This is a genomic window from Sediminivirga luteola (assembly GCF_014639315.1).
Classification (GTDB): Bacteria; Actinomycetota; Actinomycetes; order Actinomycetales; family Brevibacteriaceae; genus Sediminivirga; species Sediminivirga luteola.
Window position 1 is genome coordinate 281,114 of the sequence record NZ_BMFY01000003.1, and the last position, 55,599, is coordinate 336,712.

52 protein-coding genes, 2 tRNA genes and 1 riboswitch (2 of these 55 only partly in view) are annotated in these 55,599 nt (G+C 70.4%); of the genes, 31 read left to right on the forward strand and 23 right to left on the reverse strand.

The genetic code is table 11. The features are described from left to right. Window positions 1-571 carry the final stretch of a cysteine--1-D-myo-inosityl 2-amino-2-deoxy-alpha-D-glucopyranoside ligase gene (gene mshC / locus IEW13_RS04740; RefSeq protein WP_188549782.1) on the forward strand. 665 nt of this gene lie to the left of the window's left edge, so 571 of the gene's 1,236 nt are visible here — the last part of the coding sequence; the start codon falls outside the window, past its left edge; the stop codon is at window positions 569-571. A 12-nt stretch (window positions 572-583) separates the two neighbouring features. Here mshC and IEW13_RS04745 read toward each other — a convergent pair whose 3' ends face one another. Continuing rightward, on the reverse strand, window positions 584-1,489 hold the full coding sequence (locus IEW13_RS04745) for a proteasome assembly chaperone family protein (RefSeq protein ID WP_188549783.1): 906 nt from the start codon (window positions 1,487-1,489) through the stop codon (window positions 584-586). Between the two features lie 58 nt (window positions 1,490-1,547). Between IEW13_RS04745 and IEW13_RS04750 the strand changes: the two genes are divergently transcribed. Further along, complete coding sequence (locus IEW13_RS04750; RefSeq protein WP_229744936.1) at window positions 1,548-2,237, forward strand: HAD family hydrolase; 690 nt, start codon at window positions 1,548-1,550, stop codon at window positions 2,235-2,237. Between the two features lie 36 nt (window positions 2,238-2,273). Here the strand turns inward: IEW13_RS04750 and IEW13_RS04755 are convergent, their stop codons facing one another. Continuing rightward, window positions 2,274-3,074, reverse strand: coding sequence for a RecB family exonuclease (locus tag IEW13_RS04755; protein ID WP_188549785.1), 801 nt, complete (start codon window positions 3,072-3,074; stop codon window positions 2,274-2,276). 34 nt (window positions 3,075-3,108) lie between these two features. Between IEW13_RS04755 and IEW13_RS04760 the strand changes: the two genes are divergently transcribed. The 7 genes from IEW13_RS04760 (at window position 3,109) to IEW13_RS04790 (ending at window position 12,688) form a co-directional block, all read left to right on the forward strand. Continuing rightward, a complete protein-coding gene (locus IEW13_RS04760) occupies window positions 3,109-4,266 on the forward strand; it encodes a site-2 protease family protein (RefSeq protein ID WP_188549786.1) in 1,158 nt (385 codons plus the stop codon). 47 nt (window positions 4,267-4,313) lie between these two features. Next, complete coding sequence (locus IEW13_RS04765) at window positions 4,314-5,372, forward strand: tRNA (adenine-N1)-methyltransferase (protein ID WP_188549787.1); 1,059 nt, start codon at window positions 4,314-4,316, stop codon at window positions 5,370-5,372. Further along, a complete protein-coding gene (arc, locus tag IEW13_RS04770) occupies window positions 5,369-7,099 on the forward strand; it encodes a proteasome ATPase (protein WP_188549788.1) in 1,731 nt (576 codons plus the stop codon). Before IEW13_RS04765 ends, arc begins: the two co-directional genes overlap by 4 nt. Before the next feature lie 155 nt (window positions 7,100-7,254). Beyond that, window positions 7,255-8,274, forward strand: a complete 1,020-nt coding sequence (locus IEW13_RS04775; protein ID WP_229744937.1) for a TAXI family TRAP transporter solute-binding subunit — start codon at window positions 7,255-7,257, stop codon at window positions 8,272-8,274. 25 nt (window positions 8,275-8,299) lie between these two features. Further along, complete coding sequence (locus tag IEW13_RS04780; RefSeq protein ID WP_188549789.1) at window positions 8,300-8,770, forward strand: DUF1850 domain-containing protein; 471 nt, start codon at window positions 8,300-8,302, stop codon at window positions 8,768-8,770. Then, complete coding sequence (locus IEW13_RS04785) at window positions 8,767-10,794, forward strand: TRAP transporter permease (protein WP_188549790.1); 2,028 nt, start codon at window positions 8,767-8,769, stop codon at window positions 10,792-10,794. The genes IEW13_RS04780 and IEW13_RS04785 overlap by 4 nt, the downstream gene beginning before the upstream one ends. 91 nt (window positions 10,795-10,885) lie before the next feature. Next, window positions 10,886-12,688: a thiamine pyrophosphate-requiring protein gene (locus IEW13_RS04790; RefSeq protein WP_188549791.1), complete on the forward strand. Its 1,803-nt coding sequence runs from the start codon at window positions 10,886-10,888 to the stop codon at window positions 12,686-12,688. A gap of 11 nt (window positions 12,689-12,699) precedes the next feature. On the opposite strand, the gene IEW13_RS04795 is transcribed toward IEW13_RS04790, so the two are convergent. Then, window positions 12,700-13,077 (reverse strand): DUF3054 domain-containing protein, encoded by a 378-nt coding sequence (locus tag IEW13_RS04795; RefSeq protein WP_188549792.1) that lies wholly within the window; start codon window positions 13,075-13,077, stop codon window positions 12,700-12,702. Between the two features lie 37 nt (window positions 13,078-13,114). On the opposite strand from IEW13_RS04795, the gene dop reads away from it, so the two are divergent. From dop to IEW13_RS04830, 7 genes are all read left to right on the forward strand, one after another. Continuing rightward, window positions 13,115-14,629 (forward strand): depupylase/deamidase Dop, encoded by a 1,515-nt coding sequence (dop, locus tag IEW13_RS04800; protein ID WP_188549793.1) that lies wholly within the window; start codon window positions 13,115-13,117, stop codon window positions 14,627-14,629. Window positions 14,630-14,735: 106 nt separating this feature from the next. Next, the gene (locus tag IEW13_RS04805; RefSeq protein WP_188549794.1) at window positions 14,736-14,927 is read left to right on the forward strand and encodes a ubiquitin-like protein Pup; all 192 of its coding nucleotides are present in this window, start codon (window positions 14,736-14,738) and stop codon (window positions 14,925-14,927) included. A 10-nt stretch (window positions 14,928-14,937) separates the two neighbouring features. Beyond that, window positions 14,938-15,759 carry a proteasome subunit beta gene (prcB, locus tag IEW13_RS04810; RefSeq protein ID WP_188549795.1) on the forward strand — a complete coding sequence of 274 codons (822 nt, stop codon included), beginning with the start codon at window positions 14,938-14,940 and terminating at the stop codon, window positions 15,757-15,759. Next, complete coding sequence (gene prcA, locus IEW13_RS04815) at window positions 15,756-16,493, forward strand: proteasome subunit alpha (protein ID WP_188549796.1); 738 nt, start codon at window positions 15,756-15,758, stop codon at window positions 16,491-16,493. The genes prcB and prcA overlap by 4 nt, the downstream gene beginning before the upstream one ends. Then, a complete protein-coding gene (gene pafA, locus IEW13_RS04820; RefSeq protein ID WP_188549797.1) occupies window positions 16,490-17,917 on the forward strand; it encodes a Pup--protein ligase in 1,428 nt (475 codons plus the stop codon). Before prcA ends, pafA begins: the two co-directional genes overlap by 4 nt. A 38-nt stretch (window positions 17,918-17,955) precedes the next feature. Further along, window positions 17,956-18,918 (forward strand): FKBP-type peptidyl-prolyl cis-trans isomerase, encoded by a 963-nt coding sequence (locus tag IEW13_RS04825; protein ID WP_188549798.1) that lies wholly within the window; start codon window positions 17,956-17,958, stop codon window positions 18,916-18,918. A 118-nt stretch (window positions 18,919-19,036) separates the two neighbouring features. After that, on the forward strand, window positions 19,037-19,417 hold the full coding sequence (locus IEW13_RS04830) for an FKBP-type peptidyl-prolyl cis-trans isomerase (RefSeq protein ID WP_229744938.1): 381 nt from the start codon (window positions 19,037-19,039) through the stop codon (window positions 19,415-19,417). A gap of 173 nt (window positions 19,418-19,590) precedes the next feature. On the opposite strand, the gene IEW13_RS04835 is transcribed toward IEW13_RS04830, so the two are convergent. Genes IEW13_RS04835 through IEW13_RS04845 form a run of 3 tightly spaced genes read right to left on the reverse strand, consistent with a single transcriptional unit; the run spans window position 19,591 to window position 22,387 of the window. Further along, window positions 19,591-20,568 (reverse strand): DUF8320 family protein, encoded by a 978-nt coding sequence (locus tag IEW13_RS04835; protein ID WP_188549800.1) that lies wholly within the window; start codon window positions 20,566-20,568, stop codon window positions 19,591-19,593. Next, the gene (locus IEW13_RS04840; RefSeq protein WP_188549801.1) at window positions 20,565-21,728 is read right to left on the reverse strand and encodes a sensor histidine kinase; all 1,164 of its coding nucleotides are present in this window, start codon (window positions 21,726-21,728) and stop codon (window positions 20,565-20,567) included. Before IEW13_RS04840 ends, IEW13_RS04835 begins: the two co-directional genes overlap by 4 nt. Before the next feature lie 26 nt (window positions 21,729-21,754). Continuing rightward, a complete protein-coding gene (locus IEW13_RS04845) occupies window positions 21,755-22,387 on the reverse strand; it encodes a LuxR C-terminal-related transcriptional regulator (protein WP_188549802.1) in 633 nt (210 codons plus the stop codon). A 237-nt stretch (window positions 22,388-22,624) separates the two neighbouring features. Here IEW13_RS04845 and IEW13_RS04850 point away from each other — a divergent pair, with 237 nt between their 5' ends. Next, window positions 22,625-23,914: an LPXTG cell wall anchor domain-containing protein gene (locus IEW13_RS04850; RefSeq protein ID WP_188549803.1), complete on the forward strand. Its 1,290-nt coding sequence runs from the start codon at window positions 22,625-22,627 to the stop codon at window positions 23,912-23,914. A gap of 32 nt (window positions 23,915-23,946) precedes the next feature. Here the strand turns inward: IEW13_RS04850 and IEW13_RS04855 are convergent, their stop codons facing one another. Further along, window positions 23,947-24,612 (reverse strand): class I SAM-dependent DNA methyltransferase, encoded by a 666-nt coding sequence (locus IEW13_RS04855; protein ID WP_188549804.1) that lies wholly within the window; start codon window positions 24,610-24,612, stop codon window positions 23,947-23,949. 158 nt (window positions 24,613-24,770) lie between these two features. Between IEW13_RS04855 and IEW13_RS04860 the strand changes: the two genes are divergently transcribed. From IEW13_RS04860 to IEW13_RS04870, 3 genes are all read left to right on the forward strand, one after another. Further along, a complete protein-coding gene (locus tag IEW13_RS04860; RefSeq protein ID WP_188549805.1) occupies window positions 24,771-25,358 on the forward strand; it encodes a hypothetical protein in 588 nt (195 codons plus the stop codon). Between the two features lie 93 nt (window positions 25,359-25,451). Next, window positions 25,452-28,832: an error-prone DNA polymerase gene (locus IEW13_RS04865; RefSeq protein ID WP_188549806.1), complete on the forward strand. Its 3,381-nt coding sequence runs from the start codon at window positions 25,452-25,454 to the stop codon at window positions 28,830-28,832. 488 nt (window positions 28,833-29,320) lie between these two features. Then, window positions 29,321-31,327 (forward strand): HNH endonuclease signature motif containing protein, encoded by a 2,007-nt coding sequence (locus tag IEW13_RS04870; RefSeq protein ID WP_188549807.1) that lies wholly within the window; start codon window positions 29,321-29,323, stop codon window positions 31,325-31,327. Window positions 31,328-31,381: 54 nt separating this feature from the next. Here the strand turns inward: IEW13_RS04870 and IEW13_RS04875 are convergent, their stop codons facing one another. Then, window positions 31,382-31,939, reverse strand: coding sequence for a YbaK/EbsC family protein (locus IEW13_RS04875; protein ID WP_188549808.1), 558 nt, complete (start codon window positions 31,937-31,939; stop codon window positions 31,382-31,384). Window positions 31,940-32,135: 196 nt separating this feature from the next. On the opposite strand from IEW13_RS04875, the gene IEW13_RS04880 reads away from it, so the two are divergent. Then, the gene (locus tag IEW13_RS04880) at window positions 32,136-32,393 is read left to right on the forward strand and encodes a type B 50S ribosomal protein L31 (RefSeq protein ID WP_188549809.1); all 258 of its coding nucleotides are present in this window, start codon (window positions 32,136-32,138) and stop codon (window positions 32,391-32,393) included. Window positions 32,394-32,471: 78 nt separating this feature from the next. On the opposite strand, the gene IEW13_RS04885 is transcribed toward IEW13_RS04880, so the two are convergent. Continuing rightward, window positions 32,472-33,302: a PfkB family carbohydrate kinase gene (locus IEW13_RS04885; RefSeq protein WP_188549810.1), complete on the reverse strand. Its 831-nt coding sequence runs from the start codon at window positions 33,300-33,302 to the stop codon at window positions 32,472-32,474. Window positions 33,303-33,401: 99 nt separating this feature from the next. Next, window positions 33,402-33,863 (reverse strand): tRNA (cytidine(34)-2'-O)-methyltransferase, encoded by a 462-nt coding sequence (locus IEW13_RS04890; RefSeq protein ID WP_188549856.1) that lies wholly within the window; start codon window positions 33,861-33,863, stop codon window positions 33,402-33,404. Window positions 33,864-33,919: 56 nt separating this feature from the next. Between IEW13_RS04890 and imuA' the strand changes: the two genes are divergently transcribed. Genes imuA' through moeB form a run of 3 tightly spaced genes read left to right on the forward strand, consistent with a single transcriptional unit; the run spans window position 33,920 to window position 36,956 of the window. Then, window positions 33,920-34,600, forward strand: a complete 681-nt coding sequence (imuA', locus tag IEW13_RS04895; protein ID WP_188549811.1) for a DnaE2-dependent mutagenesis accessory factor ImuA' — start codon at window positions 33,920-33,922, stop codon at window positions 34,598-34,600. After that, a complete protein-coding gene (locus tag IEW13_RS04900; RefSeq protein WP_188549812.1) occupies window positions 34,593-35,714 on the forward strand; it encodes a DNA polymerase Y family protein in 1,122 nt (373 codons plus the stop codon). The genes imuA' and IEW13_RS04900 overlap by 8 nt, the downstream gene beginning before the upstream one ends. A 21-nt stretch (window positions 35,715-35,735) precedes the next feature. Beyond that, window positions 35,736-36,956 (forward strand): molybdopterin-synthase adenylyltransferase MoeB, encoded by a 1,221-nt coding sequence (moeB, locus tag IEW13_RS04905; RefSeq protein WP_188549813.1) that lies wholly within the window; start codon window positions 35,736-35,738, stop codon window positions 36,954-36,956. 5 nt (window positions 36,957-36,961) lie between these two features. Here moeB and IEW13_RS04910 read toward each other — a convergent pair whose 3' ends face one another. Further along, window positions 36,962-37,564, reverse strand: coding sequence for a GNAT family N-acetyltransferase (locus IEW13_RS04910; protein WP_188549814.1), 603 nt, complete (start codon window positions 37,562-37,564; stop codon window positions 36,962-36,964). 101 nt (window positions 37,565-37,665) lie between these two features. Between IEW13_RS04910 and IEW13_RS04915 the strand changes: the two genes are divergently transcribed. The 4 genes from IEW13_RS04915 (at window position 37,666) to IEW13_RS04930 (ending at window position 39,592) form a co-directional block, all read left to right on the forward strand. Continuing rightward, window positions 37,666-38,607 carry a dihydrodipicolinate synthase family protein gene (locus tag IEW13_RS04915; RefSeq protein ID WP_188549815.1) on the forward strand — a complete coding sequence of 314 codons (942 nt, stop codon included), beginning with the start codon at window positions 37,666-37,668 and terminating at the stop codon, window positions 38,605-38,607. Window positions 38,608-38,652: 45 nt separating this feature from the next. After that, window positions 38,653-38,719, forward strand: a riboswitch (guanidine-III (ykkC-III) riboswitch). Window positions 38,720-38,734: 15 nt separating this feature from the next. Next, complete coding sequence (locus IEW13_RS04920; RefSeq protein WP_188549816.1) at window positions 38,735-39,049, forward strand: DMT family transporter; 315 nt, start codon at window positions 38,735-38,737, stop codon at window positions 39,047-39,049. A gap of 2 nt (window positions 39,050-39,051) precedes the next feature. Next, complete coding sequence (locus IEW13_RS04925; RefSeq protein WP_188549817.1) at window positions 39,052-39,435, forward strand: DMT family transporter; 384 nt, start codon at window positions 39,052-39,054, stop codon at window positions 39,433-39,435. Between the two features lie 83 nt (window positions 39,436-39,518). Further along, window positions 39,519-39,592, forward strand: a tRNA-Ile gene (locus IEW13_RS04930). 60 nt (window positions 39,593-39,652) lie between these two features. Here IEW13_RS04930 and IEW13_RS04935 read toward each other — a convergent pair. Continuing rightward, window positions 39,653-40,876, reverse strand: a complete 1,224-nt coding sequence (locus IEW13_RS04935) for an EAL domain-containing protein (RefSeq protein WP_188549818.1) — start codon at window positions 40,874-40,876, stop codon at window positions 39,653-39,655. Between the two features lie 111 nt (window positions 40,877-40,987). On the opposite strand from IEW13_RS04935, the gene gluQRS reads away from it, so the two are divergent. Beyond that, the gene (gene gluQRS / locus IEW13_RS04940; RefSeq protein ID WP_188549819.1) at window positions 40,988-41,932 is read left to right on the forward strand and encodes a tRNA glutamyl-Q(34) synthetase GluQRS; all 945 of its coding nucleotides are present in this window, start codon (window positions 40,988-40,990) and stop codon (window positions 41,930-41,932) included. Here gluQRS and IEW13_RS04945 read toward each other — a convergent pair. The 5 genes from IEW13_RS04945 to IEW13_RS04965 form a co-directional block, all read right to left on the reverse strand. After that, a complete protein-coding gene (locus tag IEW13_RS04945) occupies window positions 41,896-43,080 on the reverse strand; it encodes a glycosyltransferase (RefSeq protein ID WP_229744939.1) in 1,185 nt (394 codons plus the stop codon). The two genes, gluQRS and IEW13_RS04945, sit on opposite strands and share 37 nt — an antisense overlap. 64 nt (window positions 43,081-43,144) lie before the next feature. Next, the gene (locus IEW13_RS04950; protein WP_229744940.1) at window positions 43,145-44,092 is read right to left on the reverse strand and encodes a DMT family transporter; all 948 of its coding nucleotides are present in this window, start codon (window positions 44,090-44,092) and stop codon (window positions 43,145-43,147) included. A 251-nt stretch (window positions 44,093-44,343) separates the two neighbouring features. Further along, window positions 44,344-44,416 (reverse strand) — tRNA-Asn (locus tag IEW13_RS04955). A 174-nt stretch (window positions 44,417-44,590) separates the two neighbouring features. Continuing rightward, entirely contained in the window at window positions 44,591-46,087 is a 1,497-nt protein-coding gene (locus IEW13_RS04960) for a sodium:solute symporter family protein (protein WP_188549821.1), read from the reverse strand. Window positions 46,088-46,113: 26 nt separating this feature from the next. Further along, window positions 46,114-47,757, reverse strand: a complete 1,644-nt coding sequence (locus IEW13_RS04965; protein WP_188549822.1) for an amidohydrolase — start codon at window positions 47,755-47,757, stop codon at window positions 46,114-46,116. Between the two features lie 146 nt (window positions 47,758-47,903). Here IEW13_RS04965 and IEW13_RS04970 point away from each other — a divergent pair, with 146 nt between their 5' ends. Beyond that, window positions 47,904-48,275 (forward strand): hypothetical protein, encoded by a 372-nt coding sequence (locus tag IEW13_RS04970; RefSeq protein WP_188549823.1) that lies wholly within the window; start codon window positions 47,904-47,906, stop codon window positions 48,273-48,275. 165 nt (window positions 48,276-48,440) lie between these two features. After that, window positions 48,441-48,944, forward strand: a complete 504-nt coding sequence (locus IEW13_RS04975; protein WP_188549824.1) for a DUF3145 domain-containing protein — start codon at window positions 48,441-48,443, stop codon at window positions 48,942-48,944. Window positions 48,945-49,158: 214 nt separating this feature from the next. Here IEW13_RS04975 and IEW13_RS04980 read toward each other — a convergent pair whose 3' ends face one another. The 6 genes from IEW13_RS04980 to aceE form a co-directional block, all read right to left on the reverse strand. Continuing rightward, window positions 49,159-50,400 (reverse strand): beta-ketoacyl-[acyl-carrier-protein] synthase family protein, encoded by a 1,242-nt coding sequence (locus IEW13_RS04980; RefSeq protein WP_188549825.1) that lies wholly within the window; start codon window positions 50,398-50,400, stop codon window positions 49,159-49,161. 86 nt (window positions 50,401-50,486) lie between these two features. Beyond that, window positions 50,487-50,735: an acyl carrier protein gene (locus IEW13_RS04985; RefSeq protein ID WP_188549826.1), complete on the reverse strand. Its 249-nt coding sequence runs from the start codon at window positions 50,733-50,735 to the stop codon at window positions 50,487-50,489. 110 nt (window positions 50,736-50,845) lie between these two features. After that, window positions 50,846-51,847 carry a beta-ketoacyl-ACP synthase III gene (locus tag IEW13_RS04990; protein ID WP_188549827.1) on the reverse strand — a complete coding sequence of 334 codons (1,002 nt, stop codon included), beginning with the start codon at window positions 51,845-51,847 and terminating at the stop codon, window positions 50,846-50,848. Then, a complete protein-coding gene (locus tag IEW13_RS04995) occupies window positions 51,844-52,779 on the reverse strand; it encodes an ACP S-malonyltransferase (RefSeq protein ID WP_188549828.1) in 936 nt (311 codons plus the stop codon). Before IEW13_RS04995 ends, IEW13_RS04990 begins: the two co-directional genes overlap by 4 nt. 45 nt (window positions 52,780-52,824) lie before the next feature. Further along, the gene (locus IEW13_RS05000) at window positions 52,825-54,048 is read right to left on the reverse strand and encodes a PucR family transcriptional regulator (RefSeq protein ID WP_188549829.1); all 1,224 of its coding nucleotides are present in this window, start codon (window positions 54,046-54,048) and stop codon (window positions 52,825-52,827) included. Between the two features lie 156 nt (window positions 54,049-54,204). Beyond that, window positions 54,205-55,599, reverse strand: the 3' portion of a protein-coding gene (gene aceE / locus IEW13_RS05005) for a pyruvate dehydrogenase (acetyl-transferring), homodimeric type (protein WP_188549830.1). 1,368 nt of this gene lie beyond the right edge of the window; 1,395 of the gene's 2,763 nt are visible here — the last part of the coding sequence; its start codon lies off the right edge, out of view — the gene reads right to left on this strand; the stop codon is at window positions 54,205-54,207.

A 55,599-nucleotide genomic window follows, 5' to 3' on the forward strand; every position in this document is an offset into this window, starting at 1 on the left:
GCCTGGGCGGCCGGGCTGGCACATCGAGTGCGCCATCATCGCCGCCGAGCACGCCGCGCTGCCGCTGACCGTCCAGGGCGGCGGCTCCGATCTGATCTTCCCCCATCACGAGATGAGCGCCCAGCACGCGCAGGCGCTGACCGGGGAGCGGTTCGCCAAGGCCTATCTCCACACCGGGATGGTCGCCTATCAGGGCGAGAAGATGAGCAAGTCCCGGGGCAATCTGGTGTTCGTCTCCCGGCTGCGCGCGCAGGGCGTCGACCCGCGCGTGATCCGGCTGGTGCTGCTGAGCCACCACTACCGCTGCGACTGGGAGTTCGACGAGGCCATGCTCGATGCGGCCGCGGAGCGGCTCGAGCGCTGGACCCGGGCACTCGCCGAGGGAGCGTCAGCCCGGGATCTGACCGGGAAGATCCGCCGGGCGCTGGCCGACGACCTGGACGCGGCCCGGGCGATGCGCGCCGTCGACGCCTGGGCCGAGCGCGCACCCGAGGGGGACCCGGACGGCGACGAGCAGCCAGCAGAGGTGGCCGCAGCCATCGACGCGCTGCTGGGCATCCGTCTGAGCTGAGAGGCGTCGCGCTCAGGACGAGGGGCTGCCCTTGTCGCCCGGCGGCCGCCGGCGCAGGAAGCGTTCGAACTCCTGCGCGATGGCCTCGCCGCTCGCCTCGGGCAGATCGGTGGCGTCGCGCATCTGCTCCAGGCGCGCCACGTAGTCGGCGATCTCCGCGTCGTGCTGGGCCAGCTCGTCGACGCCGGTCTCCCAGGCCTGAGCGTCCTCGTGCAGGTCCCCGTAGGGGATCGTGATGCCGGTGAGTTCCTCCATCCGGCCCAGCAGTGCCAGCTGCGCCTTCGGGGAAGGCGACTGAGCCACATAATTGGGCACCGCCACCCAGGCGGACACCACCGGGATTCCCGCCAGGCCCAGCTGGTTCTCCAGCACCCCCAGCACACCGGTCGGACCTTCGTAGCTGCTGCGCTCCAGATCGAGTTCGTGCCGCAGGGCGGCGTCCTCGGAGGTCACCGAGACCGGCAGCGGGCGCGAATGCGGCACATCCGCCAGCAGCGCGCCCAGCAGGATGATCGCATCGGCGCCGGAGAGGTACTCCTCCAGCAGCGCGGAGAACGCCCGCCATTTGAAGGACGGCTCCATGCCGGAGACCATCACGACGTCGCAGTCGGCCTCCGGCAGGGTCCCGGAGTAGATCCGGGTCCGCGGCCAGTCGATCCGCGACTCGCCGCCGACCCGGCGGACCTGCGGCCGGGTGAACTGGAAGTCGTAGTACTGCTCGTCGTCGATCTCGGCGATCTGCCGCACGCCCCAGGTTTCCCGGAGCAGTTCGAGGGCGTCGGTGGCGGCTTCGCCGGCGTCGTTCCAGCCCTCGAAGGCGATCACTCCCAGGGTCGGCCGGTCGTCATCGGCGCGGGTGCCGGCCGCCCGCTGGGCGTCCACGGCGGCGCGGATGATCGGAATCCCTGCACAGTCCATCGGTCCATTATGCAACCTGATCCGGCCACCTCGATCACGCCGTGATGAAATGGGGAGCATGACCGCACCGCTCAGCGTACCGCCCGTCTCCTTCGCCGCCGCGCTCTGGGACATGGACGGCACCCTCGTCGACACCGAGCCCTACTGGATCGCCGAGGAGCAGGCCCTGATGAACGCCCACGGCCTGAGCTGGTCGCACGCGGACAGCATGCAGCTGGTGGGGAACGAGCTGATGGTCTCGGCCGAGGTGCTGCGCAGCCACGGCCTGCCGCTGCCGGCGGAGGAGATCGTGGAGACGCTGATCGCCGGCGTGATCGAGCGCATCCACGCGCACGTGCCGTTCCGGCCCGGCGCGCGCGAGCTGCTGCGGCAGTTCGCCCAGGCGGGAATCCCGTGCGCGCTGGTGACGATGTCCTACCGGCGCCTGGCCGAGGCGGTGCTCCACGCGCTCCCCGGGGAATGGTTCGCCGCGGTGGTTCCCGGCGACGAGGTCACCCACGGCAAACCGCACCCGGAGCCTTATCTGCGCGGTGCGGAACTGCTGGGCGTCGCCCCGGCGGACTGCCTGTCGTTCGAGGACTCCATCCCCGGCCTGACCTCGGCGGTGGACGCAGGCACCCGGGCCTTCGGCATCCGCCACCTCGTCGACCTCGACGAAGCAGCCGGCCGCGCGGTGCTGCTGCCCTCCCTGGAGGGCGTCACCCTTGCCGAGCTCGACCGCCTGGCGGCCGGGGCCGCACAGCACTGACGCGGCGCCGGCGCCCAAGACGGCGCCGGTTCGGCCTCAGGGCAGTTCGACCTCCGGCGCGGGCGGGGGAGTGCCGCCCCAGGCCGGGCACAGCGGGCGGAAATGGCACCAGTCGCACAGCCGGGACTTCACCGGGCGCCACCGCCCGGTTTCGGCGGCGCGGCGGATCTCGGCCCACACGTCGGTGATCTGGGCCAGCGCCAGGTCCGTCTCCTCCTGCGTCGGCCGCGAGCGCACCACGGTCCCGCTGCCGAGGTACATCAGCTGCAGGGTGTGCGGCAGGACCCCGCGGGTGAGCAGCATGAGCACGGCGTAGAAGCGCATCTGGAACTGGGCCTCACGGCTGTACTGCGGTCTGGGCTGCCGGCCGGTCTTGTAGTCGACCACGCGCATCTGGCCCCCGGGAGCGATGTCGATGCGGTCGACGAAGCCGCGCAGCACGAGCCCGTCCTGGAGCGTGTGCTGCACGAACTCCTCCCGGCCGCTGGGTTCGAGCCGCTGAGGCAGCTCCAGGTCGAAATAGTTCGTGAAGAGCCGTTCGGCCTCGGCGAGCCAGACACGCAGCTCCTCCTCGCCGCTGAACAGCTCGGCGTGGGCCGGCTCGGCCGCCAGCAGCGTCTCCCACGCCGGGGCGATGAGCGATCCGGCGCGCTCCGGCTGACGGTCCGCCGCGGGCAGATCGAACAGCGCATCCAGCGCCGCGTGCACCAGGGTGCCCTTGAGCGCGGCCTTCGAGGGCGGCTCCGGCAGTTTGTCGACCGCGCGGAACCGGTACTTCAAGGGGCACTGGAGGAAGTCGTTGGCCCGGGACGGGGACAGCGCGTTGAGAACGACCATGCTCCCCAATCTTAGGCCCCGTAGAATGACGAGCATGCCGGACACGACCGTCGCCCATCGCGGCCTGCCACGGGGCCTGCGGCTGGGCCGTCTCCTCGGCGCCCCCATCGTGCTCGACTGGTCCTGGTTCTTCGCCGCCGGCATCATCACGGCCGTCTTCACGCCCTGGGTGCTGACGATGCGCCCGGATCTGGGCGGAACCGCCGTCGCCGTGGCCTTCTGCTACGCCGTTCTGCTCTTCGCCTCGGTGTTCCTGCACGAGGTGGCGCACGGCGTCGCGGCCCGCGCCTACGGCAGCACCGTCGTGTCCATCGTGCTGAACGTCTGGGGCGGCTACACGGACACCCTCCCGGGCCGGCCCAAGGAATCCCCGCAGGCCGCGACCCAGGGGATCGTGATCGCCGTTGTCGGTCCCGTGGTGAACTTCGTCCTGGCCGGCGTCGGGTGGATCGCCCTCCAGGCCACGCAGGCCGGGAGCATCGCCTGGCTGCTGCTGGTCGCGGTGACCTTCGCGAACGTCGCCCTGGGCACCGTGAACATCCTGCCGGGCATCCCGCTCGACGGCGGGCGCGCGCTGCAGCATCTCATCTGGCGGCTCACCGGCAGCCTCTCCAAGGGCACCGTCATCGCCTGCTGGCTCGGCTACGGCTTCATCGTCGTGCTGCTGGCGGTCGTGGTGCTGCCGCCGCTGCTCAAGGGTCAGCTGCCGGACATCATCGTGCTGGTGTGGACCGTGAGCATCGCGGCGGTGCTGTGGTTCTACATCCACAAAGAGCTGCGCGTCGCGCGCCTGCAGCGCCGCATCGAGACCTACGACCTGAGCCGGCTGGTGCAGCCGGCCATCGCCGCGGACCGGCTGACCAGCATCGCCGAGGCGATTCGCTCGGCCGAACGCGAGGACGGTTCCGCCCTCATCATCGTGGTGGACTCCCAGGGCATCCCGATGGGCATCGTCGATCGCTCCGCGGCCCGCCGCATCCCGGTGGAGCAGTGGAACGACGTCACCCTGGACCAGGTCTCCCGCGTACTGGGCCCCTGGATCGGCGTGCCGGAGGACATCACCGCCGTGCACCTGGTCGAGGAACTCCAGCTGCGGGACTCGACCGCCTTCGTGCTGCTGCTGCGCGGCAACACCCTCGTCGGCCTGCTCGATGTGCAGGAACTCTCAGACGACATCTTGCACCCGGGGTGAGGGCGCAGCTCACGCCGATGCCGGTGAGCCGATAGACTGGCGGGCAAATGACGACCACCACTCCTATCGGGGCTGAAGACCGCCGGGGCCCGTTCCGCGCCGGCGACAAGGTCCAGCTCACCGATGCCAAAGGCCACCTGCACACCATCGTCCTGGAGTCCGGCAAGGTCTTCCACACCCACCGGGGCGCGCTGCACCACGACGAGCTGATCGGCCTGCCCGAGGGCGTGGTGGTCCGCAACACCGCCGGACACCAGTACCAGGCGCTGCGGCCGCTGCTGAGCGACTTCGTGCTGTCCATGCCGCGCGGTGCCGCCGTGATCTACCCGAAGGACGCCGCGCTCATCGTCACGATGGGGGACATCTACCCGGGTGCGCGCGTCGTCGAGGCCGGTGTCGGCTCGGGTGCGCTCACCCTGTCCCTGCTACGCGCGGTCGGCGAGCACGGCAGCGTGCACTCCTTCGAGCTGCGCGAGGAGTTCGCGCAGATCGCTGCCGGGAACATCCGCGACTTCTTCGGCCGGGAGCACCCGGCCTGGCGCTGCACCCTCGGGAACCTGGCCGAAGAGCTGCCGCGCGCGGTGGAGGCCGGGAGCGTCGACCGGATCGTGCTGGACATGCTGGCCCCCTGGGAGTGCCTGGAAGCCGTGCAGCACGCCCTGGCACCGGGCGGCGTGCTGGTGGTCTACGTCGCCACGGCGACCCAGCTGTCCCGCACCGTCGACGCGCTCCAGGCCACCGGCCGCTTCACCGAGCCGCGCTCTTTGGAGACCATGCTGCGGGACTGGCACCTCGAAGGGCTCGCGGTGCGGCCCGAGCACCGGATGATCGGGCACACGGGGTTCCTGCTCTTCGCACGGCTGCTGGCCGGGGACACCGAGCCGCTGCGGCGGCGTACCCGCCCGCAGGGCAGCGAGCCGACGGAAGAGGACCGCCAGGCGTGGACCGGCGGGGAGTTCACCGAGGACGCCCTGGGCGTCCGCGAGGCCACGCCCAAGAAGCTGCGCCGGGTGCAGCGCGAGGCCGGCCGGCGAGCCGATATCGTCGCCGCGCGTTCGGCCGAGGACGCCGGCGCGGACGAGAGCGAACAGGAGGCAGGCGCATGACCAGCTCCGAGACCCGTGCCGCCGAGGCGCGCCAGGAGATCGCCCAGCTGCGCCGGCAGATCTCCGAAGCCGCCAAACGCAATGAGACCCTCTCATCTACCCTGCGCGCAGCGCGGGAGGAGCTCACCCGGCTGCGCGCCGAGGCCGAACGGCTCGCCGAGCCGCCCAACACCTGGGCCACCCTGCTGAAGATCATCCCCGCCGCGGAGGACGACCCCGAGGCCGTGCCCTACGCGGACATCCTCCACGGCGGCCGCAAGATGCGCGTGGCCGTCTCCGCCTCGCTGCCGCTGGGCGAGCTCGTCCCGGGCCGGGAGGTGCGGCTCAGCGAGGGGCTGGTCGTCATCGGCGCCGGGGACTTCCCGGGCGAGGGGACCGTCATGGTGGTCAAGGACGTGCTCCCGCCGGACCGGGTGCTGGTGGCCGGCCCCACCGACGAGGAGCGGGTGCTGCTGCTCTCGGACCGGCTGCGGCGGCAGCGGCTCCGGCCGGGCGATCCCGTGCTCGCCGACGCCCGTAGCCAGTTCGCCCTCGAAGTCGTGCCCAAGCCCGACGCCAAGAACCTCCTGCTGGAGGTCGTGCCGGACATCTCCTACGCGGACATCGGCGGCCTCCAGCCGCAGATCTCCATGATCCAGGACGCCGTGGAGATGCCCTTCCGGCACCCCGAGCTGTTCCGCGAGCACGGCCTGAAACCGCCCAAGGGCATCCTGCTCTACGGGCCGCCCGGCTGCGGCAAGACGCTCATCGCCAAGGCCGTGGCGAACTCCCTCGCCGACCGTTCCGCCGGGCACGGCGCAGCCGGCACGGGCGGTTCAGACGGCACCCCGGTCACCAGCTACTTCCTCAACATCAAGGGGCCGGAACTGCTGGACAAGTACGTCGGCGAGACTGAACGGCAGCTGCGCAGCATCTTCGCCCGCGCCCGCGAGAAGGCCACCGAGGGCAACCCGGTCGTGGTCTTCTTCGACGAGATGGACTCGCTGTTCCGGACCCGCGGCACCGGGGTCTCCTCCGATGTCGAGACCACCATCGTGCCGCAGCTGCTCAGCGAGATCGACGGCGTGGAGCGGCTGGACAACGTGATCGTCATCGGCGCGTCCAACCGCGAGGACATGATCGACCCGGCCATCCTGCGCCCGGGGCGCCTCGACGTGAAGATCCGCATCGAACGGCCGGACCGGGACGCCGCCCGGGACATCTTCAGCAAGTACCTCACCGCGGCGCTTCCGCTGCACGAGGCCGAGCTGCGCCGGCACGGGAGCCCGGAGGAGACCGCTGCGGCGCTCATCGACGTGGCCGTGGACTGCATCTACGCCCGCGAGGAGCGCAACGCCTATCTGGCGGTCACCTACGCCGACGGCGACCAGGAGACGCTCTACTTCGGCGACTTCGCCTCCGGCGCCATGATCCAGAACGTCGTGGACCGGGCCAAGAAGCACGCCATCAAGGACCTGCTCGCCACGGGCGAACGCGGCCTGCGCGAGGAACATGTGCGCCGCGCCTGCGCGGAGGAGTTCGCCGAGCACGAGGACCTGCCCAACACCTCGAATCCCGATGAGTGGGCCCGGATCTCCGGCCGGAAGGGCGAGCGGATCACGCATCTGCGTGTCATCCGGCACGGCGAGCACGCTGCCGGCCCGGCGGACGCCCCGGCCGGCACCGCGACGGGGACACCTGGGGGAGTGCCGGTCGAGGACGTGCGTCCCGCCGGCGGATTGCTCTGACGGCCCTGACAGCCCGGCTTGTTGCCAAGACCGTACGGCTGTGACGGTCACAGTTCCGCTACGATCAGGTGCTCTCGCAGACAAGGAACGTGGTGGCCTGACCGGTCTCACCTAGGATGGCCGGGAATCACCACCGACTCGAAGGAGAGTTACCTATGACCGGCCAGCAGCGGCAATCCCGGACGGCCCGGAGGTTCCGGCGCGGCATGACGGCGGGTGCCGGCCTCGCGGCGGCGGCACTCGTGCTGAGCGCCTGCGGTGGCGGCTCGGACGCGGGCGACGGCGGGCAGGGCAGTGAGGACGCGGAGTTCCTGACCATCGCCACCGGTGGCTCCTCCGGCGTCTACTACCAGATCGGCGCCACCATGGCCGATATGCTCCGCGAGGAGCTCGGTTCCGACACCTCGGTCCAGGCGACCGGCGCGACCGCCGAGAACATCAACCTGCTCACCGACGGCAACGCGGAGCTCGCCTTCGCCATGGGCGACGCCGTCGTCCAGGCGCTGGAGGGCACCGGCCCGTTCGAGGACGACGCCCGTGAGGGGCTCGTGGCCATCGCGGCGCTCTATCCGAACACGGTCCAGCTGGTGGCCACCACGGCCTCCGGCATCGAATCGGTGGAGGACCTCGCCGGCCGGAACGTCGCGGTCGGCGATGTCGGATCCGGCGTGGAACTCAACGCGCAGATGGTGCTCGGTGCCTACGATCTGAGCTACGACGACATCAACGCGGACTACCTCTCCTACGCCGAGGCCACCGACCAGATGGCCAACGGCCACATCGACGCCGCCTTCGTCACCTCGGGCGTGCCCAACCCGACCCTCACCGAGCTGGGCACCAACACGGACTTCATCGTGGTGCCGATCGACGGCGACGGCGCCGAGACCCTGCTGACCGAGTACGACTTCTTCTCCGAGGACGTCGTGCCCGGTGGCACCTACCTGCAGGAGGAGGACGTGCCCACCGTGGGCGTGACCAACCATCTGCTGGTGGGCGAGCAGCTGAGCGAGGACGCCGTCTACGACATCACCGCCACGCTGTTCGACAATCTCGACCGGCTGCACGGCTCGCACAGCGCCGCGGAGGTCATCACCCTGGAGACCGTGACCGAGGGCCTCGTGGTGCCGTTGCATCCCGGTGCCGAGCGGTACTTCGACGAGCAGGGCGTGCTCTAAGGACCGGTCCGGCCGGACCGGGGCGATGACCTCCTCCGTCTCCCGGCGGCGGCTGCTGACCTACGCGGGTCCGGCGGCCGCCGCCGTGGCGCTGGCCGGCTGCGGCATCGGGCGCCGTGTGCTCGTCTGCCGTCATCAGCGCACCGGCGAGGTCTACGCCGAGCTGCCGATCACGGCGGAATCGGAGATCACCCACTCCTGGATCCACTCCATCGAACTGTCCCGCTGGACGGACGTCTACCGGGTGCACGGCGAGGGCCTCCTCCTGGTGGCCACCAGCTTCCAGGAATACGGCGCGGGCATGCCGCTGGACGAGGGCGACGTCTCCCTCCGGGACGGCAGGGTGGTGATCGAGAACATCGACCGCCCGTTCGAGGCCATCCGCTGGATGCACTCGCACCGGGTGGACTACCGCATCGGCGTCGACGGCCACGACGACCTGATCGACACGCTGAGACTCCCCGACAAGGAACCACTGGAACTGAGACCCCAATGAGCAGATCAGACAAACACGACCCCGCGCAGCCGGCGGCCGAGGGCGAGACCATCGAGGTCATCCCGCACGACGAGGACGAGCGCAGGGCCCGGGAGAAGGAGGCGGCCGCGGCCGCCGCCAAGTACGATGCGGAGTCCCGGGTCCGCGAGACCCGATGGAAGCCGCTGGCGCTGCTGATCAGCGGCGTGGCGGTCTTCACCGCGCTGTACCACATGTACACCGCGTACTTCGGCACGCCGCCGACGCTGATCCACCGTTCGCTGCACGTGAGCCTGATCCTCTTCCTGGTCTTCATGCTCTACCCGCCGGCACGCCGGGCACGCGCCGCCTGGTGGCGGATCCCCGACGCCGTGCTCGCCCTGGCCGCCTTCGTGCCGACGCTCTATCTGGTGCAGAACTACGAGCAACTCGTGCTGCAGGCCGGGCGCTACACCTCCACCGACATCCTGGTGGCGACCCTGCTGGTGGTGCTGGTGCTCGAGGCCGCCCGGCGCGTGACCGGCTGGGCGCTGCCGATCCTGGCGTTGCTGTTCATCCTGTTCGGCCTGTACGGCCGCGAACTGCCCGGCCTGTTCCGGCACCGCGGCTACGACTGGGACACCCTGGCCTACAACTTCTTCGCCACCACTGAGGGCATCTTCGGCACCGCCATCGGCGTCTCTGCCACCTATATCTTCCTGTTCATCCTCTTCGGCGCCTTCCTGGCGAAGTCCGGGATGAGCCAGATGTTCAACGACCTCGCCCTGGCCATCGCCGGCCAGGGCCGTGGCGGCCCGGCCAAGGTCGCCACCCTGGCCTCCGGCTTCATGGGGTCCATCAACGGCGCCGCGATCGCGAACGTGGTCTCCACCGGCGCGTTCACCATCCCGCTGATGAAGAAGATCGGCTACACCCGCACCTTCGCCGGCGCCGTCGAGTCCACCGCCTCCGTCGGCGGCCAGATCCTCCCGCCGATCATGGGTGCCGCGGCGTTCATCATGGCCGAGACCCTGGGCGTGCCGTATACCACCGTGGCGCTGGCGGCGATCGTCCCGGCGCTGCTGTACTACGTCAGCCTGATCGGCCAGATCCACCTGCGTGCCACCCGGATGGGGCTCAAGGGCATCGCGAAGGAGAACCTGCCGGATGTGCTCGGCGTGCTCAAAGACCGCGGCCATCTGCTCATCCCGCTGGCCTTCCTGCTGTACATGCTGTTCTTCTCCGGCCGCACCATCCTGTACTCGGCGTTCCTGACGATCCTGGTCACCATCGCGGTGGCCATGCTGCGCAAGACCACGCGCATGACGCCGCTGCAGATCCTGCAGGCGCTCGAGGACGGCACGCGCTCGGCGCTGGGCGTGGCGGTGGCCTGCGCCTCGGTGGGCGTCATCGTCGGCGTCGTGACCGTCTCCGGTTTCGGCGTCACCCTGGCCGGCGCGATCGTCTCGCTCAGCGGGGGAGTGCTGTTCTGGACGCTGGTGATGACGATGGTCGCCTGCCTCGTGCTGGGCATGGGCCTGCCGTCGATCCCGGCGTACATCATCACCGCCACGATGGCCGCGCCCGCGCTCACCGAGCTCGGCGTCGAGCCGATCGTGGCGCACCTGTTCGTGTTCTACTTCGGCCTGTTCGCCAACATCACCCCGCCGGTCGCGCTGGCCTCCTTCGCCGCGGCGGGCATCAGCGGCGGCAGCCCCATGCGCACCGGCGTGGCGTCCCTGAAGCTCGCCAGCGCCGGCTTCGTGATCCCGTACATCTTCGTGTACAACCCGGACCTGCTGCTGCGCGATGTGGACTTCCTCACCGGGGTGACCGTGGTGGCCTCCGCGGTCGTGGCGGTGCTGCTGCTGGCCACCGCGATCGAGGGGCACTTCATGGTGGACATGCCGTGGTACGCCCGGATCGTGATCGCCGCCGGCGCGCTCATGATGCTCAACACCAATATGCTCTACGACCTGATCGGCATCGGCCTGGTGGTGCTGGTCCTGGGGTTCCAGATGATCCGCGCCCGGGCCGCCGGGCAGCTGAGCCTCAGAGCTATCTGACCGCCGGCGTAACGGGGGCGCCTCCCGCCGCGCCGGTGCCCAGCAGGTAGCGTTGCCGGCACGCAGGCACAACCGGCGACGGGGGAGCATCATGCTGACCAGCGATCTGATCGTCCAGCGGCTGACCGAGTGGGGCGTGACGCGCGTCTTCGGGTACAGCGGAGACGGCAACAACGGCCTGATGGGGGCGCTGCAGCGCGCCGGCAGACCGGAGTTCGTCCAGGCCAGGCATGAGGAGTCGGCAGCCTTCATGGCCGCCGGGCACGCCAAGTACACCGGCGGAGCCGGGGTGGTCACGGCCACGCAGGGGCCCGGAGCGGTGCATCTGCTGACCGGGCTGTACGACGCCAAGGCCGATAGCGTGCCGGTGGTCGCGCTGGTCGGTCAGCAGGACCGCAGCACGCTGGGCTCCGGCTATCAGCAGGAGGTGGATCTGCACACCCTGTTCCAGGACGTGGCCGCCGGATTCGCCCAGCAGCTGTCCTCGCCGGAGCAGGTGCCGATGGCGATCGACCGGGCCTTCCGGCAGGCGCTTGCCAGGCGCGGCCCGGCCATCGTGATCGTGCCGCAGGACGTCCAGGAGGCGACCGCCCCGGACATCGGGCAGGAACACGGCCAGATCCCCACCTCACCGGTCTGCGGCAGCGTGGACGCGGTGCCGCCGCCCGAGGCGCTCGCCGAGGCCGCCCGGGTGCTGTCCGGCCGGTCCCGGCTGACCGTCCTGGCCGGACAGGGCGTGGCGGGCGCTTGGCCGGAACTGGCGGAGTTCGCCGAGCACACCGGCGCCGCGATCGTGACCAGCCTGCTGGGCAAGCCGCACGTCGACGAGACGGCGCCTTTCGTGGCCGGCACCATGGGTCATCTGGGCACCCCGGAGAGCGCGGTGGCGCTGCAGGAGTGCGATGCGCTGCTGATCGCCGGCTCGGACGATCCGTGGACGGAGTACTATCCGCCGCCGGGAAGCGTGCCCGCCGTCCAGATCGACCTCGATCCGGCCCGGCTGGGCAATCGCCACCCGGTCGCGGTGGGAATCGCGGCCGATGCCGCGGCGTCGCTGCGGGCACTGACCGCCGCTCTGCCGGCCGCCGGGCACGACGGCTGGCGCGACCGGATCCGCACCGCCGTGGAGACCGGCCGCGAGGTGGCCCGGCAGCGAGCCGAGGTGCCCACCCGCCCCGGCACCGTCAACCCCGAGGCGGTCTTCAGCCACTGGCGTCCTCACGCGGACGCCGATGACGCGGTGCTGGCCATCGACGTCGGTTCCTGCGTCTACTGGTACGTCCGGCAGCTGCGCACCCGTCCCGGGGTCCCGGCACACCTGTCCAGCACGCTGGCGAGCATGGGCTGCGCCGTGCCGTACGGGCTGGCCGCGAAGCTCGCGTGGCCGCACCGGCCGGTCTACGCCTTCGCCGGGGACGGGGCGGTCCAGATGCTCGGCATCAACGAGCTCATCACCGTCTCCCGTCTGTGGCGGCAATGGGAGGACCCGCGTTTCGTGCTCACGGTGCTGAACAACGGCGATCTTGCGGAGGTCAGCTGGGAGCAGCGGGAGATGGAGGGAATGCCCCGGTTCGCCGAGAGCCAGGATCTGCCGGTCTTCGACGTGGCCGCCTACGCCACCCAGCTCGGGCTCACCGGCGTCGCGGTGGACGACCCCGCCAAGCTGCCAGACGCCATCGGCGCCGCGGTGACGGCGGACCGCCCGGTCGTGCTCGATGTCCGCACCGATCCGGACACGCCCATGCTGCCGCCGCTCTACCAGGACCGAGAGAAGCTGCCGGGCATCCGCGAAGCGCTCGGCGGCGAGGCCGCGCCGCACCGCGAGCACGCACTGCGCCTGCTGGAGGAATACGCCGGCATCGAGCTGCGGCTGCTCGGGCTCGGCGAGTCCTAGCTACGGAACCGTCAGCGTCCGCCGCGGCCGGCCACCGCGGTGGCGACCACCCGCCAGCCCACCAGGGTGGCGAAGTTGAGCAGGCCGGCGACGATGATGAAGGCCCCGGCGGTGCCGTCGCCGAGGAAGGCGCGGATCATCATCCCGATGAGGATGGTCGCCGCCCACAGGCCCACCCCGGTGCGCAGCGGGGAGAGCGGCTGCTGCCAGGCGCAGGTGAGCAGCCACGCCGCCGCCAGTCCGGCCAGGAACGGCCAGCTGGTCTCCGCGATGCCCACCAGGCTCATGTCCCCGCCGTGGGTCCAGTGCCCGACGATCCCGAACCCCGTCACCAGGACGAGATCGACGATGACGGCGGTGAACACATGGGAACTGCGCTTGGGTGCCATGAGCTCAAGTCTATGAGCCAGCGCGTATTCTGGAGCGATGAGCGTACACCGGATCATGGGACTCGAATCCGAGTTCGGCATCAGCCAGCCGGGACGTCCCGAGGCCAATCCCATGCGGGACTCGGCACGCGTGGTCCACGCCTACGCCGCACCGCTGGGGCTGCGCTCGGGCCAGAGCTTCTGGGACTACTCCACCGAGTCGCCGCTGGCCGACGCCCGCGGCTTCCTGATGAGCCGGCATTCGGCGGACCTGTCCCAGCTGACGCATCTGCCGGAGCTGCAGCCCGATGCCGAGTACCTCGCCAATGTAGTCCTGCCCAACGGCGCCCGCTACTACGTCGATCACGCCCATCCGGAGTACTCGGCGCCGGAGACCACCTCACCGCGGGAGGCGCTGCGCTACGACCGCGCGGGGGATCAGATCGCGGCCGCCAGCGTGCGGGCGCTGGCGGGCACCGCCGAGCCGGTGAACCTGTACAAGAACAACACCGACGGCAAGGGCGCCTCCTACGGCACGCATGAGAACTACCTGGTGCCCCGGGAGGTGGACTTCGAGGCGCTGATCGCCGGGCTCACGCCGTTCTTCGTGACCCGGCAGATCTACACCGGCGCGGGGCGCGTCGGCCTGGGACAGGGCAGTGAGGAACCGGGCTTCCAGCTGTCCTCGCGGGCCGATTTCTTCGAGGCGGAGGTGGGCCTGGAGACCACCCTGCGCAGGCCGATCATCAACACCAGGGACGAGCCGCACGCCATCCCGGAGGAGCACCGCCGGCTGCACGTGATCATCGGCGACGCGAACCTGGCCGAGACCGCCGGGCTGCTCAAGCTCGGCGCGACGTCCCTCGTGCTGGGACTGATCGAGCACGGCCGGGCTCCCGAGCTCGCCCTGGCAGATCCGCTCGGCAGCCTGCGCGCCGTCAGCCGGGACCTGGACTTCACCGCGCTGCTGCCGCTGGCCGGCGGCGGGGCCATGACGGCCATCGCGATCCAGCGGGAGTACCTGCGCGCGGCCGAGGAATGGTGCCGCGACACCGGTGCCGAGGACCCCGATACCGTCGAAGTGCTCCAGGAATGGGCCCGCGTGCTGCACGCCCTGGAAACCGATCCGGTGAGCCTGGCCGACAGTCTCGATTGGGCCGCCAAATACCAGCTGCTCAGCCGCTACCGCGAGCGGGAGGGCCTGAGCTGGGACGCCCCCAAGCTGGCGCTCATCGACGTGCAGTACGCCGATGTCAGGCCGGAGCGCGGGCTGTTCCACCGGCTGGAGTCGTCCGGGGCGATCCGCCGGCTGACCGATCCGGCCGCGGTGGACCGGGCGATGGCCCTGCCCCCGGAGGACACCCGGGCGTGGCTGCGCGGCACCGTCGCCGGCAGGTTCAGCCAGGACCTGGTCTCCGCCAGCTGGGACTCCCTGGTGTTCCAGTTCGAGGGGGAGGACCGGCTGCACCGGCTGCCCATGCTCCGGCCGGAACGGGGCACCCGCGCCCTCGTCGGCGATATCGTCGAGGCGAGCGCCGATGCCCGGGAGCTGCTGCGGCGGCTGACCGGCTAGAGCACGCGTATCCTTGAGACCAGATGTGCCGCCGGCAGCGAGTTCGCTCCCATCAGTGAGCCGCAGCGGGCAGGCACCCGCGAACCGCGAACAAGAAGAAGGAGTCATGGCAGGACAGGAGCAGATCCGCAGGAATCAGCCCTCCCCCGGGCCCGAGGAGCCGGTGGAACCGCCCAAGGCCGTCACCCCGCAGATCAACACCAGCAAGGTGGACAGCGTGCTGGACGAGATCGACAGCGTCCTGGAGACGAACGCGGAGGACTTCGTGAAGAACTTCGTCCAGAAGGGCGGGGAGTAACAGCCAGGCCATGGGCAGCACAGGATTCCCCCCACCGTTCCTGACCTCCACCACGAGCTCGTTCGCCGAGTTCGCCGCTCAGGCCGCCCCGCACGTCCTCCCGGCACGCCGGCTGGAGGGGATCGTGAGCGCTGACGCGGCCGTCACGGCCGGTCTCGCCCCGCACGGCACCACCATCGTCGCCCTGACCTACTCCGGCGGCGTGCTGATGGCAGGCGACCGGCGCGCGACCGTGGGCCACACGATCGCCTCGCGCACCATCGAGAAGGTCTTCCCGGCCGACTCGCAGTCGGTGATCGGCATCGCCGGCACGGCGGGACTGGCGCTCGAACTGGTCCGGCTGTTCCAGCTGGAACTGGAGCACTACGAGAAGATCGAGGGCACGCCGCTGTCCCTCGAGGGCAAGGCGAACCGGCTGGCGGCGATGCTGCGCTCGAACCTCGGGCTGGCCATCCAGGGCCTGGCCGTCGTGCCGCTCTTCGCCGGCATCGGCGACGCCCGCCCGCGGATCTTCAGCTTTGACGTCACCGGCGGGCGCTATGAGGAGGTGGAGCACCACTCGGTGGGCTCCGGCTCGGGATTCGCCCGCGGCGCGCTGAAGAAGCTGTGGCGGCCCGATCTGGGCCGTACCGACGCCATCCGGGTGGCCGTCGAGGCGCTTTACGACGCGGCCGACGACGACTCCGCCACCGGTGGCCCGGACCTGGGCCGGCAGATCTTCCCGGTGGTCTACACGGTGGAGGCGGCCGGCCAGTCCCGCGCCGATGACGACCTGGTCCGGCGCACGGCTCTGGACGTGGTGGCCGCACGCGCGGAAGGGGGCCGGGCATGAGCACGCCGTTCTACGTCTCTCCCGAGCAGCTGATCAAGGACCGGGCGGACTTCGCCCGCAAGGGCATCGCCCGGGGACGCTCGGTCGTCGTGCTCGGCGCCGAGGCCGGCATCGTCCTGGTGGCGGAGAACCCGTCCACCGCGCTGCGCAAGATCGCGGAGATCTACGACCGGATCGGGTTCGCGGCGGTGGGCAAGTACAACGAGTTCGAGCAGCTGCGCCAGGCCGGGGTGCGCTACGCGGATCTGCGCGGCTACTCCTACGATCGCACCGACGTCTCCGCCCGCGGCCTGACGAACGCCTACGCGCAGACCCTCGCGGGCGTGTTCACCACCGAGTCCAAGCCCCTGGAGGTGGAGCTCGTCGTCGCGGAGCTCGGTGCGCAGCAGGCCGCCGACCAGCTCTACCGGATCAGCTACGACGGCTCCGTCGCCGATGAGTCCGACTGGGTCAGCATCGGCGGCGGCACCGAGCGGATCGCCCAGCTGCTCTCGGCCGAATGGTCCCCGGGACTGAGCCTGCCGCAGGCGGTCGCGCTGGGTCGCAAGGCGCTCGGCGCTTCCCGGGAGGGCACCGTCGAGGTGGACTCCCTGGAGGTCGCGCTACTGGACCGCGCGGCTCCCGGGCGGCGCACCTTCCGGCGCATCGGCCATGCCGAGCTGGCACAGCTCCTGGCGCCGGAGCGCGGTGAACCCGGCCCGCAGGACGAGCAGGCAGGGGAGCAGCCGGAGTGAAGCGCATCTTCGGGGTCGAGACCGAGTTCGGGCTGGCCTACACCCAGCGGCAGACCCGCCGGCTCGGGCCCGAGGAGCTCGCGCGGCACATGTTCCGCAAAGTGGTCGAGTGGGGCCGCTCCTCGAACGTGTTCCTGCCCAACGGGGCCAGGCTCTACCTGGACGTCGGCTCGCATCCGGAGTACGCCACCGCGGAATGCGATTCCCTGGCGGATCTCCTGGCGCAGGACCGCGCCGGGGAGGGCATCCTGCTGGAGCTGTTGGCCGATGCGCAGGCCGCCATCGAGGCCGAAGGCCATGACGGCACCGTCCACCTGCTCAAGAACAACGCCGACTCCAGCGGGAACTCCTACGGCTGCCACGAGAACTATCTGATCCGCCGTACCGTCGAGTTCTCCCGGCTGACGACGGCCCTGCTGCCGTTCCTGGTGTCCCGCCAGCTGCTGGTGGGAGCCGGCGCCCTCATCGGCGCCGTGCCGCCGGGAACCCGGGCCGGTGAGGGCCCGGCGACCGCGACCTCCGGGCCGGTGTTCGGGTTCTCCGCACGCTCGGACTTCATGTGGGAGGGCGTCTCCTCCGCGACGACTCGTTCCAGGCCGATCATCAACGCCCGCGACGAGCCCCATGCCGATGCCGCCCTGTACCGCCGCCTGCATGTCATCGTCGGCGACTCCAACCGTTCGGAGACCACCTCGCTGCTGAAGCTCGGCTCGGCCGCTCTGGTGATCGATCTGATCGAGTCGGGCCGGCCCCTGAAGCCGTTCACTTTGAAGGACCCGATCGCCGATATCCGGCTGCTGGCCCGCGACCTGGGCTCCGAGCACCGGATGCGTCTGGCCGACGGCGGGGAGACCACGGCGGCGGACATGCTGGAGTACTTCCTGGGCGAGGCCGCGGATCTGGTCGCGCGCGGTGACCACTCGCTCGGCGACGACGCGCTGGCCGTCCGTGTGATCGACCTGTGGCAGCGGACCCTGACCGCCGTGCGCACCGGCGACTGGGATCCGGTGGCGACCGAGATCGACTGGGCCATCAAGCGTCGCTTGTTCGCCCGGTACCAGCAGCGGCTCGGCCTGGACCCCGGCGACTTCGGCGACCCCCGGCTGACCCGGCTGGACCTGGCCTACCACGATCTCACCCCCGGTGCCGGGATCTTCGGCGGGCTGGAGGAGGCGGGCCTCGCCGCCAGGCTCACGGAGCCGGCCACGGTCGCCCGCGCCGCCGATGTGCCGCCGCAGACCACCCGGGCGCGGCTGCGCGGGGAGTTCATCCGACGGGCGCACGAGCAGCAGCTCGATTTCACCGTCGACTGGGTGCACCTGCGACTGAACGACCGGGCGCAGCGGGCCGTCGTCTGCAAGGATCCGTTCCAGAGCGAAGACGAGCGGGTCGACCGTCTGCTGGCACTCATGTCGGACGCGTAGACTTGGGCGCGACCATTCATCGTTGGAAGGACAACTGCGTGCGGACTCGCATCCTGGGTGCCGTCGCGGCCGTGGCTCTCGTGCTGAGCGGCTGCGGCTCGGACGACACCGACGCCTCGCCCGAAGCGGAACAGCCGACCCCCATCGCCGTCGAGGACGCCAGCTCCACCTCGCTGGACGAGGTGACCGTCGAAGGCGAGCCCGGCGAACGGCCGGAGGTGAGCTTCGAGGCGCCGCTCGTGATCGAGGGCTCCGAGCACACCGTGGTCCATGAGGGCGATGGCGACAACGTCGGCGAGAACCAGCAGGTGACCGCCAATATGACGCTCGTGAGCGGGAACACCGGCGAGGAGCTGTCCTCCTCGTACGAGACGGGCCAGCCCTCCGGCTTCCCCACCGACACCGAGCAGATCAGCCAGAGCCTCTACGACGCCGTGATGGAGGTGCCGGTGGGCAGCCGCGTGCTGCTCAGCTACAACGGCCCGGCCCGTCAGGGCGAGGTCACCCAGACGCTCATTTACGTCATCGACATCACCGGTGCCGAGGAGATCCCGGAGCCGTTGAGCCGCGCCGAGGGCGAAGAGGTCGATCCGGTCGAGGGCCTGCCAGAGGTCAGCCGGGGCGAGGACGGCCAGCCGAGCATCTCCACCCCGGAGGGCGATGCGCCGGGCGAGCTGACCGTGGAGCCGACCATCCAGGGCGATGGCCCGGAGATCACCGAGGGTCAGACGGTCACGGTGCACTACACCGGCTGGCTGTGGGACGGCGGCGAGCAATTCGACAGCAGCTGGGAGCGCGGCGAGCCGTTCGTCGTCCAGGACGTGCCCAACGGCCCCGTCATCGAGGGCTGGAACCAGGCGCTGCTGGGCCAGAACGTCGGCAGCCAGATCCTGGTGGTCATCCCGCCGGAGCAGGGCTACGGCGAGGCGGGCGCGGGGGAGAACATCCCGCCGAACGCCACGCTCGTCTTCGTGATCGACATCCTCTCCAGCGTCGGCTGAGCCGGCGTGAGCGCCTCACATCAGCCATATGTGAGCGGAACCTGAGCCATAGCTCAGGCCCATGTCTGAAGCCCATATCGCGGGCGGCGACGTCCCGCCCGCGCAGAAAGGAGCGCCCGTGAGCCCCGAGCGCAGCAAGCCCCAGATCGATTTCCCCGGCGAACAGCCGCCGGCCGAACTCCAGATCACCGATGAGATCGTCGGTGACGGCCCCGAAGCAAAGGCCGGCGATACGATCTCCGCGCACTACGTGGGCGTGGCCTTCTCCACCGGTGAGGAGTTCGACGCCTCCTGGAACCGCGGTCAGCCGCTCGAGTTCACCCTGGGGGTGGGCATGGTCATCGCCGGCTGGGACCAGGGCATGCAGGGGATGAAAGTGGGCGGCCGGCGGAAGCTGGTCATCCCGCCCCACCTGGCCTACGGCGACCGCGGCGCCGGCGGCGTCATCGCCCCGGGCGAGACGCTGATCTTCGTCGTGGATCTCGTCGCAGTCCGCTAAGGCGCCCGCCGCTGCCGGCGGCACTCGTGCACTCCGGTTCGACCTGGTGGACGGGCGCCGCTATCTGGTCAGTGTCGGCGACGATGAGTCCGCCGCCGGCCGGATCGTGGCGGCGTTGGACGAGGACGGCTCCGCAGCGCCGTCGAATGCGCCGATCTGTCGCTGAGCCGGCCCTAGAGATCGATCCGCGTGAGCCGTTCACCGTGGCGGGCACGGATGGTCACGGATGTCTCACGTCCGGGCGGCAACGCCCTGACTACGATGTGGCCGCCTCTGACGTCGTCCAATGCGCGTACGACGGCGGTGATGGTATCGGGAGGATGAGGACGAGCCCCGCCGTCGTCCAGCAGCGCCACCTCCACTCCGCGGGCTCGTGCACGCTGGGCGGCCTGAAGGACCTCTTCGGTCGCCAGCGCGCCTCCGCGGAGCCAGTCCCGCACCGCTGCCTCCGTCGCAAGCGCCTCACGTTTTTCCGCAGCGGTGAGAGAACCGCCGGAGGCCAGCCGCTCCAGCGTGTCCCCGGTGAGCGCGAGCAGGTGTTCCCGGCGCTCCCGCTGGACCCGCAGGGCGGCCGCAGCGCTCTCCTCGGCGCGGATCCGGAGCAGACCGGCCTCCTGCATCCGGCGGATCTCCGCCAGAGTCCGGTGCAGCAACACGGTGAACAGCGTGACCACCAGCAGCAGGCCGGCGTGCCGGAGCACGAATCCCGCCGCGTCCCCGGGACCGCGGCCGGCCCAGAGCGCCCACCCTGTGGTGAGACCGGCATGGATCGCGAAGCCCAGCCACGCCCAGGCTGTGCGGCCGCGCAGCGCCACCACGAACAGCAGGACCGTCACGGCGCTCCAGAACCACGACGACCATCCCGGCCAGCCCCGCACGGGCAGATTCCATGCCAGGAGCGACACCACCGTGGTGAGACCGAGCACCCCGAAGGTCAGCGGCAGCGGATAGGGGTCGGGTGCGGGCCGCAACACGAGCACGGCCCCGGCCGTGACCAGGACGAGGCCCGCCAGCGCCGCGGCCGGCGAGCGGACCTCGCCGAGCGTGATCACGGCGTTGAGCGCATTGGAGGCCGTGAACACCGCCAGGACGAGATAGGCCGGCCAGCTGGTCAATCCCAGTAGGCGCGTGGCGCCGCGCGGCCCGGTCACGGCGCCTGCCAGCACACATCGACGACAGTGCCCCGGCCGGGCGCGCTGCGCACGGAAGCCGAGCCGCCCGGAAGCGCCGACATCCGCTCCAGTACGCTCACCCGGAGCCCCAGCCGCTCACTGGGGACGGCGGCCGGCTCGAAGCCGGTTCCCTCGTCCTCGATGCGCACGCGGAGCCAGGCGGCTTCCCCGGAACGGCCTCGGACATGCACCCGGCGGGCCGCGTCGCCGGCATGACGGCAGCTGTTGCGCACTGCTTCCGTCGTTGCCTCCACCAGCGCAGCCGCGGCCTCCGGCGGCAGGAACAGGTGTTCCGGCACCCGGGCGTGCCATTCGAATCCCGCCGGGACCGCGTCGCGGATCCGCGCGGCCGCCTCGCGCGCCGGCACCGGATCACCCGGTCCCGCGGGTGAGTCGTGCAGGAGTTCCAGCGCCGTCCGGGCGCTGGCCGGCACCTGATCCTGTACTGCGGGATCGCCCCTGCCCGCCGCCAGGAGAACGGCCAGGACATGGTCGTGCACGAGCGCATCCAGGCGGATCCGCTGACGGTGCTCACTGCTCAGCCGGGCCTCCCGGGCGGTGGCGGCACGGGCCACCGCGGCGGACCGGTCCAGCTCCCGCCCGCCGGCCAGAGCGCCCTGGATCAGAGCGAGGAACACGGCGGCGAAGGTGAAAGCGAACACGGCATCCTGGACGGCGACGATCCAGCCGAGGACGGGTGCGGTGGCATGACGTAGCAGGCCGGTGGCCACCGACAGGATGCCGAGGTAGGACCACGCCGCTGGGGGAGACCACAGCAGGCCCGCCGCGGCCGCCGGGATGGTCAGGATGCTGTAGGGCCAGGGCGCCGGCTGAGGCATCTGCGGTGCGGTCATGAGCGGCAGCCACAGGACGATCGCCAGCAGCACCAGTAAGCAGTACACGGCGGTGAGCGCCAGCGGGACGGCGGTGTGGCGGTGGCCGCGCAATGCCAGCAGACCGGCGAGCGGCGGCAGCGCCGCGCAGAGCGCGTACAACACCGTGCCGAAGACGTGGAGCCGCTCGAGCTGCCCGCCGGCAGCGCCGAGGCCGAGGGCGGTGTACACGAGGGAGGCGACCCCCAGGCCGGTCATCAGCGTGGCGCGCAGCCGCTCGGTGGCCGGCCCGCCGGGGCGGGGCATGCCGGAACGGAACCTGCCCGGGCGCGTCATGCCCCGTCGCCGAGGAGGCGGTCTTCGAGCGCGCGGTGGTACAGGTCCACCCGGCTGGCGGCCTGCCGGCCCGCTTGGGCGTACTTGGCCCTGATCCGGCTGATGTAATTGGCGACGGTCGCAGGGGTGAGCCCGGTCAGGCGCGCCACCGTCTTGGCGGTCTCACCGGAGGCGTAGAGCGCCAGGATCTCCCGCTCACGGGGACTCAGGCCGGCATCCGCGAGGTGGGGATCCGCGTCGAGCGCCGCAGCCCATTCCAGCGAGGCCACGGGGTTCCCGGCGAGAGCCTGCAGGACGGCGGAGAGGATCTCGGACTCCGGCAGGGACTTCGGGACGATGCCCAGCACATCGGCGCGTGCGGCCTCCCGCAGCAGGGCGGGGTTCTCCCCGGAGGTGAGGATCAGCACCGGCAGTCCCGCCTCCTGGAGCCGGGTGATGTTCCCCGTCACGCTGGAGCCGTCCGCCAGCCGCAGGTCCAGGACGGCCAGGGTGAGTGCCTGTGCCTGGCTGAGGAGGTCATCGACGGTCGCAGCACGCACCGACTCGACGCCGGCGTCGCGCAACAGCCCCGTCAGCCCGAGCGCGATCAGACCGTGGTCCTCCACGATCCCCACTTTTCCGGATGCCATCCGCATGCCTTTCTTTCGTGCCTTTCCCGTCATCACGGAAACCGAAGGAGGGCTTTTCGGATGCCGGTGGTGAGAAAGTACATCTGCCGGCCCGAGTGCCGGCGCTCTTACTATGACACAGGAATTCGGCCTTTCTTCGCCCCTGCCGGATAGCGTGAGTTTCCCTTTTCCGCGGGCGAGAACGGGCGTCTTCGCGCTGCGGTCGCAGCATTGACGAAGAACAGTGGAAGGACGTACATGAAGTCGATTCGCCGCACGCTGGGCCCGGTTGCCGCAGGACTCACAGCCCTGGTGATCACCGGGTTCCCGGGGACCGCCGCGGTCGCGGGCACCTCGGACCCCGCGGAGATCGTCTGGGGCGAGCCGCCCCAGAACATGGAAGTCACGCCGGCACTGAGCGCGGTTTCGGTGATTCCGGATGCGGACGGTTTCCAGCTCCGCTTTGATTACGGCCAGTCGGACATCCCGGGTATGCCGGGCGTGCATGCCTGGGGGCAGGTGGCGCTGGGCGTCTATCCCGGGACGCCGGAGGAGTTCCCGTTCGGGAGCGATGTCGTCACGGAACACGAATACGGAGTGATCGACGATCCTTTCCTGCTGGAGTACCCGGACGCCCCGTGGGAAGGCCAGGCCGGGACGATCGACCGGCACATCCAGGTGGACCGGAGCACGCCGGTGACCGTCATGCTGTTCACCGCCCAAGCCTGCGACTGCGCCTTCAACCCCATCTTCACCGCCGGTGTCTCGCTGCCGGCGCTGGACTCCGGGCAGCCGGCCGCACCGGCCCTGGAGGCGTCCCCGGCCGGCGTCTATCCCGGCGAGACGGTGACGGCGCACGGGACCGGGTTCCCGGACGGCGACTGGGTGATCTCGGTCGAAGTCGCCGGCGAGGTGTTCGAACCGTTGCCGCCCCATCGGGTGGGCGAGCCGGTGGAGCTGGACGCCGAGGGAGGCTTCGAGGTCCGGTTCCTGGTGCCGGCCGGAGCCGCTCCGGGAACCTACCCGGAGGCGGTGCGGGCCGTCAGCGGTGCCGGTGAGCAGCTGACTGCCGGCCTGGAGATCCTGGCGCCGGTAGCTGTGCGGCCTGCCGCGCCGGTGCAGGACGGGAACGTCGTTACCATTCCGAGGGCCGAGGGCGTCGAGTACCGCGAGGCCGGGGGAGGAGTTCTGCTTCCGGGCGATATCAGCCTGCAGCGGGATCTGCGCGTCGTGGCAGTTCCGGGACGGGGCTTCGTCTTCGAGCCCGGTTCGGAAACGGAGTGGCTCTTCTCCTATCAGCCCGGCAGCGAGGGGACCGGCGATCCCGGAACCGGCAGCGAGGGCACGGGCGATCCCGGGACCGGCACGGGGGACGGCTCCGGTTCTACCGGAGCGGCGGCCGATGGCTCACGGCCCGGCGCCGGTACCCTTCCGGCGACAGGAGCCGGGACGCAGAGCACGATGGGAGCCGCGCTCGGCGGCGCGCTGGTCCTGGCGGGACTTGCGCTCGTACTGCTGAGCAGCCGTCGGCTGCGGCGCGTGCTCTGAATCCCCGCGGAGTCTCCGCGAGGCGTTCCTGTCTAGGCGTGTGGCGACGGCACCCGCAGCACGCACAGTCGGCAGCTGATCCCGCCCTTGACGTGGTAGGGCCGTTCCTCCACCGAGCGACGCTCGGCGAGCCCCGCGGCGAACAGCCGGTCGAGTTCGGCGCGGTACCCGCCGTCCTCCCAGACGGCGGAGTGCACCGAAGCGACGATCACGCCGCCGGGGCGCACCAGGCGGATGAACTCCGCGAACGCGGCCGGGCCCACGTGTCCGCCGGTGAGGGTGCCGGTGCAGATGAGCGCGTCATAGGAATCACCGGGGAGTTCAAGGGGCCGGGTCAGATCGCCCGTGCTGAGGCTCCGGTAGACACCCCGGCGGCGAGCCTGTTCCAGCATGCCGGGGGAGAGGTCCACGCCGTCGATGCCGCCCAGCTCCAGTCCGAGCCTGGCGGCGGCCGCCGTCAGCTCGGCGCCGGCCAGACCGGTGCCGCAACCGGCGTCGAGGACGACCGGCCGTGCGGGACCCAGGTCCAGTAGCGCACGGGCAAGCTGCTCGCCAGCCAGCTGCGGCGCGATATAGCCGAGGTCCTGGAGGGTGTCATCGTCGTAGCTGGCGGCCCACTCGTCATAGGCGCGGCGCGCCTCCTCAGGACCGCTGAGCTGGTAGATCCGGGCCAGTCTGACGTTGATGGGCTCATTCATAGCCGGAACGCTCTCCTCGTCACGGGGCTCGTCTCGATCTCGCTTTCGGGGCTCGTCTCGATTTCACCTTAGAGGAAGCGCGGCGGAGGCGGTGCCGTTCCGCCCCAGGGCCATCGCCGGCATCGCCACTGTCCGTGTTCGAACATAGAATCGAACACATGACGAGCATGCCGCTGGGAGCCGAGGCACGGGGGGAGGTCCTCCCGGGCCGGCCGCTGCCCGGTTCCAGTGTGCTCCCGCCTGCTCAGACGGGCACCGCCAAGGTCAGCCGCGCGTTCACCCGGCTGCAGGGCAAGCACGGGCTGGAGGCGGTGCTGATGCCCGCACTGCAGGGCGGAAGGCTCCCGGAGGAGGAGAACCTCTGGACCCCCTGGCAGCATGCCCCGGAACCGGAACGAGGCCGCGACGCCACCTGGGAGGGGCGGTTGCCGGCGCCGCAGCCATTGCTGCTGCGGACGGTGCCGGCGGCACTGCTGGATTCGGACGGCCGGGACATCGGGGTGTCTCTCCGCTATGGCCTGATGGGCCGGCCCCGATGGCTCTCCCTGCAGGAAGGCCCCTCACGGCGGGATCGGACCCGCAGCGAGGTGCGGGCCTGGTCCCGGAGCTGGCCGGTGGAGAGCCACTGGTGGGACCCCGGGGTCATACGCCGGCTGGCACGTCTTCAGGTGCTGCTGGACGACGGCCGCGGTCTGCTGCTCTACCGGGAGGACGGCCGCTGGCAGGTGGCGGGGTGCTATGAGTAGGAAACCCTGGACGCCTCACGTCGGCAGCAGCGGAAGCGCGGCCATGAGCGTGGACATGGGCATGGACATGGATATGGATATGGACGCCGCGCCATGAGCGGCTGGTTCAATCCGCGGATCACCTGGGCCGAACTCGAGGGGCGGCTCTCGGCGGACTCGGCGGAGGCACTGCCGCCGGAGGCCCGCACGGGTGAGCCTCTGGCTCATCGGCGGCGCCCGAGCCGGGAGGGCAGGAAGGCCCGGCAGGACCGTAAGCCGCAGCCCGAGGGCACCACCCCCGGCACGGGGATGGTCTCGGGCGAGGCGTCTCCGCGCAGGAAAGCGCCAGCCGGGAAAGCGCAGGGGACGCGCAGCGCGCGCTACGCCGAACTGCATGCGCACTCGAACTTCAGTTTCCTGCACGGTGCCTCCAGCCCGGAGCAACTGGTGAAGGAGGCCATCGACCGGGGCTTGAGCGCCCTGGCTCTCACCGACCACGACGGTTTCTACGGGGCGGCCAGATTCGCCCGGGCAGCTGAGGGTACAGGCCTGGCGACGGTGTTCGGTGCGAGCCTTCCCCTGCCGGAGGGCCGCCTTCCCCTGCTGTGCGCCGGGGTGGAGGGATACCGGCGGCTCTCTTCGGCCATCACCCGGGCCCAGATGGCCGGGAGCAAAGACGGAATCCGCTGCGAGGCCGAGGACCTGGCCGCGCAGTCGGGCGGGCACTGGCAGGTGCTCACCGGCGGCCGGGACGGGCCGCTGCACGCCCATCTGGGCGACGACGACGGCGGGCTGGGCTATCTGCGGCAGCTGCGGGATCTTTTCGGTCCCGGGCATGTGGAGGTCGAACTCGTCCGCCACGGCCTGCCCGATGACGATGAACGGATCCGGCACCTGTCGACGCTGGCCGAGCGCGCAGGTCTTCCCGTCGTGGCGGCCAATGCGGTCCGGTACGCGGTGCCGGCGCAGATGCGCCTGGCCCAGGCGGTGGAGGCGGTCAGCCGGCGCAGCTCCATGGAGCAGATCGCAGGTGAGCTTCCCGCCGCAACGCAGGCGATGCTCCGCGGCCCGGAGGAGATGACGGTTCTTTTCGCGGAGCATCCTGGTGCGGTGGCGCGGGCCGTGCAGCTGGGGGATGAGCTGTCCTTCCAGCTCTCCCTGGCTGAGCCGCGGCTGCCCGAGCCGCCCGTGGAGGGCCAGGACCACGCGAAAGTGCTGCGCGAGTACGCCATCGCCGGCACCCTGGAACGGTACGGCCCCCGGGCCACCGAACGCGTGAAAGGCGCCTGGGCGCAGGTGGAACGGGAACTCGACGCGGTCGAGTCCATGGGTTTCTGCGGGTACTTCTTGATCGTGCACGACATCGCCAGGTTCTGCCGGGAGGCGAACATCTTCTGCCAGGGCCGGGGGTCCGCCGCCGGCTCCGCGCTCTGCTACGTGCTGGGCATCACCGCGGTGGACTCGGTCGCGGAGGGGCTGCTCTTCGAGCGTTTCCTGGCCCCGGAACGAGACGGCTATCCCGATATCGACCTGGACATCGAATCCGCCCGCCGGGAGGAGGTCATCCAGTACGTCTACCGGCACTACGGCCGCGACCGGGCGGCGCAGGTGGCCAATGTGATCAGCTACCGGGGGCGTTCGGCGGTCCGTGACATGGCCCGGGCCCTCGGCTACGCGCCCGGGCAGCAGGACGCCTGGGCCAAGCAGGTGGAGCGCTGGGGAGAACTCCCGGAGACGGCCGGTGAAGGGGAGGACGGCATCCCCGGGCAGGTGCTGGAGCTGGCCAGCCAGATGCTGAAAGCGCCGCGGCATCTGGGAATCCACTCCGGCGGGATGGTGCTGTGCGACCGCCCGGTCTCGGAGGTGGTGCCCGTTGAATGGGGCCGGATGGAGAACCGTTCGGTGGTGCAGTGGGACAAGGACGACTGCGCCGATATGAAGCTGGTGAAGTTCGACCTGTTGGGGCTGGGCATGCTCGGAGCACTGCACGAGATGGTCGACCTGGTCCGGCAGCGGCACGGCCTGGCGGTGGAACGATCGCTCCTGAACCGCAGTGACCCCCGCGTCTACGAGATGCTCTGCCGCGGTGACGCGGTAGGGGTCTTCCAGGTGGAGTCCCGGGCTCAGCTGGCGACGCTGCCGCGGCTCGCACCCACGAACATCTACGAACTGGCCATCCAGGTGGCGATCATCCGGCCCGGGCCCATCCAGGGCGGCAGCGTGCACCCCTATATCCGCCGCAAGCAGGAGAAGGAGGAGGTCACCTACCCGCACGAGATGTTCAAGCCGGTGCTGAAGCGCACGCTGGGCGTGCCGCTCTTTCAGGAACAGCTGATGCAGCTGGCGATGGTGGCGGCGGACTTCACCGGCGGGGACGCCGATGAGCTGCGCCGGGCGATGAGCGCCAAACGCTCCCTGGAGCGGATGCAGGGCCTCAAGGAGCGTTTCTTCGCCGGGACGGACAAGAAGGGCATCGACCGGAGCACTGCGGAGGCGATCTACGCCAAGATCGAGGCCTTCGCCAATTACGGCTTCCCCGAGAGCCATGCCATCAGCTTCGCCGCACTGGTCTTCGACAGCGCCTGGTTCAAGTGCTATTTCCCGGCCGCGTTCTGCGTGGGGTTGCTGCGCCACCAGCCGATGGGTTTCTACTCGCCGCAGTCGCTCATAGCCGATGCCCGCCGGCACGGCGTGGAGATCCGGGGCGTGGATATCAATGCCAGCGAGGTCCAGGCGTGCCTGGAAGGTGATCCACCCCAGCTGTCCGGGTTTCCCAGGGAGCCGGTGGAGGCCGATGCCATCCGCCTGGGACTGGGTTCCATCCGCGGGCTGGGGACTCAGGCGGCGGAGTTGGTCGTCGCCGCACGTGACCGGGAAGGTGCCTTCTCTTCCGTAGCGGATCTGTGCCATCGGGTGGAGCTTTCCCAGGGCGCTCTGGAGGCACTCGCCGCGGCGGGGGCCTTCGATTCCCTCGGGATCTCCCGCAGGGAGGCGCTGTGGACGGCGGGGGCGCTGGCCGGCGCGGGGCCGCAGACCTTGCCGGGCGTGGATCCCGGCAGTGCTGCTCCGCGGTTGCCGGAGGCCGGCGATTTCGAGCAGACGCTCGGGGAGCTGTGGGCGACCGGAACCACGGCGGAGGACTATCCCACCGTGCATCTGCGGGACGAGCTCACGAGCCGGGGGATCAGCGGCATCGATGCCCTGAAGGATCACCCCGGCGGCACCAGGGTGAGCGTGGCGGGCCTGGTGACGCATCGGCAGCGTCCGGCGACCGCCACCGGGATCACCTTCATGAACCTGGAGGACGAGTACGGCATGCTCAATGTGGTCTGCACCGCGGGGTTGTGGAAGCGGTACCGGCAGACCGCGCTGCGGGCGAATGCAATCATCGTGCACGGCGTGCTGCAGCGGGAGGGGCCGGTCATCAGCGTGCGTGCCGAGCGGCTGGAGGCGCTGCCGACCTCGCTGAGCACCCGTTCCCGGGACTTCCAGTGAACGCGGGTAGCCGCGAGCGGGCATGAGACCGGGCAGCTGCCGATGCGCGATCACCGGCTGCGGAGCAGGACGGCCATCAGGCATCGGCGCGCTGGGCCTACGCACGATCACAGACGAGTGTGTTCGGGGCACTTCGGCCAGGTGGTGTGGAGATGCAAGGAGCGTTGTCCGTGCCAACGGCTAGCGTGAGTGTCATGACAGAAGATCGGACCGCTCGCCACAGCGACGGCGGAACCCTGACTGGGGACTCCGCCGGAACTGCTGTGCGCGGGACCGGGGTCGGCGGCGCAGGGGCAGGCGGCACAGGGGCAGGCATCCCCGAGCACGCGCGGGCGAGTGCCGATCACGATTTCCTCCCTGCGGCAGGCACCGGTGATGGTTCCTCTTCCGAAGCGGGCGCCGGTGACAGTTCCTCTTCCGAAGCGGGCGCCGGTGACGGTTCTCTCTCTGCGGTGGGAGTCCCTCACGCGGACGGGGCTGGCCACGCCATGCCCCATGATGCCCCGGCCGCTCGCCGTGCTTCGCGTGGCAATCACCGTGCTTCGCGCGGCGACGATCGTGCGGACACAGGCGCGGGGCACTGGCGTGAGCGGCTCACCGCTCTGGCCCGGGGCCGCGCCTGTGCCGAGGCAGCCGAACTCGCCGCAGCTCTGGATCACCTCGATGCGGAGGTGGCCCGGATCGAGGCAGACCAGTCCGGCGACTGGACCGTCGTGAACGGCGAGCGCGTGTTCCTTCCGGCCGAGGTCACGGAAGCCCAGCGCGGAGCCGTGATCTATGAGATCGGACGTGCTCTGGGATGGAGCCCCGCGCAGGCATCGCTGCGTCTGGCCCGGGCAGCACGAGTGCGTGAGGAACTGCCCATCGTGTGGAACGGGTTCCTGGCCGGCCGGCTGGACGCCTCCCGCGTGTACGTCCTCGCCGATGCCGCGGCGCGCCTGGAAAGGCTCGAATCGCTGCGCATCCTGGACGCACGGGCCGCAGAATACGCGTGCAGTCACACTCTCGGGGAACTGAGGAGGTGGCTCCGGCGTCTCATCGCGCAGCTGGAGCCGGATATCCAGAGCGAACGGGCACATCGCGCGCTTGCCGAGCGGTGCGTGAGCGTGGAACACCGCGAGGAGGGGATGAGCGAGCTCTGGGCCCTCCTGCCGACGATGCACGCCGTGGTGATCGACCAGGCACTGACCAAGGCCGCCAAGCGAGTCGTCGGTTCTGGCCGGACGTTGTCGCAGGCCCGGGCCGACGTCCTCGCGGATGTCCTCACGGGAGGAAAGCTCCCGCATCCCGCGGAGCAGCATCCCACGGGGCAGCATCTTTCCCCGGAAGCAGGTCAGTGTGCCTCCCCGGGAACGAGGCGCGCGGAAGCGGGAACGGAAGAACCCGCGCACCCGAGGGAAAGCACCCCAGACACGCCCGACGGGCATATGGACGCCCCTGCCATGTTCCCCGAGCCCGGCGCGGGACTGCGGGCGCTCTCGGAGGTACGGGTCCACATCGGCGTCACCGTACCGGCGGAAGCGCTGGCCGGCGTCAGGCAGGCCCCCGCCGTCGGCGACGACGGTTCATGGACGATTCCGGTGCCGTCCTTGCTCCACCTGCTCACCGGCGATGGCCCGCCCCGGAGTCCCGCCGATCACACGCCACCACCAGCACGCGGGGATAAGAGGCCGTCGGCAGCGAATCTCCGTGAGGGGCAACCGCGTCTAGGCACCAGCCACGGACCATCGGCGGCAGGCAAGGGCGGTTCACCGCCCTCGATAAGAGCCGAAGACAGTCCGCCGTCGATAGACGCCGATGGTGCCGCGCCCCGAGCAAGCGCCCGCGATGAACCACCGGCACGCGTCGACGATGGGCCGCCCTCGGCAGGGCCAGGCACGGCTGCCCCTGCGGATAGCTCTGCCCACGTGCAAACGCCGCCGACGGCGGACGCACCTGGACCAGCGAGCCGTGAAAAACCGGAGCGCCCAGACCACCGCGTCTCCGTCTTCTGGCATCGTCTGCTCCTCGGCGGACGAGGCGATGGTGGCGAGCAGCGTGATGGCGGTGAGGTGCTGCACGCGGACTACGTGGGACGCTTCCCGCCCGAGACCCTGCGCGCTGCGCTCGGGTTCCGCGATGGGAGCTGCAGTGTGCCCGGTTGCATGACGGCGCCTGCGCGGTGCGACGTCGATCACCGTGTGCCGTGGCCGGCAGGCCCGACCGCGGCGGCGAACCTCGACACGCTCTGCCGCCGGCATCACCGGTGGAAGACCATGGGAGTGATCACCCCGGTGGAAGTCGGTATCGCCGGGAACGGCGAACCCCGCTGGGGGTGGCAACTGCCCTCAGGCGAGGTGGCGCCGGTGGAACGGGCGAATCATGCTCCGCTCGCCCCCACCTCGCCGCAGCGTCCGACCCGCCGGGACCAGGCGCTGCTGAGCCGCACAGCAACTCACGCCGAATCGCCCGCCGAGCGCGGCCTCGCCGCACGGGTCCTGGAGGTCGTTTTCTGATGCGCCCAGCATTACGGCACGTGCCAGCCGGTCTCTTCCAGCTCGCCGACCCCCTCAGCCCTCCGGGATGGTCGCGAGTCCCTCGATGAGCTCGGCACCGGGCAGCCTGGCCAGCAGCGCCCCCTCCAGGACGATCTTCGAGGCGCGGATGCCGGAACCGATCACGACCTCGCCGGCGTCCGCCACACGCGAATCGACGAGCAACCGCCACTCCGAGGGGAGCCCGACGGGAGTGATGCCGCCGTACTCCATCCCCGATTCCTCGGTGGCGCGATCCATGGGCAGGAAGGACGCCTTGCGCACGTCCAGGAGCTTCTTCACGGTGGTGTTCACATCCGCCCGGGTGTGCGCCAGGACGACGCAGGCAGCGATGCGCTCCTCGCCGCCCCTCTTCCCCGCCACCAGAACGCAGTTGGCGGAGGCCTCCATCGGGATTCCGGTCGCCTCGCACAGTGCCGCGGTATCGGCCAGCCCGGCGTCGATGGGGAAGGTGTGGATCCGGGAGATGTCGACGCCGGCAGCGGCGGCCTGTTCCAGCCCCTCATGGACGGGTGGTGCCAGCAGTTCGGGATGGTCGGCGGCCGGGACGCGCGGCAACGCGGGAAGAGTCATGCCTGTCCTCTCTTATCGGGTATAGTTGACTGTCGGTCTCCAGCCTAGTGAGGCCGTGAAGGAATCTGGGCACTGGCCGGCGGATTCCCCGTAGGTCGAAGTTCGTGGCGGAGAGCCGCGGAGCCACGCACCTGCGCAGGGGTCACGAGCGCACCAGGCGCCCGATAAGGATCTCAAAAAGAAAGCAAGGCTCTCCATGAAGAAGGACATCCACCCGGATTACGGCTACGTCGTCTTCAACGACCTCGCCTCCGGCACCAAGTTCCTCACCCGCTCCACCGCCACGAGCGAGAAGACCATCGAGTGGGAGGACGGCAACACCTACCCGGTCATCGATGTCGAGATCTCCTCGGCCTCGCACCCCTTCTACACCGGCAAGCAGCGCATCCTGGACAGCGCCGGCCGCGTGGAGAAGTTCAAGGACCGCTACAAGGGCTTCGGCCGCCGGGGCTGATCCACGCCCCAGCACCGCGAAAGGCGCGGGACTCATCGCGAGTCCCGCGCCTTTCGCGTATCTGAAAGTCCTACCGGTTCAGAGTTCGCGTGCCGTGACGGCCACGCCTTCAGCCGGATACAGACGGGCCGCCGGGTGCAGGGTGGAGGGCACGCCGGTGGCGTTGGGCAGCCGGCCGGCGATCGCATGGGTGACGACTTCCTTCGCCTCAGCCACCGCATCCACCGCCGATGCGCCCTGGGCCAGGCCCGCCGCGATCGCCGAGGCGAAGGAGCAGCCGGCGCCGTTGACCAGTGCGTCACTGACCTTCGGGGTGGAGAATCGCACGAGCGTGTAGCCATCGTAGAAGACGTCCACCGCTTCGTCCCCGTCGAGCCGTGCGCCGCCTTTGACGACCACGCCCGCCGCACCCAGAGCGTGGATCGCCTTGGCCGCCTCGACCAGATCGGCCTCGGTCTCCAGCTTCTCCGCGCCCAGAAGCGTCGCAGCCTCCTCCAGATTCGGTGTGATGACCGTCGCCTGCGGCACCAGGTTCTCCACGAAGAGGTCCTTCAGGTCCACCATCGTGCCGCTTCCCTTGCACACCAGCACGGGATCGAAGACATAGGGCAGGGAATTGCCCTCCAGATAGCGGGCCAGCTGCAATGCCGACTCCGCGGTGCCGAGCATGCCGGACTTGAGCGCGTCGAAGGAATGCACCGCCAGGGCGCTCTTGAGCTGCCGCGCGATGACCTCGGTCTCCATGAAGTCGATGGCGTGCTCGAAGTCCTTCTCCGGATCGAAGGTCACGATGCAGGTGACCACTGCGGTGCCGAAGACGCCGAACTCCTCGAACATCTTCAGATCGGCCTCGAGACCGGCGCCGCCGGAGACGTCGGAGCCGGCGATGGTGAGGGCGCGTGCTACCACGTGGTGTCCTTTCATACAGGTGATGTCATGCGACGCTCGTCCAGGTGGGCGAGTCGTCGGAGCATCTCCCTATAGTAGCCGTGGCGCCAGCAACCCTCGTCAGCTGCCGGCGTAGCCGTGCTGGCGCCACGCCTCGTAGAGCGCGATCGAGGCGGAGTTCGCCAGATTCAGTGATCGGCGGGCCGGCAGCATCGGGATCCGCAGCCGCTCGTGGACCCGGTCGTCGCCGCTGACCTCCTCGGGCAGGCCTGCCGACTCGGGACCGAAGAGGAGGACATCCCCGGGTTCATAGGAGACCTCGGCGAAGTTCGTGCTCGCGTGAGTGGTGAACGCGAAGATGCGATGTCCGGCGAAATGCTCCCACATCGCCTCCGGAGTGGGATGCACGGTCAGGCGCGCCAGATCGTGGTAGTCCAGTCCCGCCCGGCGGAGCTTGGCATCGGAGAAGTCGAAGCCGAGCGGCTCCACCAGATGCAGGTCCGCGCCCGTCACGGCGGCAAGACGGATGGCGTTCCCGGTGTTGCCGGGAATCTCGGGGGTGTAGAAGACGAAACTGAACATGAGCAGCTCAAGCATACCCACTTGCCCCGCTCGAACATCAGTTCGATAATGAAAGAGTGTCCGCCGAAATCGCCCCGATCAAAGCCCGTCGTCTGGCGGAGCGCTTCGGGCTGGGCACCGCCAGCGGCGTGCTCAGCGGAGCCGAGATGCTGCCGGTCCTGCCGGCGCTGGCGGAACTGCTGCCTCAGGGTGGATTGCGCCGGGGCCGGCTCTACTCCCTCTCCGGCCCGGGGTCCCTCATGCTGGCCTTCGCCCTCGCGGCGGAGGGTACGCGCCGCGGCCACTGGTGCACTGCGCTGACCGATGAGGAACTGGGCCTGTCCGCCGTCGCGGACCTGGGCATTCGCCTGGACCGGCTGGCGGTGGCTTCGGTGCCCGGCGGGGAGTGGCTGGAGGCGCTGGGCATCCTGGTGGACGCCGTGGACATCGTGATCGCCCAGCCCGGTTTCCGGCCCGCGCCGCGGGAGCAGCAGCGGCTGCTGGCCCGGGTCCGGGAACGCCGCGCCATCGTCCTGCTCCTGGACGACTGGCCCGGCGCCCAGGACCTGCGCCTGGGGGAGCGGCAGTGGGAGGGCCTGGAGGCGGGAGCCGGCCGGCTGCGCCGGTGCAGACGCCAGGTGCGCACACCCACCGGGCAGCATGCCCTGTGGCTGCCCGATGAGCACGGCGGAGTGTCTCCGGCCCCCTCCGCCGAGGTGACCCTGCTGTCCTTCGGGAAAGGAACCCCTGATGCCTGACCGCCTCCTGGTCCTGCTCGCCCCGGACTGGCCCGCCGCGGCCGCAGCCAGGGAGATGGACATCGATGCGCATCTCCCCGTGGCGGTGTTCTCCGGTAACCGGGTCATCGCGGCGAACGCCCCCGCCCGCCGCTCGGGGGTGCGGCTGGGCCAGCTGCGGCGGCACGCCCAGCACCGGGCTCCCGGTCTGATCGCCTGCCGGCACGACCCTTCCCGGGACGAGCGCGTCTTCGCGCCGCTGGTGGCCGCGCTGGAGGAGCGCACCCCGGAATTCTCGGCACTGCACCCCGGGCTCCTCGCCGTGCCCGTCCGGGCGGCCGCGGCGTTCTGGGGCTCGGAGGAGCGCGCAGCGGAGGAACTGCTCTCCGCTGTGACGGACCGGACCGGCCAGGAGCTCACGGCGGGGATCGCCGATGCCCTGTTCACCGCGCTCGCCGCCGCCCGCGCAGGCAGCCGCGTGGCGCCGGGGCAGGACGCCGCCTTCCTGGCACCTCGTCCGATCCAGGAGCTGCACTGTCCCGAGCTGCCCCGCTGGGCTGGACGAGAGGAACTCGTGGACGTCCTGACGCATCTGGGCCTGCGCCGCCTGGGGGACTTCGCCGCCCTCCCGTCCGGCCATGTCACGAGCCGCTTCGGTCAGGAGGGGAGGCATGCGCACCGGCAGGCCCGCGGCGAACCCGATCCGCAGTGGAATCCGCACCGGCACGAAACGGAGCTCGCCGCCGAGATCCGGCTCGATCACGCGGTCATGCGTGCCGACCAGCTCGGCTTCGCCGGTCGCGCCGTGGCCACCGAGCTGCTCGACGCGGTCGCGGCCACCGGCCTGCGCTGCTCCCAGGTGAGGGTCACGGCGGTGAGCGAGACGGGCCGCCGCCATACCGCCATCTGGCGGCTGGAACCCGGCGCGGGCGCCAACGACATCGCCGACCGGCTGCGCTGGCATGTGGAAAGCTGGACTTCCGGCGCCGTGCGAGACCAGGCGCGGACCGCCCGCCCACGGCGGACCGGGTCCGCTCACTCCCCGGAAGACACCGAGCCGGACGGGATCGTGCGGATCCTCCTGGAAGCCGTCGAGATGGCCGAACCACTCGAAGACCAGCCCACCCTGCTCTGAGGTCGTACACTGGGAGACCTCATGACGGAGTCATCGCAGACACTGAGCACGCAGCAGGCCGAGCGCTTCCAGCGGCAGCTGTCCCTGGCCGGGTTCGGCCCCTCCGCTCAGCGGCGGCTCCTGGATTCCCGCGTCCTGGTCATCGGAGCCGGCGGCCTGGGCTCTCCCGTGCTGAGCTATCTGGCCGCGGCAGGCGTGGGCACCATCGACATCGTGGACCACGACACGGTCGAGCGCTCGAATCTGCATCGTCAGGTCATCCACTCCGAGGAGCGCATCGGAGCGCCCAAGACCGCTTCGGCCGCCCAGGTGATGCGCGGTCTGCACCCGGATATCGTCATCCACGAGCACCGCGAGCCGCTCACCGCCGAGAACGCCCTGGCGCTGATGGCACCGGCGGAGGTGATCGTGGACGGTTCGGACAATTTCGCCACCCGCTACATCGTCGCCGATGCCGCCGAGATCGCCGGCAAACCCGTGGTCCACGGCGCCATCCTCCGCTTCAACGGCCAGCTGGGCGTGTTCTGGGCCGGTCGGGGGCCCGTCTACCGCGACCTGTACCCCAGCCCGCCACCGCCCGAGGCGATCCCCAGCTGCGCGGAGGCGGGCGTGCTGGGTGTGCTGCCGGGCGTCATCGGCACCCTCATGGCAGCCGAGACCATCAAGCTGCTCACCGGCCTCGGCGAGCCCCTGATCGGCCGGGTGCTCGGTTATGACGCGCTCACCGCCGAGTTCCACGAGATCCCGCTGAAGGCGAACCCGGACCGGGTGCCGGCGGACACCATCGGCGCCGATGTGGCCCCTCCCGCCGGGGCGGGAACCGGGGAGGCCGGCGCGCCGGGCACCGACGCTGCGGGTGATACGGGCGCCACGGACGATACGGCCGGCACCATCGACGGGGCGACGCTGCGAGAACTCCTCCACGAGGGCCGCGCCCCCGTGCTGGTGGACGTGCGCGAGGAGTGGGAGTACCAGCTCGGCGCCATCCCCGGCGCGGTGAACGTCCCGCTGGCGGGCATCCTGGACGGCTCGACGCAGGTGCCGGGCGTGAGCGGCGGCTCCGGGACAAGCTCCGGGCCCGGCCCAGAGGTGGTGCTCTACTGCAAGGCAGGGGCCCGCTCCCGCCGGGCACGGGAGGCGCTGCGCCGCGCCGGTGCGGCAGGGGTCATCCTCAGCCTCAGCGGCGGCTACGACGCCTGGACGGCCCTGCGCGAGGAACAGGACCGGAACGACCGGGCCTGAACGGCTCAGTCGGGCTGCCAGGACATCGGTTGCAGGGTGGGTCCCTCATCGGGCAGGGTGACCGCTTCGCCGTCCGGCTGGAATCCGTGCCGCGCGTAGAACCGTTCGCTGTCCGGCGTGGAGGCCTCCAGATGCAGGGGGAGTCCCAGGCGCCGCGCCAGGTCCATGCCGTAGCGGAGCATCGCCGCGCCCACTCCGGCGCCGCGGTGCTGCGGGCTGACCGCCATGGAGTTCAGGTACACATGCCGCTCGGCGGGACGCAGCCGCGCCGAGATCTCCGCCACCCGCGCGAACCGCTTCAGCTCGGGGGAATCCTGTTCCTGGAGTGCGGCCGCGGTCTCCTCGGCCTCGTCCGCGTCCTCCGACGTCACCCAGATCGACACCCCCGCGATGCCGCCGCCGGGGAACTCGGCGACCACGATGCGCCCCAGTTCGAGCGCGCCGCGCAGCTGCTCGGCGAACAGGGCCGGCGCGAGCTCGCGTCGCAGGGCCTCGTCGGGGACGGCCCAGCAGAACACCGCCTCGTCGAGGAACACGTCCAGGCAGGCGGCGATCACATGCTCCGATTCGGCGCTCTCGGCCTGGCGGACGACGGGCTGCGCGTTCATGGGACTTCCTCTCATAGGGGCGCGTCCCCAGCGTGCACCCGGGGCGTCTGGCTCACGGGTGGTGGTTCCTCGCAGCCGGCACGTGATGACACCATGATGGCATGGGATGCATTGGATACGGCTCCGGCGACGCGCTCGTGCGCACTGCATTCAGGGGGCTGAGCGCCTTCCCCCTGACGCCGATCCGCGACGACGCCGTGGACGAGGGTGCTTTCGCCGGGCTGGTCGAACGGCTGGCCGCCGCCGGCGTGGATTCGATCACCGCGCTCGGCTCCACCGGGTCCTACGCCTATCTGAGTCCGGCCGAACGTGCCCGGGTGACGAGACTGGCCGTCGGCCATGCCGCCGGCATCCCTGTGTTCGCCGGCGTGAGCGCGCTGCGCACCTCGCAGGTGCTCGCCTATGCGGAACAGGCCCAGGAAGCGGGAGCGGCCGGGTTGCTGCTGGCGCCGATGCGCTACCAGCCCCTGAGCGACGACGAGGTGTTCACGCTCTTCGAGGACCTTACCCGCCACGCCTCGGTCCCGGTGATCCTGTACGACAATCCGGCCACCACCGGGTTCTCCTTCACGACGGAGCTGTACGCCCGGATCGCCGCGCTGCCCGGGATCGGCTCGATCAAGATCCCCGGCGTCCCGGCGGATCCCGGCAAGGCAGGCAAGCGGGTGGCGGAGATCCGGGCGGTCGTGCCGGCGCATGTCACCATCGGCGTCTCCGGGGACGCGTTCGCGGCGGCCGGGCTGAGCGCGGGATGCGATGCGTGGTACTCCGTCATCGGCGGCACCGTGCCGGTCGCCGCGCAGCGCATCGTCCGGGCGCTCGACGAGGGAGAGCCGGAACGCGCCCGGGCGGAGTCCGATCGCCTGGCCCCGCTATGGGACCTCTTCGCCTCCTGCGGTGGCAGTCTCCGCGTGGTGGCGGCGATGGCGGAGGAACTGGGCCTGGTGCAGCGGCCCTGCCTTCCGGCTCCCCTCCAGGGGCTCGGTGAGGAACAGCGCGAGCGGCTACGAGCGGTGATGGCAGCGCTGGGCCTCGACCGGTGACCTGATGGCATCGGGCACGGACCGGCGGGAGCCGCTATCATGCTGGTGGGATCCTCACACCGGGTCCGCGGACGAGGGAGCAGTACCCGCAGCGCGACAAGACTGACTCATCGGGAGTGTTCTTGTCATGGCGTGGATCGTCCTCATCCTCTCGGGCATGCTGGAGGCCGTCTGGGCCGCAGCGCTCGCCGCGTCCAGAGGTTTCACCCGCTGGCACCCCGCTCTTCTGTTTCTCGTCTCTCTCGCGTTGAGCATGGCCGGGCTCGCCTGGGCGATGAAGGAGCTTCCCACCGGCACCGCCTATGCCGTGTGGGTCGGCGTCGGCGCCACGCTGGCGGTCTCCTGGGGCTTCATCACCGGCCAGGAGCGGGCGACCCGGGCCCGGGTGCTCCTCCTGGTGCTGCTGGTCGGATCCGTCGTCGGCCTGAAGGCGGTGAGCTGACCGTGGCGTGGATCGTCCTGCTTCTCAGCGCCGTTTTCGAGGCCGTCTGGGCTACCGCGCTGGGCCTCTCGGACGGTCTCACCCGGCCGGGTCCCACGGTGGTCTTCGTCGTCGCCCTTGCGATCAGCATGACCGGCCTGGGCTGGGCCGCCAAGCACATCCCCATCGGCACCGCATACGCGGTCTGGGTGGGCGTCGGAGCGGCGCTGACGGTCGCGTACGCGATGGCCACGGGGGCCGAGAGCATCTCGGCGGGGAAGCTGATCTTCCTGGGCGGGATCATCGCCGCCGTGATCGGCCTGAAGCTGGTGCCCGATGCGCCAGGTGGCCGGGGCAAGCGCAGCGGCGGCCCAAGGGAGCGGCAGGAAGCCGGTCAGGACGGCTAGGGCGCCTCGATCAAGACGGTTGCGGCACGGGGCCTCCGGTGACGGACGCGCACGGGGGCGTCCCCGTATACTCGATACGTTCGCCCCCTGTAGCTCAACCGGTCAGAGCAGAGGACTCATAATCCTTTGGTTGCGGGTTCAAGTCCCGCCGGGGGGACTCCTGCGCTTAGCGGCGCTGTACCCGTACCGTGACAGCGCCGCCTCAGCCCACGCCGCCTCAGCTCACGTGGATGGCAGGGATCCGGCTCACTACTGACCGGGCGGCGTCGATGACGGCGTAGCGATCCGCGGTGACGAACACCTCGTACAGGGTCTCCTCCTCGGTGCTGCGATGGCTGCGCTTGGCCGCCACCATCCCCGCCCAGTCGGGGCCGAGGACCACCACGTTCGTCTCGTCGCGCAAGGGATCGGAGGCGTCCAGCGGCCCGGACCGGACCGCCGGCACCGAGACCGGGCCCTCGCCGGTGACCACCGCGACCAGGCCCAGCAACTGGGCCAGTTCGCTGTAGCGGGCAGCGTTCAGGGGGACGTCCCCGCTGTCCGAGATCGAGGCCAGCAGCATCGTCGAGGCACCGGCGCCCTGCGCGCGGCGTTCCAGCGCGGAGAGCATGGCCCGCAGCATCGGCGGGTCCATCTCCAGCGGATCGGTGTCCAGGGCTGAGGCGATCGTGAACGGGGTGACCTGGAGCGGGATGTTCCTGGAGGTGTGGCTGCTGAAGGGATCCGCATGCGGCGCCGGCAGCTCGTGGGGTTCCCGGGTGGGCTCGCCGTAGCGGGCGCCGCAGGCCAGGTCCACACCGAGGGCCCGGATGGTCTTCTCGTGCTCGTCGGTGTCCACACCGGAGCACAGCACGACCGCCCCGGTGCGTTCGGCGTGCGCTTTCACCAGCTGGGCGACCTCGGCCAGATGCTCGGCGTCGTCGCTGTCCAGCAGATCCTCGTCCAGCACGACCACGCAGGGGTTGATCATCGGCAGCATCGCGCAGGAAGCCAGGGTGCCGCCGACCTGGCTCATACCGATCTCCCAGCCCAGCGACCTGGCCTGCCGGATGTTGCGCAGCACCATCGCGGGGGAGTCCGCCAGTTTGCGGGCGTTGATCACCAGGATCGTACGGCCGGCGCGGTCCCGCTCCTCCAGGGTGACGAACGATTCCGGCTCGCTCTGCAGGAACAGCGTCGCCTCGTCCCCGATGGCCGATCCGGCCGCATGCTGCAGGGCGAAGAACCGCAGCGAGGCGTCCAGATCGCCGATGATGGGGGACACCTCCAGGGCCGCCCGCACCTGCGCGGCATCGGCGAAGGCGGACTCCTCGGCGGCGGGAAGCACCCGGTAGCCGATGCGCGCATTGGCCCGCAGATCCATGACCGGCTCGAAGACCGAGCTGAGCAGCCCTGAGCGGATCACCCGCTCGAGCTCTTCGGCCGCCACGACACTGTCCACCCGGTCATCCCATTCGTCTGCTCGTCCGATGCTGTCCGCCCCATCCTACCGGCGGTGCAGGCCTCAGGTCAGTGGGACGCGAGGACTTTCCGCAGGTGAGATCATGGACCCATGCCTACCACCGCGCTCACCCAGGTCCGCCCGGGCCACGGCAGGTATGCTCCAAGCCCCTCGGGTGACCTGCACCTGGGCAATGCCCGCACGGCCTTGCTCGCCTGGGCCTACGCACGGCTCGACGGACTCGCTTTCCTGCTGAGGATCGAGGACCTGGACCGGGTGCAGCCCGGTGCCGCCGAACGGCAATGCGAGGATCTGCGCCTGTTGGCACTGGACTGGGACGAGCCGCCAGTGCGGCAGTCTCAGCGCACCGCCCACTATGAGGCCGCGCTCGGCCGGCTCCGGGAGGGCGGCATGGTCTACGAGTGTTACTGCAGTCGCCGTGACATCCAGGATTCGCCCCGCGCCCCGCATCTGCCGCCGGGCGCCTATCCCGGAACCTGCCGCGATCTGGACGAGCACCAGCGTGCCGCCGGGCGGGAGCGGCTGGCGGCGTCCGGCCGGAAGCCGGCGCTGCGGCTCCGCGGGGAGGGGGCCAGCACCATTCACGACCGGTTCCACGGCGAGCTGACCCTGCCGGTCGACGATGTGGTGCTGCGCCGCGGGGACGGCGTCATCGCCTACAACCTGGCAGTGGTGGTCGACGACGGGTTGCAGCACGTCACCCAGGTCGTGCGCGCCGACGATCTGCTCAGCTCAGCGCCCCGGCAGGCGGCGCTCGCGCGGCTGCTGGGCTATGCGGTTCCCGAGTACGTGCACGTGCCGCTCGTGCTGAGCGAGGACGGCCGGCGGTACGCGAAGCGGGACGGGGACCTGACCGTTCGCGCCCTGCTGGCGGCCGGCTGCCCGCCGGAGGAGATCGTCGGCGCCCTGGCCGCGTCGATCGGCGTTCCCGGCGCCCGCACTGCCGACGAGGTGCTCGGCCGTCTCGATCCGGCCGCTCGGCTGGAGGTCTGGTGGCCTCACACCGGGGATTCGCCGTTGACCAGCCGGGTGTAGATCCCCTCGAAGGCCTCGAGGGTGCAGGTGATGTCGTGCCGCCTGGCCATCTCCCGCCCGGCCTGGCCCATCGCGGCGAGCTCGTCCTCGGGCATGCCCGCCATCCGGTCGAAGATCCCGGCGAGCTGATCCACGTCGCCGGGCCGGAAGAGATGCCCGTTGCGGCCCTCGGAGACCAGATGAGGCAGTGCCACGGCATTGGCCAGGACGACGGGTTTGGACGAGGCCATCGCCTCCAGGGTGGCGATGCTCTGCAGCTCCGCGGTGGAGGGCATGCAGAAGAACGTGCAGCGGGCATAGGCACGGCGCAGCGCAGCCTCGGGGACATTGCTGGCGAAGTCCACCCTGTCGGCCACGCCCAGGTCCGCGGCGAGCTGCTTGAGCACCGGAAGCTGGTCGCCCGAGCCGATGATGTGGGCCCTCAGCCGCAGCCCTGGGTCACTCTTGGCAAGAGCCCGGATGATGAGGTCGATGTGCTTCTCCTGGGAGAGCCTGCCGACGAACAGGACCGTGGGATCCCCCGCCCGGCGGTCGTCCTCGTCCTCGCCGGTGGCGCCGTAGCCGCTGAGGTCGATGCCGCAGGAGATCGCGCGGATCGGCTGGGTGAATCCGTTCTGGGTCAGCAGATCAGCCGCCAGCTGCGTCGGCACCGTGATGACGTCGGTGGATTCGAATGTGCGCCGCAGATCCCACCAGGCCGCCCCGGTCGCCGCGTCGAGCACCCGCCGGGGGGCACGGACGTAAGGGCGCACATTGTCCGGCATGAAGTGGTTGGTTGAGACCACCGGGATGCCCCGTCTGCGCGCCTCGGACATCCCGAACCTGCCCAGCACGAAATGCGCCTGGGCGTGCACCACGTCCGGCTCGATGGCGTCCAGCAGCCGGGCGACGGCGGGCTTGGTCTCCCACGGCAGGCAGATCGTCCAGGTCGGGTGCGGGTACCAGCGGTGCGCGCGGACCCGGTGCACCGTCACGCCCTCGTACTCGCTCACGCCCGGCCGGCCGGTGGGGGAGGGAGCGATCACGTGCACATCGTGCCCGCGGCCAGCCAATCCCGAGGCCAGCCGTTCGGCGAAGCGGGCCGCGCCGTTGATCTCCGGCGGGAACGTCTCGGTGGGAATGGCGATCCGAAGCGTCCTGGCGGTCACGTGGCTCCGTTCCGTCGGTGGTGCAGGGGTCGGTGTACCGGCGCGTGGCGGGGCGGATGCGGCCTCATCGTCGTGCCGCCGTACGCACGCGTACATCGGGATGATAGTTGGCCAGGACGATGACTCCGCCGCAGGCAGCCGCTCCGAAGAGGCACATCAGGCCCAACCCTACAAGAGAAGCGCCCGCGGCCTCGCCCAGCACGAGGGCGCCGAGCAGGACCGCGATGACCGGGTCCACCACCGTCAGCCCGGCGATGACGGTTTCCGGCGGTCCGCTCGCGTAGGCGAGCTGTACCAGCCAGGAGCCCAGGAGCCCGGCGCCCAGGGCGGTGAGGACGTTGAACCACGACACACCCCCCAGGCCGCTGTGCATGAGCTGCCCGGCGACGACGTGCACGGTGGTCGCCACGCAGGCGAAGAGCACGCCGGCCACGCCGATGAGGATCAGCTGCGGCGGCCGTCTCACGAGAGCGACGAGCAGGGTGCTGGGCACCAGCACGGCAAGGGTGATCCAGGCCAGGGGATGGGCCTCGGCGCCCAGATGCAGTTGCGCAGTGGCCTTGATCGCCGAGGTGGTCACGAAGGCGGTCACGCCGACGATGCAGATCACCACCGCCGCCACGACGCGCTTGGGCAGCCGGACCTTGCGGACATAGACCCCCAGCAGCACCGAGATGATGAGGGACAGGGCGCCGACCGGCTGGACGACCATCACCGGGGCCAGAGCGAGCGCACCGACATTGAGCGCGGTCCCGGCGCCCATGAAACCGAGGCCGATCATCCAGCGGGGGCTGCGCAGCAGCGCGGCGATCCGGCGCAGCCGCAAGCCCGGCTCCGGCTGAGGCTGTTCGGGCGCAGGCGCCGTGCGCATCTTCTGCGTCGTCTGCGCCACCGGTGTGGTCTGCGCCTTCTGGGCACCGAGCGCCTGCACCGCGGAGTGCTGGAAATGCGCGCCGTAGGCGAGGCCGCCCGCGGAGAGCGCGGCGAGGAGAATCGCCAGTGCCGTCGTCACACCCGTCCCATCTGTTGAGCGCCGTCTGCCCCTAACGATAGGGGGCCGGAGGCCGCGCGACGCCTTTTGCGCGGGCCGTTCACAGAGTGTTCTTGAACACGGAGGAGATCACCCGCGTCCAGGCGGGGGACAGCCCCCGGAGGCGGCGGGGGGAAACCCGCGCGGGACACGTTGCGGCCTTTCGGCGGTATGCGAAGACCCCCGCCGTGCCGCGATCTCCTCGCGGTGCGACGGGGGTCTTCTTCGTGCTGCTCCCCCGGCTGGGCTCGAACCAGCGACCCTTCGATTAACAGTCGAATGCTCTGCCAACTGAGCTACAGGGGAATGGCCCCAACGGGCCGTTCACGAGCTACAACTCTAGCAGAGTTGCCCGCCGATGTGAAAACGCGCGGGGCAGGAACCGGCCGACGTACATCAGCCCGCGTAGGCGGCCCCTCATGGCAGAGGCGCAGGCCCCCGGCGCGCCGGGAATCTGCGCCTCTGCAGGACGATCAGACCTCAGCGGACGGTCCGCGTCGCCTCCGCGTCGTCCAGCGCCGCGGCGTCCTCCTCGGGGGAGAGCCCGGCGAAGTCGACCAGCCGGCCCCTGTCGATCACGTGGAAGACGATGTAGGTGAGGATGGAGGCCGGGAAGCCCAGGAACACCGGGTGGACGGGGTTGTCGAAGCCGAGGCTCACGAGCGTCCAGCCGACGGAGATGCCCAGGCCGACCCACATCGCCGTGATGGCGCCGCGGCCGGAGACCTTCTTGGCGTACAGCGCCACCACCGCCGGGAACAGCAGGCCGGAGACCAGCATCGCGGTGCCGGTCACCCACAGCTCCACCAGGCGCGGCACTGCGAGCGCCAGGGCGAGTGCCACCACGCCGGTGATCACGACGGAGATGCGGCTCCACCGCAGCAGGGTCTTCTGGTCCGGCTTGCCGGGAAGCAGCGGGCGGATCACGTCGTTGACGATCGAGGAGGCGCCGCACATGAAGAACGAGTCCGCGCAGGAGATCACGGTCGCCAGCAGCGCGACGATCAGCACGATCACGAGTTCGAACGGCAGCAGGTGCGAGATGAGCTCGTAGTAGATCAGGCTCGGGTCCTCGGACTCGATCTGCAGGCCGTACCGCGCCCAGACGCCCATCCACACGACCATCACCACGGTCACGGTCATCAGCACGATGGAGATCCAGTAGCCGGTGGTGACCACCTTGAGGCTCTTGCCGGCCCAGGCGCGCTGCCACAGGTCCTGGCGGACGAGCTGGTAGGCACCGACGGTGAGGGCATAGACGGCCACCTCGGTGAACCCGATGTTCATCGGGCTGAGCATCTCCACCTCGCCGAGGGCCTCGGCGTTGGCGCGGATCTGGTCGAAGTCCCCGGCCGTGACCATGACCAAGACGAAGAGACCGAACACCGCCACGGTCTGGATGGTGCCGTGGAAGGCGTCCTGCCAGACCACGGCCTTCAGCCCCCCGAACACCGTCTTGAGCGTCAGCATGATCGCGGAGACGATGATGGCCGTCGTCATCGGCACGCCGGCCACCAGGTTCAGCACCAGGCCGATGGCGACGAACTGCATGCCGGTGATGGAGGCGTAGGCGGTCAGCACCGACAGCGCGGTGGGGATCCGCGCGGCTCGGCCGAACCGGTGCGCGGTGAAGTCCCCGATGGTCACGTAGTTGTGGGCGTCACCGAGCTTGCGGATCCGCTTGATCAGGAACACCGCCATGATCAGGCTCGCCAGCAGGATGACCACGTTGAACCATTGCTCGCCCATGCCGAGGGTGTAGCCGTTGGTCATGATGCCCAGCAGCAGGGAGCCGCCGATGGCGGTGCCGACATAGGTGAGGATCAGCGGGAAGAGGCTCACGTTCCGCGAGGCCACGTTGTAGTCGTCGTAGGTGCGGATCTGCTTGATGCCGATCCACACGGACACGCCGATCAGGAATATGAAGTAGGCGATGGTGATGACCGCGAGGACGCTCGCCTCGGATTCTGTGAACACGGTTCCCTCCTGGGATAGTGGCGGATTCAGCCGTCGATGCGGGTGTCCGCGGGGTCGACGCGGGTGCCCGCCGAGTAGACGGCCACGGGGGCGAGGGTGAGCAGGTCGGTGGGTTCGAGCGCGAAGGGATCGCGGTCGAGGACTTGGAGGTCCGCGTGGGCTCCCGACGTCAGCGTGCCCAGGCGGTCCTCCTCGAACGAGCCGTAGGCGGCGTCTCGGGTGTAGGCCCGGATCGCCTCGGCCAGGGTGATGTTCTGCTCCCGGTCGAGCACGACGCCGGAGGAGGTGGTGCGGGTGGTGGCGGCGTAGATGCCCTCCCACGGGTTGCCGTTCACGACCGGAGCATCGGAGTTGCCCGGCGCGACGATCCCGTGGTCCAGGAAACTGCGGTGCGGATAGGCCCGTTTCACCCGCTCGGGACCGAGCACGCGCAGGTACGAATCGCCCAGGTGGTAGACGAACGCCACGGAGGACGAGGCGATGAGGTTCCATTCGGCGAGCGCGTCGAGGTGCGCCGGCAGCGGCAGGGCGCAGTGCTCGATCCGGTTGCGCATAGTGGTGAGGAACTCCCGCTCCTCAGGGGTGTCCAGGGCGCCGAGTGCACCGAGGGCCTGATCGAGGGCGCGTTCGCCGATGCCGTGGACGGCCAGTCGCAGGCCGCCCCGGACCGCGCGCCGCAGCTGGTGCAGGAGGGTCTCGTCCTCGATGTACAGCAGTCCGGTGTCCTCGGTGCCTTCGAAGGCGCAGGACACCGCCGCGGTGCGCCCGCCGACGCTCCCGTCGAGCATGAACTTCATCCCCTGGATCCGCATCCGGTCATCGCCGAGGCCCGAGGCGATGCCGGCGCCGAGGGCGTGATCCAGCACGCCCTCCATCCCGGCCTGGCTGAGCGCCCAGAGCCACGGCCGGAAACGGATCCGCAGCTGTCCGGCCTGCCCGGCGCGGCTGTAGTACCGCAGATGGGGAGCCAGCGTGGACATATCGTGCGCGGTGGTCACGCCCCAGGAGATGAACGCGTCCTGCGCCCGGGAGAACGCCTCGTCCCAGTCCTCGTCGGCGTAGGCGGGCGCGGCGATGTGATCCATCGCTTTCTCCTGGACCAGGCCGGTCATCCGGCCCGCCTCGTCGCGGACGAAGCGGCCCCCGGGCGGGTCCGCGACGTCCTCGTCGATGCCGGAGGCCCGCAACGCGGCCGTGTTGGCGACCAGCATGTGGCGGCAGGTGCGGGTCAGGACCACGGGCACGTCCCCGGACACGGCGTCCAGGTCTTCGCGGGTGGGCCCGCGGCCTTCGGCCAGGAAGGTCTCCTCCCAGCCGCTGCCGCGCACCCATTCGCCCGGCGCGGCAGTCCGGACGGCGCCGTCGACCGCCGCCACGATGGCCTGCACGCTGGGCGCGGCGGCCGGGCGGAGGTCGAGTTCCATGAGCGAGATGCCCAGCATCCCCGGATGGGCGTGCGATTCGATGAAGCCGGGCATCAGATAGCGCCCGTCGAGGTCGACTACCTCGGCCCTGCCGGCAGCCGCGCTGCCCGGCTCGGTGATGATGCCGTCGACGACGTGCAGCGACGAGGGTTCGGTGAACCCTTCCCCGGTGAAGAGACGGGCGTTGCGGAATTCCAGCGCGTGCCCGTCATGCGGACCGGCGGACGTCGGAGTGGCAGGGAGCATGCGTCCGAGTGTGGCATACCGCACACTCGGCCCGCCGCCCTCCCTGGCCCTCCTCGCGCGGTCCGGGACAGGTTTTACACTGCCGTGATTTTTTACAACAGGTAGAATGTGCAAACGACCCGTTCGCCTACCTGAAGGAAGGGCATATGCCCCGTCTCACCATCGCACTCGGCATCGTCCTGGTCGTGCTCGGCCTCATCTCCTACGCGGCGACGGCGTTCGCCAGCTGGACCGCGCTGATCCCGTCCATCCTGGGTCTGCTGCTCCTGATCTTCGGCCTCGTCGGGCTCAAGCGTCCCAAGCTCGGTATCCACGTCGCCCTCGTGATCGCCGCGGTCGGCATCGCCGGCACGGCGATGAACGTGATGCAGCTCGGAGACCTGTTCGCCGGCACCGCCGAGCGCCCCGCTGCCGTGATCGTCAGCACTATCACCTTCGTGCTGCTGATCGCCTATGTGATCGCCGGTGTGCGCTCGTTCATCAACGCGCGCCGCTGGAAGGACCAGCAGGCCGCCTGAGCAGGCCGCATATCCCGGGCAGCCCGGGCCCGACGTGTCCGTGCGCGCGGCGGGTCCGGGTGGGATATGATGAGCGTCAAGTGAATACGTGGTCGTCGTGACACCGGCGCGCATGTCCTTCGGATCGTAGGGGAAGACGTATCCAGAGGATGATCGCGAGGAGGCATGATGACCGAGATGACGAGGGGCGTTCTCTTCGTCCATTCCGCACCCCGTGCGCTGTGCCCGCATATCGAATGGGCAGCGGGCGGTGCCATTGACGCGCACGCGAAGTTCGCCTGGGCGCCGCAGCCGGCTGCCCCGGGGATGGTGCGCGCCGAAGTGGCGTGGCAGGCGCCGGCGGGTTCCGGCGCGCGGATCGCCTCCGCGCTGCGCGGTTGGGACAACCTGCGCTACGAGGTCACCGAGGAGCCCAGCCCGGGCGTCGACGGCGGCCGGTGGAGCTACACCCCGGATCTTGGCATCTTCCATGCCGTGACCGATGTGCACGGCAACATCCTGGTCCCGGAGGACCGTATCCGTCAGGCGCTGGAGGCCAGCGCCAAGGACCGCAGTCGCCTCGCCGAGGAGATGTCGCTGGCACTGGGTCAGGCCTGGGACAACGAGCTCGAGGTGTTCCGGCATGCCGGTGAGGGCGCGCCGGTCCGCTGGCTGCACAAGGTCGGCTGACCACCGCACGTCCTCGCGCGTTCTCCCCGGGTTCGCCGCGCTGTCCGAAGCACCGCGGGACAGCAGAAGACCGGTGGGTGATCCTCGTCATCACCCACCGGTCTTCTGCTATGTCCGCTCAGGTCTGGGCGTCGCCGCCGTGCGCCGTACCGCACGACCGGGCTTGGCACGCCTGGCTTTCAGCGTGCTCCATCAGCGCGCTCGGCTGGGCCCGTCACACCGTCCGGAACGCGGCGACGGCGTTGTGCCCGCCGAAGCCGAAGGAGTTGGACAGCGCCACGAACTCTCCGTCCGGCAGGTCCCGTGCCTGGCCCAGCACCACATCGAGTTCGATCTGCTCGTCCACCGTGGTGGTGTTGATCGTCGGCGGTGCCTTCCGGTCCCGCAGCGCGAGCACCGTGAAGATCGCCTCGACCGCACCGGCGCCGCCGAGCAGGTGGCCGGTCTGCGACTTGGTGGCCGAGACCACGGCGTCAGCGGCGCTCCCGCCGAGCGCATTGTTGATCGCCACCGATTCGGGCACATCGCCCACCGGGGTGGAGGTGGCGTGCGCGTTGATGTGGCGGACATCGGCGGGCGTCGCGCCGGCTGAGTCGATCGCCTGGCTCATCGCCCGGGCCGAACCACGGCCCTCCGGCTCTCCGGCGGTGATGTGGTAGGCGTCGTTCGACAGGCCCCAGCCGGCCAGCTCGGCGTAGATCCTGGCGCCGCGGGCTTTGGCGTGCTCCTCGCGCTCCAGCACGAGGGAGCCGGCGCCTTCACCCATCACGAAGCCGTCGCGATGGACGTCATAGGGGCGTGACGCGGTCTCAGGGGAGTCGGTGCGCCGGGACAGCGCCTTCATGGAGGAGAACGCCGCCAGCGTGAACGGGTGGACGGCGGACTCGGCGCCGCCGGCGATGACCATGTCCGCCTGACCGCGGGTGAGCAGGTCGTAGGCCTGGCCGATGCTCTCGGTGGAGGAGGCGCAGGCCGAGACGAGGGTCTGCACGCCGGCCCGGGCACCGAAGGCCATGCCGATGGCGGCCGCGGGGCCGTTGGGCATGAGCATCGGCACGGTGAGCGGCATGACCCGGCGCGGGCCCTCTTCACGCAGGGTGTCCCAGCCGTTCAGGAGGGTCCACACCCCGCCGATGCCGGTGGCCCAGGAGACGGCCAGCCGTTCGGGCTCCACCTCCGGCGAGCCGGCGTCCTCGACGGCCTCACGGGCGGAGATCAGGGCGAGCTGGCTGGCCGGGTCGAGCCGCTTGGCCTCGACCCGGGTCAGCTTCTCGCCGACGATGGCGGGATCCACGGTGGCGGCGAAGTCGACCGGAAGGCTGTACTTCTCCGCCCAGTCGTTCTGCAGGGTGCGGGCGCCCGAGGTTCCCTTCAGGGCTGCCTGCCAGCTGTCCGCGGCGGTGGCGCCCAGGGGTGTGACGGCACCGACGCCGGTGACGACGATTCTGGAAGTCATGGGGGTGAAACTCTCTTACGCGGTAGGGGGTGGTGACGCGGCCCGCCGGGGCCGGCCGCGTCACCGGATGACGCTTGGGGGTTTCTTCAGGCGGAGGCCTTCACGATGTAGTCCACGGCGTCCTGGACCGTGACGAGATCCTTCACGTCGTCGTCCGGGATGGTCACGCCGAACTTCTTCTCGGCGTTGACCACGATGGTCATCATGGAGATGGAGTCGATGTCGAGGTCGTCGGTGAACGACTTGGAGCCCTCGACGGCGTCCGCGGAGAGGCCCGTCTCCTCGTTGATGATCTCTGCGAGGCCCGCGAGAACCTCTTCCTGCGTATGAGCCATTGTCTTCCTCTCTGGTGTTTTTCTCCTGCGCTTAAGCGGCGTCAGGATCGCGTCGGTAGAGTTTTACCCCGCCGATGATTGTACGGCACGGGCTTCGCCGCTTGCGGCGCCTATGGCAGTACGATCACCTGCGCGCCGTAGACCAGGCCGGCACCGAAGCCGATCTGCAGCGCCAGGCCGCCGCTGAGCTGCGGCTGCTCGCGCAGCAGGCGTTCGGTGGCCAGCGGGATCGAGGCGGCCGAGGTGTTGCCGTTGTCGGCGATGTCGCGGCCGATGGCGACGTCCGCGGGCAGGCCGAGCTGCTTGGCGAGTTCGTCGATGATCCGCATATTGGCCTGATGCGGAACGAACGCGGCGAGGTCTCCCGGCTCCACGCCGGCGACGTCCAGTGCCTGCCTGGCGACCTCCGCCATCTCCCAGACCGCCCAGCGGAACACGCTGGGACCGTCCTGCCGCAGGGTCGGGAACGGCGTGCCGGGCGTGTCGCGCAGCTCCAGGAAGGAGCTGGTCATCCTGATGGTCTCCCAGTTCTCGCCCTTCGAGCCCCAGACGCTGCGGGAGATCCCCGGCGTGTCCGAGGCCGAGACCACGACCGCGCCGGCGCCGTCGCCCAGCAGGAAGGAGATGGACCTGTCCGTCGGATCCACGAAGTCGGAGAGCTTCTCCACGCCGATCACCAGCACATGCTCGGCGGTGCCGGCCCGTACCAGCGCGTCGGCCTGGGCGATGCCGTAGCAGTAGCCGGCGCAGGCCGCGGAGATGTCCCAGGCCGGCACCGGGCCGGTGCCGATGCGCGTGGTGAGGGCGGAGGCCGCCGAAGGGGTGGCGTACGGGAACGTCACCGTGGCCACCAGCACCGCACCGATGTCCGCGGGGGAGATGCCGGCGTTGGCGATGGCCTCGACGGCGGCTTCCTCGGACATCTCCAGGACGCCGATCTCGGCGCCGGCCCGGTGCCGGGTGACGATGCCGGTGCGCTGCCGGATCCACTCGTCCGAGGAGTCGATGGCCTCGATGAGGTCCGCATTGGGAACGGCGTGCTCGGCGCGGTAACCGCCGATGCCGCTGATGCGGGAGTAGGGGACGGGCTCGGCGGTCTTGAGAACGGTCACGCTGCTGCCTGCTTCCGGTGAGTCGCGATGAATTCTGTGGCGGCGTCGAGGTCGTCGGGGCTGCGCAGCGCGAAGGTCTCCACGCCCTTCAGCTCCCGCTTGGCCAGGCCGACGAGGGTGCCGGCCGGCGGGAGTTCCAGCAGCCCGGTCACGCCGAGCGAGGCAAGCTCCGCCTGGCACAGGTCCCAGCGGACCGGCCGGGTGACCTGGCTGACGAGAGAGGAGAGCACATCGGCGCCGGAGCGGACCGGCTTGCCGTCGGCGTTCGAGAGCAGGGTCACGGCCGGATCGGAGACCTGCAGCTGGCGGGCGTAGGCGGCCAGCTCGTCCTGGGCGGGCGCCATATAGGCGGTGTGGAAGGCGCCGGCGACCGGCAGGGGGATCACGCGGGCACGCTCGGGCGGGTTCTCCGCCAGCGCGGCCAGCCGGTCCAGTGCCCCGGCGGCCACGGTCTGGGCGGCGCCGTTGACATTGGCGGGGCTGAGCCCGTGGGCTTCGATGACGCCGCGCACCTGGGCCGGGTCCCCGCCGACGACGGCGCTCATGCCGGTCGGTTCGGCCGCGGCGGCACGGGCCATCCCGCTGCCGCGCAGCGCCACGAATCGCATCGCCTGCTCCTCGTCCAGGACGCCGGCGGCCTGAGCGGCGCCGATCTCCCCGACGGAGTGCCCGGCCAGGACATCGGGACGGGCCGCGCCGCCTGCCGGGAAGAGCTCGGCGAAGGTGGCGATGGCGGCGGCGACGAGCAGCGGCTGGGCGACCGCGGTGTCCTTGATCGTCTCATCGTCGGAGACGGTGCCATGGGCGATGAGATCGGCGCCGCTGTGGGCGGCGAGCCGCTCGAACCGCTCCCGGAATCCGGGCAGTTCCAGCCACGCGCTGAGGAATCCTGACTTCTGCGCCCCCTGACCGGGGCATACGATTGCTAGCACTCTTCTACTCTGGTCCTTTTTCTCGGGGAAACCACACACCGACAGCTACCAAGCGCCCGGCGAGGGGTTGTGGGATGACGACAACTCGCCGGCCGGTGCCTGCGCCGCGAGCCGCCCGAAGACGAGGGCGCACCGCAGGACGAACGCCGGTCGCGATCTGGTCGGATCGTACGGGATGACCTCGGCCACCTTCCGCAACCGGTAGCGCACGGTGTTCGGATGCACGTACATGGCCTTGGCGGTCGCCTCCAGGGAATTGCCGCAGTCCAGGTACTGGCTGACGGTCTCCAGGAGGTTGCCGCCGGCCTGCGCCAGGGGATGGTAGACCTCGGCGATCAGGGTGCGGCGGGCTGCCTCGTCGCCGGCCAGGGCCCGCTCGGGCAGCAGATCCTCCGCTCGCACCGGACGCGGCGCGCCCGGCCAGGCCGCGACCGCCCGGAGCGCGCTATGGGCGGCTCGTGCCGACGCCCCCGCCTCGGCCAGGGTCGCCACCTGCGGGCCCAGGACGACGGGGGCAGGGCCGAAGAGCTCGCCGAGCTGCTCGCCGGCCTGCTGGAAGTCCTCGCAACCGCCGAGCACGATGAGCAGCCGGTCGTCGTGGATGCCCACCAGGCAGTCCTCCGCCCAGGCGCCGGCCTTCTCGCGGACCTGCTCCACCGACCGGCCGGCGCGCTGCGGCGCCTGCCCGAGCAGAACGGCCACCGGACCCTCGCTGCGCCAGCCCAGAGCCGCCGAGCGGGTGCTCAGTTCCGGTCCCGCGTCGCCGCGGACGAGGGCGTCGATGACCATCGCCTCCAGGCGGGCGTCCCAGGTGCCGCGGGCCTCGGCCGCGCGGGCGTACACATCGGCGCCGGCGAAGGCCACCTCCCGGGAGAAGCGCAGCACCGCCTCGCGCAGATCCGCCTGTTCCCCGGGGCGGGCGAGGTCCGGTACGCGCTCCTCCACCACCTCCACCACGACGCGCAGCAGCTGCAGCGTCTGAGTCAGGGAGATGGAGCGCACTAGCTCCCGGGGGGCGGCGCGGAAGATCTCGCTGACCATCCGGATCGGCATGCTCGGCGTGCGGTACCACTCCACGAACGAGGAGATGCCGGACTGGGCCACCAGCCCCACCCAGGAACGGTCGGCGGGCGGCATTGCCCGGTACCAGGGGAGCCGCTGATCAAGGCGGGTGAGGATGGCGGTGGACAGGGTGCCGATGCCGGCCTTGAGACGACGTCCGGTCTCGGCCCGTCGGCGGATCTCCTCAGCTTCGAGCTCTACGGCCATGCGCTCCAGCTTAATGGATGATCCACTTCGTTTCGTACAGCACCTCCAAGACGATCGTGAACTGAGCACAAAAGGCGGCGCCCGCTGGGAGAACGCGGGTCCTCCCAGCGGGCGCCGCCTGTGCCGGACGGGCCGTCTGGCGGGATCAGCAGGGTCTCACGACTCGCCGCCGGCGTTCCCGCTGGTACCGGCGGTGACGTCGTCCAGGCGGTACTTCCGGGCGGCCTTCGCGGCGGCCTTCGGCTTGATCACGCCGCTGTCGGCCAAGCTCAGCAGCGCCTGCACCACGACCGAGGGGCCGTCGACGTGGAAGTACCGGCGAGCGGCCGGGCGGGTGTCGGAGATCGCGTAGCCGTCGGTGCCCAGCGAGGTGAAGTGCTGGGGGACGTACTGGCGGATCTGATCGGCCACGGCACGCATGTAGTCGCTGGTGGCGATCACCGGCCCCTCGGCCTCGGCGAGCTTCTGGGTCACGTACGGCACCCGGGCGCCGCCCTCGGGATCCAGCAGACGTGCCTTGTCCGCTGCCAGGCCGTCGCGGCGCAGCTCGGTCCAGGAGGTCACGGACCACACATCGGCGCTCACGCCCCAGTCCTCGGCCAGCAGCTCCTGCGCCTCGAGCACCCACGGCACGCCGACGCCGGAGGCCAGCAGCTGCACCTTCGGCCCGTCGAGCTCCGGGCCCTTCTTCAGCAGGTACATGCCCTTGACGATGCCCTCGGTGTCGATGCCCTCCGGCTCCGCCGGCTGCACCATCGGCTCGTTGTACAGCGTGATGTAGTACAGGACATCGGGATCCTTGCGCGGATCCTCCGGATCGTACATCCGGGCCAGGCCGTCGCGGACGATATGGGAGATCTCGTAGCCGTAGGCCGGATCGTAGGAGATCACGGATGGCATCGTGGACGAGAGCAGATGGGAGTGGCCGTCCCCGTGCTGCAGGCCTTCGCCGGTCAGGGTCGTCCGGCCGGCCGTCGCGCCCATCACGAAGCCGCGCGTCATCTGGTCCCCGGCGGCCCAGAAGCTGTCGCCGGTCCGCTGGAAGCCGAACATCGAGTAGAAGATGTAGAACGGGATCATCGGCTCGCCGTGAGTGGCGTAGGAGGTGCCGGCGGCCGTGAGCGCGGCGGCCGCGCCGCCCTCGTTGATGCCCACGTGCAGCAGCTGGCCCTGCTCGGACTCCTTGTAGGCCAGGAACAGATCCCGGTCGACGGAGGTGTAGTTCTGCCCGTGCGGGTTGTAGATCTTGGCGGTGGGGAAGAACGAGTCCATGCCGAAGGTACGGGCCTCGTCCGGGATGATCGGGACGATGCGCTTGCCAAGCTCCTTGTCCCGCATGAGCTCCTTCAGCAGCCGGACGAACGCCATCGTCGAGGCGACTTCCTGCTTGCCGGAGCCGCGCTTGAGGCCCTCGTAGGCCTTCTCGCCCGGGAGCGTGAGCTGGGTGTACTTGGAGCGGCGCTCCGGGACGAAACCGCCGAGCTTGCGACGGCGTTCGCGCAGGTACTCGACCTCTTCGGCGTCCTCACCCGGGTGGTAGTACGGCGGCAA

What these genes read in the sequence shown, in the direction of transcription:
- IEW13_RS04745 (WP_188549783.1), bottom strand. Translation starts at nt 1,489, where the DNA reads ATGGACTGTGCAGGGATTCCGATCATCCGCGCCGCCGTGGACGCCCAG.
- IEW13_RS04750 (WP_229744936.1), top strand. Translation starts at nt 1,548, where the DNA reads ATGACCGCACCGCTCAGCGTACCGCCCGTCTCCTTCGCCGCCGCGCTC.
- IEW13_RS04755 (WP_188549785.1), bottom strand. Translation starts at nt 3,074, where the DNA reads ATGGTCGTTCTCAACGCGCTGTCCCCGTCCCGGGCCAACGACTTCCTC.
- IEW13_RS04760 (WP_188549786.1), top strand. Translation starts at nt 3,109, where the DNA reads ATGCCGGACACGACCGTCGCCCATCGCGGCCTGCCACGGGGCCTGCGG.
- IEW13_RS04765 (WP_188549787.1), top strand. Translation starts at nt 4,314, where the DNA reads ATGACGACCACCACTCCTATCGGGGCTGAAGACCGCCGGGGCCCGTTC.
- arc (WP_188549788.1), top strand. Translation starts at nt 5,369, where the DNA reads ATGACCAGCTCCGAGACCCGTGCCGCCGAGGCGCGCCAGGAGATCGCC.
- IEW13_RS04775 (WP_229744937.1), top strand. Translation starts at nt 7,255, where the DNA reads ATGACCGGCCAGCAGCGGCAATCCCGGACGGCCCGGAGGTTCCGGCGC.
- IEW13_RS04780 (WP_188549789.1), top strand. Translation starts at nt 8,300, where the DNA reads ATGACCTCCTCCGTCTCCCGGCGGCGGCTGCTGACCTACGCGGGTCCG.
- IEW13_RS04785 (WP_188549790.1), top strand. Translation starts at nt 8,767, where the DNA reads ATGAGCAGATCAGACAAACACGACCCCGCGCAGCCGGCGGCCGAGGGC.
- IEW13_RS04790 (WP_188549791.1), top strand. Translation starts at nt 10,886, where the DNA reads ATGCTGACCAGCGATCTGATCGTCCAGCGGCTGACCGAGTGGGGCGTG.
- IEW13_RS04795 (WP_188549792.1), bottom strand. Translation starts at nt 13,077, where the DNA reads ATGGCACCCAAGCGCAGTTCCCATGTGTTCACCGCCGTCATCGTCGAT.
- dop (WP_188549793.1), top strand. Translation starts at nt 13,115, where the DNA reads ATGAGCGTACACCGGATCATGGGACTCGAATCCGAGTTCGGCATCAGC.
- IEW13_RS04805 (WP_188549794.1), top strand. Translation starts at nt 14,736, where the DNA reads ATGGCAGGACAGGAGCAGATCCGCAGGAATCAGCCCTCCCCCGGGCCC.
- prcB (WP_188549795.1), top strand. Translation starts at nt 14,938, where the DNA reads ATGGGCAGCACAGGATTCCCCCCACCGTTCCTGACCTCCACCACGAGC.
- prcA (WP_188549796.1), top strand. Translation starts at nt 15,756, where the DNA reads ATGAGCACGCCGTTCTACGTCTCTCCCGAGCAGCTGATCAAGGACCGG.
- IEW13_RS04840 (WP_188549801.1), bottom strand. Translation starts at nt 21,728, where the DNA reads ATGCCCCGCCCCGGCGGGCCGGCCACCGAGCGGCTGCGCGCCACGCTG.
- IEW13_RS04845 (WP_188549802.1), bottom strand. Translation starts at nt 22,387, where the DNA reads ATGGCATCCGGAAAAGTGGGGATCGTGGAGGACCACGGTCTGATCGCG.
- IEW13_RS04850 (WP_188549803.1), top strand. Translation starts at nt 22,625, where the DNA reads ATGAAGTCGATTCGCCGCACGCTGGGCCCGGTTGCCGCAGGACTCACA.
- IEW13_RS04855 (WP_188549804.1), bottom strand. Translation starts at nt 24,612, where the DNA reads ATGAATGAGCCCATCAACGTCAGACTGGCCCGGATCTACCAGCTCAGC.
- IEW13_RS04860 (WP_188549805.1), top strand. Translation starts at nt 24,771, where the DNA reads ATGACGAGCATGCCGCTGGGAGCCGAGGCACGGGGGGAGGTCCTCCCG.
- IEW13_RS04865 (WP_188549806.1), top strand. Translation starts at nt 25,452, where the DNA reads ATGAGCGGCTGGTTCAATCCGCGGATCACCTGGGCCGAACTCGAGGGG.
- IEW13_RS04870 (WP_188549807.1), top strand. Translation starts at nt 29,321, where the DNA reads ATGCCCCATGATGCCCCGGCCGCTCGCCGTGCTTCGCGTGGCAATCAC.
- IEW13_RS04875 (WP_188549808.1), bottom strand. Translation starts at nt 31,939, where the DNA reads ATGACTCTTCCCGCGTTGCCGCGCGTCCCGGCCGCCGACCATCCCGAA.
- IEW13_RS04880 (WP_188549809.1), top strand. Translation starts at nt 32,136, where the DNA reads ATGAAGAAGGACATCCACCCGGATTACGGCTACGTCGTCTTCAACGAC.
- IEW13_RS04890 (WP_188549856.1), bottom strand. Translation starts at nt 33,863, where the DNA reads ATGTTCAGTTTCGTCTTCTACACCCCCGAGATTCCCGGCAACACCGGG.
- IEW13_RS04900 (WP_188549812.1), top strand. Translation starts at nt 34,593, where the DNA reads ATGCCTGACCGCCTCCTGGTCCTGCTCGCCCCGGACTGGCCCGCCGCG.
- moeB (WP_188549813.1), top strand. Translation starts at nt 35,736, where the DNA reads ATGACGGAGTCATCGCAGACACTGAGCACGCAGCAGGCCGAGCGCTTC.
- IEW13_RS04910 (WP_188549814.1), bottom strand. Translation starts at nt 37,564, where the DNA reads ATGAACGCGCAGCCCGTCGTCCGCCAGGCCGAGAGCGCCGAATCGGAG.
- IEW13_RS04915 (WP_188549815.1), top strand. Translation starts at nt 37,666, where the DNA reads ATGGGATGCATTGGATACGGCTCCGGCGACGCGCTCGTGCGCACTGCA.
- IEW13_RS04920 (WP_188549816.1), top strand. Translation starts at nt 38,735, where the DNA reads ATGGCGTGGATCGTCCTCATCCTCTCGGGCATGCTGGAGGCCGTCTGG.
- gluQRS (WP_188549819.1), top strand. Translation starts at nt 40,988, where the DNA reads ATGCCTACCACCGCGCTCACCCAGGTCCGCCCGGGCCACGGCAGGTAT.
- IEW13_RS04965 (WP_188549822.1), bottom strand. Translation starts at nt 47,757, where the DNA reads ATGCTCCCTGCCACTCCGACGTCCGCCGGTCCGCATGACGGGCACGCG.
- IEW13_RS04970 (WP_188549823.1), top strand. Translation starts at nt 47,904, where the DNA reads ATGCCCCGTCTCACCATCGCACTCGGCATCGTCCTGGTCGTGCTCGGC.
- IEW13_RS04975 (WP_188549824.1), top strand. Translation starts at nt 48,441, where the DNA reads ATGATGACCGAGATGACGAGGGGCGTTCTCTTCGTCCATTCCGCACCC.
- IEW13_RS04980 (WP_188549825.1), bottom strand. Translation starts at nt 50,400, where the DNA reads ATGACTTCCAGAATCGTCGTCACCGGCGTCGGTGCCGTCACACCCCTG.
- IEW13_RS04985 (WP_188549826.1), bottom strand. Translation starts at nt 50,735, where the DNA reads ATGGCTCATACGCAGGAAGAGGTTCTCGCGGGCCTCGCAGAGATCATC.
- IEW13_RS05000 (WP_188549829.1), bottom strand. Translation starts at nt 54,048, where the DNA reads ATGGCCGTAGAGCTCGAAGCTGAGGAGATCCGCCGACGGGCCGAGACC.